We start from the raw sequence: 56,738 nt of genomic DNA, 5'->3' as shown, positions 1-56,738 counted from the left end.
CCAGCAGGGATGTGGTGGCCACATACACCGGGTTGCTGAAGGCGGCCTGCTCGCAGCGTTGCGGGGTGATGAACATGCCCGCGGTCACGACATCGACGCGCTCGGAATTGAGGGCCTGGATCAGCGAACCGAACTCGAAGAGATGTGGCTCCAGAGTGATTCCGCCGATCTGGTCGAAGATGTAGCCGTGAATCGCCGGGTCTTCGCCGACGAGTTGACCGTTCTCGCGGTAGGCATAGGGACGCTCGTTGGCGAAGCCGACGTTGATCTTCTTGTCGGCTTTGATGCGTTCGAGAGTGCTCCCTTCACCGGCCGGATTTCCGGTACCGGGTTCGGTGGTCGAGCAGGCCGCGGCGGCGACCAGGACGGCGGTCAAACCGCCGGCGATCGCGGCACGGCGCAGGACGGCGGCCAAACGGACGGTGGGCTTGGTCATCTCGGCTGTCATCTGGAGACCTCTTCTCGGAATCGTCGCGCCGACGACCACGGTCAGGTGCCGCGCCCGACGGCACGACAGTGCACGTCCACGCCAAGCACGGCGCCAAGCCGTAGTCCTACCGGTGCATCGACGTTATGGCGGTTACGCAGGAGAAGTCAAAGCCGCCGGGGCTTCGTGACCGCACCGTGACTCGTGTCGTAGCGTGCGGAGTTGACGAAAAAATCTATGGGGCAACGGTATTCGGTGCAGTGGTGGTGAGGACGAATCAGCGGTCCGGTCGCTTACTCTGGCGCCATCGCTCCAGGATTGGGGGGATCTCGGCGAGCAGGAAGTCGTAGAAGTCGCGCATCTGGGCCAGCCGTCGCCCGGCGACACTGTCCGGTCCGGAGACGCCGACTCCGGCGTCGGCGGCCGCGCGGAAGGCCGCGATCACCTCGTTCTGATTCGTGTAGTGCACCGCCCACGCGTCGTCGCGCAGCCGGTAGTGGTCGCGCCGGCTGCCGGGAACGGGAACGCGTTCGACCAGGCCGACCGACGTGAGCATCCTGAGGGCGCCCGACACCGCGCCCGCGCTGGCGTGGAGCTGCTCGCCCAGCTCGCCCATCGTCAACGTCGCGTGCTCGGTGAACAACAGGGCGGCCAGGACCCGCGCCATCATCCGCTGCAGGCCATGGCTACTGAGGACCAGCGCGAATTCCTCGGCGGCGCGGGCGGCTGCGTCAGCATCTCGGGAAGTGGCCACGCCTCAGCCTAATAGTCTTCAGAAATTTGTGAAAGTTCAGTACATTGATTGCGGTGCTCCGGGAAGTCTGGTCGGAAGTTCTGTCCGCACGCCGAGAAGGGCCACCGATGCAGGCTGACACACCCACGCCGACGGATGACGTCATCCGGGTCCGTGACCTCACCTATCGCTACCCGAAAGCCGATCAGGCGGCGGTGCGGGGCATGGATTTCGCCGTCGCGCGCGGCGAGATCTTCGGCTTCCTCGGCCCCAGCGGGGCCGGTAAATCGACCACACAGAAGCTCCTCGTCGGTCTGCTCCGCGGCCACGGCGGACATGCGCGGGTCTGGGGCAGGGACCCGCAGGAGTGGGGCCCGGACTACTACCAGCGCATCGGGGTGTCCTTCGAGCTGCCCAATCACTACCAGAAGCTGACCGGTGCGGAGAACCTGCGCTTCTTCGCGTCGCTGTACGACGTGCCCACCCGCGACCCGATGGAACTGCTCGACGCGGTCGGACTGCGCGAGCATGCGGACACGCGGGTCGGCAAGTACTCCAAGGGAATGCAGATGCGGCTGACCTTCGCGCGCGCGCTGATCAACGACCCCGAACTGCTCTTTCTCGACGAACCCACGTCCGGCCTGGACCCGGTGAACGCGCGCAACGTCAGGAGCATGGTGCTCGACCTGCGGGCTCGGGGTCGCACCGTCTTTCTGACCACCCACGACATGGCGACTGCCGACGAATTGTGTGACCGGGTGGCGTTCGTCGTCGACGGCCGGATCGTGGCGCTCGACGCCCCGTCGGAACTCAAGATCGCCCGCAGTCGGCGCCGGGTCCGCGTGGAGTACCGCAACAGCCAGGGCGGCCTCGACAGCGCTGAGTTCCCGATGGAGGGCCTGGCTGATGACCTGGAGTTCCACGCGATCCTGCGCAGGCGTCACGTCGAGACGATCCACAGCCGCGAAGCCAGCCTGGACGATGTTTTCGTCGAGGTCACCGGACGGCAGTTGGCATGACCCGGTTCCGGAGCGCGCTCACCCTCGAGGTGACGCTGCAGGCACGGCAGAAGTTCCTGCACGCGGGAATCTTCTCCGGGCTGATCTGGCTGGCGGTGTTGCTGCCGATGCCTGCCGGGTTGCGGCCGGCGGCAGAACCGTACGTGCTCGTCGGCGACATCGCGATCATCGGCTTCTTCTTCGTCGGCGGGACGGTGTTCTTCGAAAAGCAGGAGCGGACCATCGGGGCCATCGTCACGACGCCGCTGCGTTTCGCGGAGTACTTGTGGTCCAAACTGATCGTGCTGCTGTCGATCTCGGTGTTCGTCGCGATCGTGGTGGTCACCGTCGTCCATGGTCTCGACTACCGTCCGGCACCCCTGCTGGCCGGGGTGGTGTCCGGCACCCTGCTGATGCTGCTCGTCGGATTCATCACCTCGTTGCCGTTCGGGTCGGTCACCGATTGGTTCCTGGCCGCGGTGATCCCGTTGGCGGTGATGCTCGTGCCCCCGATCGTGCACTATTCCGGACTATGGCCGCATCCGGTGCTCTACCTCGCGCCGACCTTGGGCCCGTTGCAGATGTTCGGCACGGCGTTCGGCCAGTTCCAGCCCGAACCGTGGCAGGTGCTCTACGCGCTGGGTTATCCGAGCGTGTGCCTCATCGGCCTCTACGTCGCTGCCCGGGTGCTGTTCCGCCGATTCGTCGTCGACCGAGCGGGCTGACCGTGAGGGCGATCTCGGGTTCCGACTACACCAGGGCGCTCATCGCGTTCGGCCGCAACGACCTTCGCGGCACCTACCGGGACCCGCTGCTGATCATGCTGGTGGTCGCGCCCGTCATCTGGACCACTGCCGTGGCGGTATTGACCCCGTTGTCCACGCGGATGCTCGCGGAACGGTACAGCTTCGACCTGGTGCCGTACTACCCGCTGGTGATCACCGCGTTTCTGCTGCTGACCAGCATCATCATCGCGGGTGCGCTGGCCGCCTTCCTCGTGCTCGACGAAGTGGACGCCGGCACGTTGACCGCGCTGCGAGTCACTCCGGTCCCACTCCAGGTGTTCTTCGGCTACCGGGCCGCGACGGTCCTGGTCGTCACCACCGTCTACGTTGTGGCCACCTCGGCGTCGAGCGGCTTACTCCCCATGGGGCTGATCCCGACGATGATCCCGATCGGTCTGCTTGCCGGCCTGTCCGCGATCGTGACGCTGCTGCTCATCATCACGGTCGCCGGCAACAAGATCCAGGGGCTGGCCATGGTCCGCGCCCTCGGCATGCTGATCGCCGGCCTGCCCTGTCTACCGTGGTTCATCGACTCGGCGTGGCATCTGGCGTTCGGTGTGCTGCCCCCGTACTGGGCCGCCAAGGCGTTCTGGGTGGCCGCCGAGCACGGCACGTGGTGGCCGTATTTCATTGGGGGAGCGGTGTACAACGTCGCGGTCGCGTGGCCGCTGTTGCGCCGCTTCGTGGCGATGAACGGGTGAGCGGACGGTCAGGTCACCAGATCGCGTCGGTTGAAGCCCGCAACGCCCAGGGCGGCTGCCGCCGCGCCGAGAGCAATCATCACGCCGAGGGCCGTCAGATGCGGGGAATCCAATGGGACAGCCGTTGCATGGGTGAACGGCGACACGTTGGTGACCCATTGCGGAGCCCCGGTGCTCTGCGAGACGACCCCGACCAGGAACCCGCCCACCACCGGCACGGCCCCCCAGAGACCGACCATCGCCGGTGCCCATCCGGCGGCCAGTGCGGCAGCGCCCAGTGCCAGCCCGGCGATCGGTGCGGTGTTCAACGCGCCGGCCAGCGCGTCGACCGCTGTCAAGGGCGCGCCGGTAACCTCGGCCCCGATCCACATGGCCAGCGCCGCAATCGCGTGCAGCACCAGCACGCCCAGGAGAGCCGCAGTGATCTCGTTGCGGATCAATGTCATTCGCGAAACGTCGGTGGCGAGCAGGAGCGTCCATCGGCGGGCCCGTTCCTCGGCGACGAACGTGGCGAGCCGGGCCGCGGCGTACAAGCCGGTGGCCAGCGGCAGGATGTTGAACAACGCTGCCGCGAAACCACCGGCCGAGTCCAGGCCCACAAATCCGGCTGTCGAAGCCAGCTGCCCGAACCGCGGATTGTCGTCGAAGAACGCCAGGACCGACGCTGTCATCGCGCCGATCACGGCGAAATAGACGCCGATGCCCAGCCCCCAGCCGGCCAGCGGGCGGATCGCCCGGCGCACCGCGAACGCTGCGATCGATCCCAGCAGTGCCGTGTGGGGCCGGCGCCGGGTCCGCACCCGCAGCCACCCGCTGTCGAGGTCGCGGCGCGCCGCGGCCAGCGCCACCACCGCGGTCAACGTCGCGGTCGCGATCAACACCGCCAGCGGGACGGGGTCGTTGTCGGCGTATGGCGCGGCTCGGGCGACCAACCCGAACGGTGACAGCCACGCCAGCCACGACAACGGCGCGACACCGTCGGCGACCATCCGCAGCAGCAGGGCCGCCATCAGGCCGGCGACGGCCAGGCCGACGGCCGTGGCACGGTTGGTCGCCACCTGCGCGGTCAGCAGACCGAGGGCCGCGAACGCGGCGACGACTCCGAACATGCCCGTCGCGTAGACGACCGACCCGGACAGCTGGGTGTCGGCGGCCAGCATCGCGCCGGCCACCGCCACGCTGATCAGCAGCGCAGCCCCGGTCAACACGGCAAGGCAGCGGGCGGCCGCATCGATCGGGCGCACCGGCCCGGAGAGCAGCAGTTGCCACCGACCGGCATCCTCCTCGCCGCGCGTGATCCTGGTCGCGGCCAGCAGCACCCACACCGAGGCCAGCACCATCAACGGCGTCCCGGTCCGCCACACCGTGAAGCCACCGGGATCGTCGAGCGCCACCGCGGGGCCGAACAGCACCCGAATGGCCGGGTTCTCGACGAGCGCTCGCAGCGATCCCTGGTCCAGCGCACCCTGGAACGTCTCGCGGTACTGCAGGGCCACCACGGCCGACATCACCGCGCAGACCGCGGCGACGATGACCGCGCCAAGACGGATCTGGCGCAGCGCCAACCGCGCGACCGCCCGCTGCGGCCGCCACGCCACGGTGGTCACCGCGCCGCACCGCCGTAGTAGTCCAGGAATATCTCCTCGAGCGTGGGCTCCCGCATGCTGACCGCGACGACCTCGGCCGCCGCGAGCGCCCGCAACGCCGCCGCCGGCGGTCCGGCGACGTTGAACCGCAACCGGTTCCGGTCGAGCTGTTGCGTGTCGGTGACCCCGGCGGCGTCGTCGAGCGCCGGGGCGACGCCGCGGTACGTCACGTCGACCACGGTCCGGCGCAGACGTCGCAACTCCTCCACGCGGTCGACCTCGACCAGCCGACCTCCTCGCAGGATCGCGACCCGGTCGCAGACCGCCTCGACCTCGGCGAGCTGGTGGGAGCTGAGGAACACGGTCTGCCCCCGTTCCCGGGCCTGCTGGATACAGCGCCGGAACTCGCGCTCCATCAACGGGTCCAGACCGCTGGTGGGCTCGTCGAGCAACAGCAGCGGGGCGCGGGTGGCGAACGCCGCCACCAGCGCCACCTTCTGCCGGTTGCCCGTGGAGTACGTCTTGGCGGGGCGGTCGACATCCAGATCGAAGCGTCGGATCAGCTCGGCGCGGTAGGTGGTGTCGATGCCCGGTCCCAGAGCGGCCAGCAACTCGAGGATCTCGGCTCCCGTCAGCATCGGCCACAGCGCGACATCGGCCGGTACGTAGGCGAGGTGGCGATGGGCGCGACGCACGTCACCGGCGTCGACGCCGAACACCCGCGCGGTGCCGGAGGTCGGTCTGAGCAGTCCCAGCAGCAGCCGGATGGTCGTCGACTTTCCCGCACCGTTGGGTCCGAGGAATCCGAACACCTCGCCGGGCGTCACCGTCAGCGTCACGTCGTCGACGGCGACCAGGTCGCCGAAGCGTTTGGTCAGGGCCGCAGTGTGGACGGCGAATTCGGGTACAGGCGCCGATGCGTGCACGGGAACACCTCCATGGTCGGACCGCTCTCAGCCGACCCGTCTTCCCGGCGCACCACAGTGCAAAATACTCCGGCACGGGCTGCTGCGAAAGACCTGGACGTGCGCGCCGCCGACGATGGCTTAGGGTTGAGAACCGGTGTGCCGGGAAGTCTGGTCGGCGCCATCCGATCGCACCCAGAGGTATTGAGGCTCCACGTGACTGACAACCCTTCATCTTCGCGTCGGCTGTTCAGCCGGGGCTCGTGGGCGGAGACCAGCCGCGTCAGCACGATCCTGCGCAAGGAGACCGTCGGCGGTGTCATCCTGCTCGTCGCGGCCGCGGCTGCGCTGGTGTGGGCGAACTCGCCGTGGGCCGAGAGCTATTTCGCTCTGCGCGACCTGAAGGTCGGCGCCGAACCCTTCGGCCTGCACCTGCAGTTGACACTGGGCCACTGGGCGGCCGACGGACTGTTGGCCATCTTCTTCCTCGTGGTGGGGCTGGAACTCAAACGCGAGTTCGTCGCCGGCGACCTGCGGGACCCGCGCCGCGCCGCGCTGCCCATCGCCGCCGCGGTCGGCGGCATGGTGGTGCCGGCCCTGATCTTCGTCGCGGTCACCGCCCGGGTCGGTGACGGGGCGCTGCGCGGCTGGGCGATCCCGACCGCCACCGACATCGCCTTCGCCGTGGCCGTCCTGGCCGTCATCTCGACCCACCTGCCGTCGGCACTGCGCACCTTCCTGCTGACGCTGGCCGTGGTCGACGACCTGCTGGCGATCGTGGTGATCGCGGTGTTCTACACCGACGAGATCGAGGTGTGGGCGCTGGCCGCCATGTTGATCCCGCTGGCCGCGTTCGCGCTGGCCGTGCAGCGTGGGGTGCAGGCCTGGTGGGTGTTGATGCCACTCGGCGTGGCCACCTGGGTGTTGATGCACGAGTCGGGGGTCCACGCGACGGTGGCCGGGGTGTTGCTCGGGTTCGCGGTGCCGGTGCGGCGCTCGGCGACCCGGTCGACTGCAGCCGGCAAGGTACGCCACGAGGTCGGACTGGCCGAGCACTTCGAGCACCGGCTGCGGCCGCTGTCGGCCGGCCTGGCCATCCCGGTGTTCGCGTTCTTCGCCGCGGGAGTCAGCCTGGGCGGTCTGAGCGGCCTGTCCCGCTCGCTGACCGATCCGATCGCGCTGGGCATCATCGCGGGGCTGGTGCTGGGCAAGCCGATCGGCATTCTGGGCACCACCCGGGTGCTGGCGTCGCTGACCCGCGCCAAACTGGACAGCTCACTGCGCTGGATCGATGTGCTCGGCGTGTCCATGCTGGCCGGGATCGGGTTCACCGTCTCGCTGCTGATCGGCGACCTGGCCTACGGTCTGGGCTCAGATCGTGACGAATTGGTGAAGGTCGGCGTGTTGACCGGATCCCTGATCGCCGCCTTGGCGGCCTCGATTCTGTTGCTGTCCAGAAACGCCTCCTACCGGCGGATTCACCAGGTCGAGACCCTCGACGCCGATCACGACGGAGTGCCCGACGTCTACCAGACACGACAGGACTGACCCGTGCGCGGTGCGTAGACTGACGGGATGCTTGAACAGATCCGCGGTCCCGCCGATCTGCAACACCTCTCGCAGGCGCAACTGGAGCAGCTGGCCCGCGAGATTCGCGACTTTCTGATCCACAAGGTCGCGGCCACCGGCGGACATCTGGGACCCAACCTGGGCGTCGTGGAGTTGACGCTGGCGCTGCATCGCGTCTTCGACTCGCCCTACGACCCGATCCTGTTCGATACCGGCCATCAGGCCTATGTGCACAAGATGCTCACCGGCCGGTGCCCGGACTTCGAAACCCTGCGCAAGAAGGACGGCCTGTCCGGTTATCCCTCGCGGTCGGAGAGCGAACACGATTGGGTGGAGTCCAGCCACGCCAGCGCGTCGCTGTCCTACGCCGACGGGCTGGCCAAGGCGTTCGAGCTCAGCGGTCACCGCAACCGTCACGTGGTCGCGGTCGTCGGCGACGGTGCGCTGACCGGCGGCATGTGCTGGGAGGCGCTGAACAACATCGCCGCGTCGCGTCGGCCGGTGGTCATCGTCGTCAACGACAACGGTCGCAGCTATGCGCCGACGATCGGCGGCTTCGCCGAGCATCTGGCCGCGTTGCGGCTGCAGCCCGGCTATGAACGTGTCCTCGAGGAGGGCCGTAAGGCGGTGCGCGGGGTACCGGTCATCGGTGAGTTCTGCTATCAGTGCATGCACAGCATCAAGGCCGGCATCAAGGACGCGCTCTCTCCGCAGGTGATGTTCACCGACCTGGGCCTGAAGTACGTCGGCCCGATCGACGGCCACGACGAGCACGCCGTGGAGAGCGCGCTGCGGCACGCCCGCACGTTCAACGCCCCGGTGGTCGTGCACGTCGTCACCCGCAAGGGCATGGGCTACGCGCCGGCGGAGAACGACGTCGACGAGCAGATGCATGCGTGCGGTGTGATCGACCCGCAGACCGGCCTGGCCACCTCGGTGCCCGGCCCCGGATGGACGTCGACGTTCTCCGAGGCGCTGGTCCGGCTGGCCGCCAAGCGCCGCGACGTCGTCGCGATCACCGCGGCGATGCCGGGACCGACCGGCCTGAGCGCGTTCCGGGACCGGTTCCCGGACCGGTTCTTCGACGTGGGTATCGCCGAACAGCATGCGGTGACCTCGGCGGCCGGGCTGGCGATGGGCGGACTGCACCCGGTCGTGGCGGTGTACTCGACATTCCTCAACCGTGCGTTCGACCAGCTCATGATGGACGTGGCGCTGCACCGGCTGCCGGTGACTCTGGTCCTCGACCGCTCCGGGATCACCGGCCCCGACGGCGCCAGCCACAACGGGATGTGGGACCTGTCCATTCTCAACGTGGTGCCCGGGATGCGCGTGGCGGCGCCGCGCGACGGTGCCCGGCTGCGCGAGGAGCTCGCCGAAGCGCTGGACGTCGACGACGGGCCCACCGCGCTGCGTTTCCCCAAAGGCGATGTGGGCGAGGACATCCCCGCGCTGGAGCGGCGCGACGGGATCGACATCCTGGCCGTGCCCGACCGCGACTCGTCCGAGGACGTGTTGCTCGTGGCGGTCGGACCGTTCGCGGCCATGGCGTTGGCTATCGCGGAGCGGTTGCGCACTCACGGCATCGGTGTCACCGTGGTCGACCCGCGCTGGGTGCTGCCGGTACCGGACGGGATCGTCCCGCTGGCGGCGCGCCACAAGTTGGTGGTGACCCTCGAGGACAACGGTGTCCAGGGTGGCGTGGGCTCTGCGGTGTCGGGCGCGCTGCGTCGCGCCGAGGTCGACGTGCCCTGCCGCGACGCGGCGTTGCCGCAGCGGTTCTTCGACCACGCCTCCCGCGGCGAGGTGTTGAGCGAGGCCGGGCTGACCGAGCGCACCATCGCGCGCCACATCACCGGGTGGGTGGCCGCGCTGGGCACCGCGGTCACCGAACCCGCGGTCAGCGAACATCTGGACTGACGCCCTGGACCGGCCCCGCTGCTGCGGGCCACTAGGGTGGCGGTCATGGGATCGCTTGTCGCCGTTCGTGTTGCCTCGGTTCGCGTTGTCGCCGTCATCTCGCTGATCGCGGTGAGCCTGGCCGGCGCCGCGGTCTCGGCTGCGGCGGCGCCGCAGTGGTCGGGTCTGGACGCACGGCAATACGCCGGGCCGATTCCCGCCCCTGGTGGGTTGATTGAGGCGGTCCCGCTGGACCCCGCGCTGTCCGTCGCGGGCGCCGGCCCGGCGTACCGGATCCTGTATGCGACCGTCGATCAGCACGACCGCCCGGCGACCAGCACAGGTGCGGTGTTCGTCCCGAGAAGTGCTGCGCCGCCGGGCGGCTGGCCGGTGGTGGCCTGGGCGCACGGCACCGTCGGGCTGGGCGACGACTGCACCCCGTCGGCGCGGCCGCGCAGCGCCCGCGACAACGAGTACCTGACGCACTGGCTCGACCAGGGGTACGTGGTGGTGGCCAGTGACTACGCCGGTTTGGGTACGCCCGGGCTGATGAGCTACCTCAACAGCGTCACGACCGCCCGCGGGGTGACCGATGCGGTGCTGGCCGCCCACCACTTGGAGCTGCCGCTGGCGCCCGAGTGGGCTGTGGTGGGCCAGTCTCAGGGCGGCGCGGCCGCGGTGGCCACGGCGCGATGGGCCAGCGAGTTCAGCGCCGGTTCCGGGCTGCACTACCGCGGGGTGGTCGCCACCGGCACACCTGCCCGGGTCGAAGACCTGGTCAAGCAGGCCGGGCCGGACATGGCGGTGCCGCCCGAGCTGGGCCCGGTCGCCAATGCCTATGCGGCCTACATCATCGCCGCGTTGCGAGAGGCCCGCCCCGACCTGGGCCTCGACCAGGTGTTGTCCGCGGCCGGGCGGGCGGCGGCCGACCGTGCCGAAACCCTTTGTCTGGCCGAGCTTTCGGAGTCACTGTCTGACGCCACGGTGCCGGGCCTGTTCAGCGCGCCGGTAGCGTCGCTGCCGGGTGCCGCAGCGGCGATCGACGACTACATGGGCATCCCGTCCGATGGCTACGACCGCCCGCTGTTCCTCGGAGTCGGGTTGCGCGACCGCGATGTGCCGCCCAGCCTGACACTGTCGTTCAACGAGCGGCTGGTTGCCGATGGTCAGCAGGTCACGTTGCAGGTGTACCCGGACCAGGACCATGGCGGCACGGTGCTGGCGTCGCTACCCGATTCCACCCCGTTCCTGGCGGAGCAGCTGAGCTGAGGGCAGACTCGGATCATGGACGCAGAGCTGGCGCGGTGGCGCGACGCCGGGGAGTACTTCGACTATCTGGGTTTCGACATCTTCTATCGGCTGGCGGGACACCCCCTCGGCACCGGACCGCACCTGCTACTGATCCACGGCTACCCGTTCAACACCTTTGACTGGGCTCGGATCTGGGCCACCCTGACGCAGCGCTTCACGGTCATCGCGCCGGACCTGTTGGGGCTCGGCTTCTCCGCCAAACCCGTGGCGTACCGGTACACCGTGGGTGATCACGCCGACATGCACGAGGCGCTACTGGCGCATCTCGGGGTGCGCAGCGCCCATGTACTCGCCCACGACCTGGGCGACTCGGTCGGTCAAGAGTTGTTGGCGCGCAGGGAATTCGGCGAGCAGCAGTATGGCGCTTGGGATATCGAGTCGATCACCTGGCTCAATGGGGGCCTGATCAACGAGGCCTACACCCCTCGGGTGATGCAGAAGCTGATGTCGGGCACCGTGCTGGGAGACCTTCTCAGCCCGTTGCAGGGCAGTACGGTGTCACGGCGGGTGCTGGAGCCCACTATCAACGAGATGTTCGGCCCGCACACCAAGCCGACGCGTGAGATGCTCGAGACGCTTCACCAGATCCTGCAGTACAACGACGGAAAGCGGGTGCTGCACAAGGTGGGACGGTTTCTGGAGGACCGCACCGTCCACCGCAACCGGTGGGTGCGGGCCATGCGGCAGACCCCGGTGTCGATGCGGCTGATCGACGGCCCGGCCGACCCGAACTCGGGTGCGCACATGGCGCGCCGCTACGCCGAGGTAGTGCCCGACTCCGACGTCGTGATGCTGGCCGACCACATCGGGCACTGGCCTCAGATCGAAGCACCCGAGGCGGTGCTGGCGCACTTCCTCGACCACATCGACCGCGTCACGTCTGCGCGCTAGTCAACGCCTGCGCGAGCACCGGCACGGTCAACTCGCGCTGCCATGGGCGCGCCGAGCACGCCCGCAGGAACTCGTCCACCGCGGCTTCGGCATCGGCGACCGCGGTCCAGTCCCAGCACAGGCGGCGGACGACATCCGGCGACAACAGATTCTCGACGGGCACCGAAACCTGTTGCGCCAACTCGGTCAAGCCGGCTTTGGCGGCCTCCAGGCGCGCCGCGGCCTCCGGTTTGCGGCGGGCCCATCGCGACGCCGGCGGGGGACCGGTGGATGGCTCCTGCGCCGAGGGCGGCTCGGCTGATCGGGCCCGCGCCAACGCGTCGAGCCACACCTGCGCGCTGCGCCGCTGCCGCTGCCCGCCGAACACCGGCAGCGCGGTCAACTTCTCGACGCTGTCGGGGTCGACGGTCGCGGCGTTGATGATCGCGCTGTCGGGCAGGATGCGGCCGGGCGCGATGTCGCGGCGGCGGGCGATCTGATCACGGGTGCTCCACAGTTCGCGGACCGCGGCCAGCGCGCGCGGGTCGCGAACCTTGTGGATACCCGAGGTGCGGCGCCAGCGGTCCCGGCGAGTCGGAGCGGCCTCGAACGTGCGCAGAAACTCGAATTCCTGTCGCGCCCAGTCGGTTTTGCCCTGTTCCTCGAGCATCGAGGCGATCGCGTCGCGCAGTTCGGTGAGCACCTCGACGTCGAGCGCGGCGTAGTTCAGCCAGTCGTCGGGCAGCGGTCGCTTCGACCAGTCCGCCGCGCCGTGGCCCTTGGTCAGCGCCAGACCGAGCAAGCGCTGCACCATCGCCGCGAGGTTGACCCGGTCGAAGTTGGCAAGGCGTCCGGCGAGTTCGGTGTCATAGAGCGATGTCGGCCGGATCCCGACCTCAGCCAGACACGGCAGGTCCTGGTCGGCGGCGTGCAGCACCCATTCGTCGGTTTCGAGCACCGCGGCTACCGGGGCGAGGACCTCGACCGAGTCGCCGCCGTGGCTGACCGGATCGATCAGCACCGTGCCGGCGTTCTCGCGGCGGATCTGAATCAGGTAGGCACGGTTGGAGTACCGGAATCCCGAAGCGCGCTCGGCATCGACGGCGAACGGGCCCCGACCCGACGCGAGCAGGTCGGCGGCGCGGGCGATCTCACTCCGGCTCGCCGACACGGCGGGCACCCCGTCGCGGGGCGCCAGGAGTGGCGCGGCGTCGGTCTCGGTGGCGGAGTCCGATGATTCCAGGGCAGAACCCGCGGGGTCGATGTCGGGCATCGGCTCAGGCGCGAGTCCGGGAGTTCAGGTCGGTCACCCCGGATGGCGGGAGCCCGGCGGCGTGCTCGAGCACCTCGCAGAACGCCTGCACGTGCGGACCGAGGTCCAGGGTGGTCGCCGTCCACGACGCCCGCAACTCGAGCTGATGGGCCCGCGGCGGACCGGAGATGTCGCCGTAACGCACCGAGGTCGTCGCGGTGACGGTGCCGCCGAGGGCGGTGACCTGCTCGCCGTGCTGCCCGAGCGCGTCGGCCAGCCAGCTCCATGCGACTTCGGGCAGCAGCGGGTCGACGGCCTCGCTGGAGTCCAGGTCGGCCTGGATGTAGGCCACCAGCCGCATGGTGCCGTCCCAAGCGTCCGCACCTTCGGGGTCGTGCAGCAAGATGAGCCGGCCGAACGCGTCGCCTTCGGAACGTTCCGGAACGATCGCGGTCTCGGCGTGCTTGACCTCGGCGCCCAGCGCATAGCTGTACGGCGCGAGGCGCTGCGGCGGCCGGATCGGGCCGAGCTCGATCTCCGGCCGGACGGTGGTGGCATTCATGGCCGCCACCGCTTCACGGAATTGAGCCGGTTCGGCGGTGGTCACAGTGTCTGACGCTAGTCGATCGGCGCGCCTGTGGGCGCAGGCGCGCCGATCGACTCATGGCAGCATGGACAGCGATGAATACGCGCCGCGAGCTGCCCGAATCGCCGTACCTGGCTGCCGTCGCCGGCCGCAAACCCCACCGGGTGCCGGTGTGGATGATGCGGCAGGCAGGACGGTCCTTGCCGGAATATCGCGCCCTGCGGGCCAAGAACACCATGATGCAGGCCTGTTTCGACGCCGATTTGATCACCGAGATCACGTTGCAGCCGGTGCGTCGGCACGACGTCGATGCGGCGATCCTGTTCTCCGACATCGTGGTGCCGCTGCGGGCGGCCGGCATCGCATTGGACATCGTGCCCGACGTCGGACCCGTGATCGAGCGTCCGGTCCGCACCCTCGCCGACGTCGAGGCCATCACCGAGCTGCAGCGCGACCAGGTCGCGCCGGTGGCCGCGGCGGTCGGCCGGCTGACCACCGAGCTGGCCGATGTGCCGCTGATCGGCTTCGCCGGCGCGCCATTCACGCTGGCCTCCTACCTGGTCGAGGGCGGTCCCAGCCGTCACCACGAACACACCAAGGCCATGATGCTGGGCGCCCCCGAGCTCTGGCATGCACTGATGACCGCGCTGACCGACGTCACCATCGGATTCCTGCAGACCCAGCTCGATGCCGGTGTCGACGCGATCCAGGTGTTCGACTCGTGGGCGGGCACGCTGTCGCTGGCGGACTACCGCACCTACGTGCTGCCGCACAGCGCCCGAGTCTTCGCGGCGCTGGCCGGCTACGGCGTGCCGATGACGCATTTCGGCGTCGGTACCGCCGAGCTGCTCGGCGCGATGTCGGAGGCGGTGACCGGCCACGGCACACCCGCGGTGGTCGGGGTGGACTGGCGCACGTCGCTGACCGACGCCGCCGCCCGGGTGCAGCCCGGAGTCGCCCTGCAGGGCAACCTCGACCCCGTGGTGCTGCTGGCGGGCTGGCCGGTGGTGCAGCGCGCCGTGCGCGCCGTCGTCGACGACGGTCGCCGCGCGATGGACGCCGGCGCGGTCGGGCACGTGTTCAACCTCGGCCACGGGGTGTTGCCGGCCACCGACCCCGCAATCATCACCGACACCGTGGCCTTGGTGCACGAGTTGTGAGTCGTTCCTATTGCGTTGTCGGAGGCGGCATCTCGGGGTTGGTTGCCGCCTACCGGTTGCGGGTGGCTGCCGGTCCGCACGCATCGATCACGGTGCTCGACCCGGCCGATCGGCTGGGTGGGGTGCTGCGCACCGAACGTATCGCCGGTCAGCCGCTCGACGTCGGCGCCGAGGCCTTCGTCGCGCGGCGTCCCGAGGTGCCCGCGCTGCTCGGCGAGCTGGGACTCTCCGGAAAGCAGATCGCCACCACCGGGGCTCGACCGCTGATCTACTGCGGCGACCAGCTGCACCAGCTACCCAAGGACACCGTCAACGGCATCCCGTCGCGTCCAGCGGCGCTGACCGGGCTGGTGGACGACGCGACCATGCGGCAGATGCTCGACGAGCCGCGGCGGCCGATGTCCTGGCAACCTGGCGCCGACCCGTCGGTCGCGGACCTGGTGGGCGACCGCTTCGGCGAACAGGTGGTGATCCGTTCGGTGGACCCGCTGCTGGCCGGGGTCTACGCCGGTTCGGCCGCCACCATCGGCATCCGCGCTGCCGCGCCGACCGTCGCCGCGGCGCTCGACCACGGCGCGCGCAGCCTGACCGAAGCGGTCACCGCGGCACTGCCACCGCCGCTGCCCGGCTCGGTGTTCGGTGCCGTCGAGGGCGGCTATCAAGTGCTGCTCGACGAGTTGGTGCACCGTACCGCCGCCACCTGGGCGCAGGTGGCCGTGCGCGGCGTGCAGCGCGCCGGAACGGGGTGGGAGATCGTCGATGACGAGGGGGTGCGCCGGTCGGCGGACGCGGTGGTGCTCGCCGTCCCGGCGCCGCGGCTGCCCGGCCTGATCGCCGACATCGCGCCCGGCAGCGCCGCGGCGGCGCGCCGGATCCCGGTTGCGTCGTCGGCTGTGGTGGCATTGGCGCTGCCCGGCGGCACCCCGCTGCCGGAGCAGTCCGGGGTCTTGGTGGCGGGCCGGACCCGGCTGCATGCCAAGGCCGTCACGCTGTCGTCGCGCAAGTGGGGCCGGCGCGGCAATGTGGAGCTGGTGCGCCTGTCGTTCGGGCGGTTCGGCGACGATCTGGCGCGCAGTGTCGGCGACGACGAGCTGCTGACCTGGTCGGTGCAGGACCTGCAGACGCTGTTCGGGATATCCGTCGAGCCCGAGGACAGCCGGGTGACGCGCTGGATCGACGCGATGCCGCAGTACGGCCCCGGGCATGCCGATCTCGTCGCCGAAATCCGCGCGGGCCTACCTCCCACACTGGCGGTGGCCGGCGCCTACCTCGACGGCATCGGGGTACCGGCCTGCGTGGCCGCCGCCACCCGGGCCGTGGCCGGACTGCAGGTGACGCACTGACGCACGGGCAGCGCCGCCGCCGACTCCACGGCCGGCGGTGTTCAGCCTGCGTGGCACGATAGGAGCATGTCCAAGCTCGATTTCGACGCCCTCAATGCGACCATCCGGTACCTGATGTTCTCGGTGTTCTCGGTGACCCCCGGCGAGCTGGACCGGGACGACGACGCGCGCGCGGCGGTCGTCGACGAGACCGCAACGTTCCTCAAGCAGCAGGAAGACAAGGGCGTCGTGGTCCGCGGGCTCTACGACATCGCCGGCATGCGCGCCGACGCCGACTTCATGATCTGGACGCACGCCGACACCGTGGAGGCGTTGCAGGCCACCTATGCCGATTTCCGCCGCACCACAGCCCTGGGGCGGGCATCGACCCCGGTGTGGAGCAATGTCGCGCTGCACCGGCCCGCCGAGTTCAACAAGAGCCACATCCCGGCCTTTCTCGCCGGTGAGGAGCCCGGCGCCTACATCTGTGTGTATCCGTTCGTCCGATCGCTGGACTGGTACCTGCTACCCGACGAGGAACGCCGGCGGATGCTGGCCGAGCACGGGATGGCCGCGCGCGGATACAAGGACGTCCGGGCCAACACGGTGCCGGCGTTCGCGCTCGGCGACTACGAATGGCTGCTCGCGTTCGAGGCCCCGGAGTTGCACCGGATCGTCGACCTGATGCGCGATCTGCGCGCCACCGACGCGCGCCGGCACGTCCGTGAGGAGACCCCGTTTTTCACCGGTCCGCGGGTGTCGGTCGAGCAGTTGGTCACCGCGCTGCCGTAGCCCTTTGCTGCTGACTGCCTAACCCGGAACCGTCGTTTCGGGCCTGCAAAGTCGCAGAAACGACCATGATCCGGCTCCGTGTCGTAGAAACCTGCTACTGCGCCGCAAAATGGCAGGCGCCGGCAAATATGAGAGGCCGGGTTCGATCTGGTCTGGCTTGATCCCAACAGTTGCTAAGCTCCGGCCATGCCGAACCTGCGGGGGGTGGCGGCGGGCGCTGCGATCGGGGGCGCGGCTTTTTCGGTTTGGCTGCTCACCGATTGGGGTGGCCACGCTGTCATTCGTTGGGTCGACGACCTCGGACTGGTCGTCTTCTCGAGCTTCGCTGCGCTGTGCGCAGCCACCGCGGCCTCGCGCGCGCAGGGCAAGGACCGGCTGGCCTGGTGGGCGATGACGGCCGGGGTGGCCGCCTGGCTGGCCTCACAGCTGATCCGGACCTACATCCATTTCACGTCCGACTCCCATCCGTTCCCGTCGTGGGTCGACACCGGGTATGTGCTGTTTCTGGCCGGGGCCGGGCTGTGCCTGGTGTTCCTGCTGTCGACGACACCGCCGCAGACCCAGGTGCGGATGCTCCTCGACGGGGTGATCATCGGCGCGGCGCTGTTCGGTCTGGCGTGGGTGACGGTGCTGCAGACGGTGCACTCGGTGCGCGCGGGAAATCCGGCGGCGGTGGCGATGGCGCTGTCCTATCCGATCGTCGACATCGCGCTGATCACCGTCGCGGTGCTGATGCTGGTGCGCGCCCCGGCGGGCGGCCGCGCACATTTGGCCTGGCTGGCGGGCGGGCTGACCCTGATCGCCCTGTCGGACACCAGCTATGCGTATCTCACCGCGGTCGACGACCAGCACTTCCATGTCATCGCGATCGGGTGGGCGTGGGGCTTCGTCTGTATCGGCCTGGCGGCGCTGGTGACGTGCAGGCCGGCAGTCGGCGGCGTGACCCGCGCGTCTTCGGTGCCGCCGCGCCTGTCGGTGTGGCTGCCCTACCTGCCCGTGGTGCTCTCGGCGCTGCTCTGCACCCCGATGCTCGTCGACGGTCTGGGACCGGTCTTTGTCGCCGCGGCGGTGACGGTGATCGCGGTGCTGATCCGGCAGTTCCTCGTATTGGGTGAGAACCGTCGGCTGCTGGCCGAGGTCGCCGATCGGGCGGTGCACGACCCGCTCACCGGGCTGGCCAACCGCGCCGTGTTCTCCGATCGCCTGGCTCATGCGATGGCGCTGCACGACCGCCACGCGCTCGACGTCTCGGTGCTGGTGCTCGATCTCGACGACTTCCGGCTGGTCAACGAGAGCTTCGGGCACCGTGCGGGGGACATGGTGCTGGTCCGGGTCGCAGAACGGCTGGCCGGGACCGTGCGGGCCAGCGACACCCTGGCCCGCGTCGGCGGCGACGCGTTCGCCGTGATCATGATGGGGGATCCCGCCGCGGCCCGGGATATCGGCGAGGATGTGGTCGAGGCGTTCGACCGGCCGTTCCTCGTCGACGGTCAGGAGCTGCGGTTGCGGCCAGGAGTGGGGCTGGCAACCACGGCCTCCGGGCAGCGGTGTCCGTCGGCCGATGAGCTGTACAAGCGTGCCGAAGTTGCGCTGGAGGCCGCCAAGCACGCCCGCACGGGCCGGCTGGTCGTGCACACGCCGGGCATGGAGCCCGGACAATTGGTGCCCGCGCCCACCGGCTGCGACACGGGTGTGGGGTCTGCGCAGTTGCTCGCCGAGCTGCGCTCGGCGATCGAGCAGGGCGGGCTCAGCGTGGTGTACCAGCCGAAATTCGACCTGGCCACCGACGAAATCGTCGGACTCGAGGCGTTGATTCGCTGGCCGCACCCGCGTCGCGGGCTACTCGGGCCGGACCAGTTCCTTCCCCTGGTCCGACGTCACGGGTTGATGCGCTCGCTGACTTCGGTGGTGCTCACCGCGGCGCTCGATGACGCCGCGCGCTGGCATGCGCTGGGAATCGGTGTCCCCGTCGCGATCAACGTGTTCGCGCCGGCCATCACCGACCCGCACCTGTGCGACCAACTGACCGCGGCGCTCGACGAGCGGGCCCTGCCGCCGGACTGGTTGACCGTCGAGATCACCGAGGATCTGCTGCTGGACAACCTGGGCAAGACTCGGACGGTGTTCGAGACGTTGCGCGCCAAGGGAATTCGTGTGGCCATCGACGACTTCGGCAGCGGCTATTCGGCGCTGTGGTACCTCCGAGAATTCCCCGTCGACGAGGTCAAACTCGACCGGGAGTTCATCGCGCCGATCCTGACGCACCCCGCGTCGGCTGCGATCGCCCGCGCGGTCATCGGACTCGCGCATTCCCTGGGCATCACCCCGGTCGCCGAAGGGGTGGAGAACGCCGAAACCGCAGCGCGGCTTCGAGAATACGGCTGCAGAATCGCACAGGGCTTCCACTTCAGCGCGCCGCTGCCGGCTCCGGCGATCCAGGACCTATTGCTGCGGCAGCAGTCGGTCGACGGTCAGGAGCCGGCGGGCACCAGGCGCAGCGAAATCGAGTTGATGCAATAGCGCTTGTCGGTCGGTGTCGGGTAGCCCTCACCCTCGAACACGTGGCCGAGATGACTGTGGCAGTTGGCGCACAGCACCTCCACCCGGCGCATGCCCATCGAGTCGTCAGGGCGCAGCACCACCGCATCGGAATCGGTCGGGTCGAAGAACGACGGCCAGCCGCAGTGGGATTCGAACTTCTCGGTGCTGCGGAACAGTTCGGCGCCGCAGGCGCGGCACTGGTAGACGCCCTCGGTCTTGGTGTCGGTGTACTCGCCGGTGAAGGGCCGTTCGGTACCGGCCCGGCGCAGCACCGCGAACTCCTCTGTGGTCAGCCGTTCACGCCACTGATCGTCGCTGAGTACCAGCTTGGGACCTGTCGCTGTCATGCCCTCAGGCTACTCGGCGCGGCCACCGCGTCACGCGGCTCGGCGACCTCTTTCACCCACGGCGGATCGATGCCGTCCTCGAGGCGGCCCTCCTGTTTGGCATCGAGGTAACGGAACAGCAGCACCGAGAACACCACGATCACCAGCAGTGACCAGCCGTAGGTGATCTTGAGGTATTCCAGAGCGCGGCCGGTGGTCGGCCAGTGATACAGCAACCACCGGTCCATCGTGGTGAACCCGTAGATCGCCAGCCAGGCCACCCAGCTGCGGATCACCGAGTTGGGCAGCACGACGGTCATCAGGAACGGGAACAGCATCATCGAGTAGTAGCCCTGGCCCAGCGACAGCACCAGCCACGATGTCAACAGCAGCACACCCGACGACGTCAACATCCAGAACAGCGGGTCACGGGTGCGGTAGTAGCGGTACAGCAGCCACAGCGATGCCGCACCGAGCACGGCGAACGCCACCCGCAGCGTCATGATCAGCCACATCGGCAGGCCGTAGTAGACGCCGTTGCCCAGGATCGAGCTGTTGAAGTAGTCGCGCGTGGACAGGATGTAGGGCAGGGTGCGCGTCACGAAGCTCATCGGGTCGCTGATCAGCGGCCATGCGACGGCGTTGAACACCGCCGGCACGGCGAACGCGGTGACCAGCGCTCGCCACTGCCGGTTGAGTAAGGGCAGCAACAGCAGCGGGGCCAACAGCGGTTTGACCACCAGGGTCAATCCGATCGCCACCCCGGCCCACCATTCGTGACGACGTTCACCGGTGAGCAGCCAGCGGAAGAACAGCACCTCGAACAGCAGGATGGGTCCGTTGATGTTGCCGAACACCAGCGTGTTGGTGACGTTCTCGGTGCAGAACATGGCCAGGAGCAGCGCGGGCGCGGCCACCGAGGCCAACGTGAACTTGAACAGCCGCAGCAGGAAATACGCGGCCAGCAGGATCGCCAGCGTATTGAAGAAGATGAACCAGTATCGGGACGCCTCGACGGGCAGGTACCCGAACGGCGCCATCAGCAGCGTCCCGCCGGGCGGGTAGAGGTAGTGCGGGTCGACGTGGTTGAAGTTCTCGTTGTAGATGTCCCAGCCGAGCTTGAAGTTGACCACGGCGCGGTAGACGGGCGCGAAATCGTCGGTGATGTAGCCGTTGGTGGCGAGGACGTAGCTGCGGTGGATGATCGACAGGATCGCCAGCGGCCACAGGATCGACCGCAGGACCGAGGCGGTGGTCGGCGGTGAGGTGCGGGGCCGGAAGGCGGTCAGAACAAGATCGCGCACGTGCGCACCGTACACCGAGGCCGTGCCCCGACCGGTCACGCCGGGCAGTACGTGTCGGTCTCGGGGAGTTCTCCGCTGTCCAGGTAGGTCGTCACCGGCGGCACTGCGCACTCCGAGTACAGCACGGCCCCGTGGCCGATGCCCTGCCAGATCACCCGGCGGTTCGGCGAGCCCGCGTTGATCGCGGTGGCCGCGACCGCGGCCACCCCCTCGTTGCCGACGACCGGGTCGTTCTGCACCCCGAGCAGCAGCGTCGGAATCTCCAGCCCGGCGGGCTCCTTCGGGGTCGCGCCGCTGGGCCAGTGCAGGCACTTGACCATGTCCAGGGCTCCCACCGTGCCGAACTGCGGGTACTGCTTGCCCCACGCCACCACCAGTTCGCGAACCCGGTTGGGCGTCGGCCGGTTCAGCGCGTCGCTGCAGCCGTTGACGAACTGCCCGTCGCTGTGGCGCAGTGTCTCGGCCTGGTTGATCAGATTGTTCAGCCGGTTCGTGTTGCCCGACTGCGCGTCGGCGATGGCGAGCGCCAGTTCATTGGCCGCGTCGACCCGGCCGCCCCGTGGAAAGGCCAGCGCCACCGAGATGGCGTCGGCGACCGCGGCCGCGGACGCGCCGCCGGGTCCGTTGCCGGCGCGGGCGGCGGTGAGCAGTGCGTCGACGGCGGCCTTCGGGTCGGAGCCCAGCACGCAGTTGCTCGCCGCGCACTGATCGGCCCAGGCATCCAGCGCTGCCTGCTGGCCCCTGACGCGCTGCTCGGTGGCGGCCTCGTCGGCGATGCCCAGCGGCAGCGGCGAGTCCAATACCAGCCGGGCCACCTTGTTCGGGTGCGACCCGGCGTAAGCCAGCGCGACCTGCGCACCGTTGCCGATGCCGAGCAGCGCCAGCGCCGGGACGTCCCAGGTGGTGCGCAGGCGTTCGATGTCCTCTGCGGCGTGGGCGTTGTCGTAGGCCGAATCGCCGGGGGCGATGGTGTCGGTGCAGTTGGTGGTCGCGGTCATGGTGATCGTGCTCAGCGCGGCCACCGGGTCGTCCCCGCTCTGGAACTGCGCCTGCTCGAACATCTCCTGGCGGTCGAACATGTCGCGGCAGTCCAGCGCGCCGGACAACCCCATTCCGCGCCGGTCCACCGACACCACCGGGCGGCTGGCAAGCACATCGGCACCGGTACGCGCCAACCACCCGGGCAGCCGGACCGACGTCGGCACATCCGACCCGGTGGTCATCACGAGGGGGCCGGCGTCGGCGGGGGTCTGCGCGGATATCGCGCGCACCACCCCGATGGTGACCGACCCGGTCGCGCCGCTGATCGGGTCCAGGTCGGCGTCGTAGCTGGCGCAGTCGAGCCGGACCCCGGGGAGCGGCTCGACGCCCGCTGAGTTGAACACCCGCGAGGTGCAGTCCCGCCACGACAGGTCGTTCTTGGGTGCTTCCAGAGCCGGCGGGCCCGCGGGCTGGTCGCTGGTCTGCGTGGCACCCTGCGGCCGGGCACCCGAGTCGGTGGCGTAGCGGGGGTTGGCGGCCAGGCCGGGCGAACACCCGGCCACGACCAGCGACACCGCGACGGCCACCGCGGCGCCGCGACGGGCGCGGAGCAGTCGACGCATGCCGACCACAGTACTGACCGGCGTCACCGGGGATCGTCAGCGCGCAGGTAGCGCAGATACAGGAAGCCGTCGGCGTCGGTCAGCGGAGCAGCGGGGCGCATCCGGGTCGCCACCGCGCCGCCACCGGTCACGATCCGCGCCGAGGGACCGCCGACCAGCAGCGGTGCCACCGTGACACAGAGCTCGTCGAGCAGACTCTCGGCGATCAACGCTCCGAGGATGGCGGGCCCACCCTCGGCGAGCACCCGGTACAGGCCGCGCTGGGCGAGCAGATCCAGCACGGCCGGCAGGTCCACAGAGCCGGGCCGCGCACGGGAGACGTCGAATACCTCGGCGACGTCGCCGAGCCTGGCGCGGGTGTCGGCGACCGAGTCGGTGCAGGTCAAGATCAGCGGCGCCACCTCGGTGCGCTCGAACAGCCGGCACTCGCGGTCGAGCCGGCCGGTGCGGGTCAGCACAGCGATCGGCGGAACCTCGGCTTGCCCCGCGCGCTGACGGGCCGCCCGACGGGCGGCGTCGAACTGCACGCCGGAGTAGTTCTCGGTCCGCACGGTGCCCGCACCGACCAGGATGACGTCGGCCAGCTGGCGCAGCGTGCCGAACAGCGCGCGGTCGCCGGCGGCGCCGAGCCCGCCGGAACGGCCGTCGCGGGTGGCGCCGCCGTCGGCCGAGGTGATCATGTTGGCCCGCACCCAGCACGACTGCAGACCGTCGGGGTAGCGGTAGTACGCCGCCAGCCCGCGTTGGTCCACCGTGGTCTCGGCGCCCAACAGTGTGAACTGCGTCCCGTCCGCGTCACCGGCCATACGCAGAATCACAGCACGCCGTTAGGGTGCGGAGCATGCACGGGTCCAGTGAGGTCGGTCATCTGGTCGATCGACATCCCAGCGTCACCCCGGAACGGCTGATCGCGCAGTTGATTCCGCCGCCGACGTTCGCTGAGGTCAGCTTCGACACCTACCGGCCCGACCCGGCCGAGCCTTCTCAGGCCGAGGCCGTGCGGGCCTGTCGGGAGTTCTGCGACCAGGCGCAAGCCCGACGGGCCGGCAAGAAGAGATTGTTCGGCAAGCGGGACGTGCTGCCCGGCGTCGGGGTCTACCTCGACGGGGGTTTCGGGGTCGGTAAGACTCACCTGCTGGCGTCGTCGTACTACGCGGTGTCCGGTCAAAAGGCGTTCGCGACGTTCGGTGAGCTGACCCAGCTCGCGGGCGTGTTCGGGTTCACCGAGTGCATCGATCTGCTGGCCGACTACGTGCTGGTGTGCATCGACGAGTTCGAGCTCGACGACCCGGGCAACACCACGCTGATCTCGCGGTTGTTGTCGGCGATCGTGGAGCGGGGCGTGTCGGTGGCGGCCACCTCCAACACGCTGCCGGAGCAGCTGGGTGAGGGCCGCTTCGCCGCGCAGGACTTCCTGCGGGAGATCCACACGCTGGCATCGATTTTCACCACGGTGCGCATCGAGGGTCCCGACTACCGGCACCGCGGGTTGCCGCCGGCGCCCGAGCCGCTCAGTGACGGCGAGGTGGCCGACCGTGCCGCCGCGGTGCCCGACGCGACGCTCGACGACTTCGACGCGTTGTGCACCCACCTGGCGACGATGCATCCGTCGCGGTACCTGACCCTGATCGAGGGAGTTTCGCAGGTGTACATCACCGGCGTGCACCCGATCGACGATCAGAACGTGGCCCTGCGGCTGGTGTCGCTGACCGACCGGCTCTACGACGCCGGGATCCCGGTGGTCGCGTCGGGCGCCAAACTCGACACCATCTTCAGCGAGGAGATGCTCAACGGCGGCTTCCGGAAGAAGTACCTGCGGGCGACGTCGCGGTTGCTCGCGCTCACCGCGGCGGGTCAGACCGGGCGCGCCATCACGTAGTCGTGTTCGATATGGGTGCCCAGCCGAAAGGTCTTGGTCCCCACCTGGGTGAAGCCGTGCTTGCGGTAGAAGCGTTGCGCGCGCGCGTTCTTCTGGTTGACCCCCAGCCATACGCAGGCCGCGCCGGACTCCGCGGCGTGCCTCAGCACCGCGGACATCAGCGCTGCGGAGGCGCCGGTGCCGTGAGCCTGGGGTGCGACGTAGATCTTGGACAGTTCGACCGCGGGACGCTGCGAAACGACGGCCGCGACGTCGGGGTCGTCCGCGGCGGCGCAGATCGTCATCGCGTAGCCGACGATCCGGTCGCCGTCGGTCGCGGTCAGCACGATGCGATCCGGGTCGCGCAGGTAGTCCGAAAACCGCGCGGCGGTCAGGTTCTCGGCCACGAACGCGGCGATGTCGGCGGGCCCGGCCGACGGCGGACAGGCCAGCGGGAAGGTGCGGGCGGCCAGCTCGGCGAGCTCGGCCACCCGCGCCGGGTCGGCCGGGCCGATCAGCACGACCAACGGCTCAGACGACGTTCCACTGCGCCAGGCGGAACCCGGTGATGCGGTCCAGTAGAACGACATTGGACACCAGGTCGCGGTAGCAGTCCCACCACACGCCGCCGGTGAACGTGCGGCCCACCTGTGCGGACTGCATGCCGAACTGCAGCGCGTCGGGTGCGTCGCTGTTGCGGGGCTCGTACGCGTCGCCGGTCGGGGTGACGCCGCGGAACGCGAACGTGATGCCCATCGCGTAGGGGGTGGGCAGTTGCACGGGTGTGATCGTCACGTCGGCGCGGTAGACCTGGTAGCGCGGCGCGCGCGGGGGATAACCGAAGCCGGGCGGCACCGGCGATGGCGCGATGTGGTTGACCGTGACGTCGGCGATCAGGCCCTTGTACTCGACGCGCAGCGGTTCGCCGAGGCGCCCGATCGGGATTCCCGCCGCGGTCGCCGGCGCTGCCGCCAGGCCGCTGAATGCCATGATCGCGGCGACGAGCATTACGAGCCAACGGCGCATGCGGGGATCCCTCCTAGACGTGGTGCACATGATCGCACACGGTCGCGTCGCCGCAGCAACGGTTCAGCGGACCTCCGGTCGGTCAGTTCTGGGTGAATGCGTCCAGCGCTGCGCGCAGCTCGCGTTCGAAGCGGACGACATCGATGCCCATGTGATGCAACAGGCCGGTGCCGTCTTCTTCCTCGTAGAGCGCGAGCAGCAGATGCTCGGTGCCGATGTAGTTGTGGCCCAGGCGAAGTGCCTGCCGGAACGTCAACTCGAGAGCCTTCTTGGCCCGGCTGTCGAAGGGAATGAGCGCCGGCACGTCGGCTGCGCGTTCGGGCAGCTCGATGGTCCGCGCGACCGCGGCGATGTCCACGCCCTGGTCGGCGACCAGTCGCGCTGCCAGGCCGGTCGGGTCGGCGAACAGGCCGAGAACCAGGTGGGCGGGGGTGATCTCGGCGTTGCCCGCCGCGTGGGCCCGATTCTGTGCTTCGACGATGACGCTGCGAGCGCGGTCGGTGAAGCGGCTGAAACCGGCGGCGGGGTCCATGTCGGCAGGGTCGGTGGGCGTCCTGGGTACGAAGCGCTTCTGGGCTGCCTGTTTGGTGACCCCCATGCACTTGCCGATGTCCGTCCACGATGCCCCGGAGCGCCGGGCCTGATCGACGAAGTGACCGATCAGATGGTCGGCCACCTCGTCGAGTGCCTCAGCCGCCAGCACGGCGTCGGTCAGTTGGTCGAGCGGTTCGTCGTGCACCTTTTTGATGACCTCGATGAGGTCGTCGAGTCGGACGGGATGCGTGATCTTGGTGGTGTCGGACATACCGTCAACCGTAGGTTGACGTAGCGGTCTCGTCAACCTTTGGTTGACGCCCGAGGGTAGCCGCGTCGGACGGTGCGGTCCAGGATGCCCAGAGTGGCCCGTAGCGCCCCCTCGGAGACGACGGGAAAGATGCCGGCGTCGCGCCACTGCTGGTCGATGTCGGACCAGTCGTAGAAGGACGTGACCGTCGTGGTGTCGCCCTCCGGCTGCAACCGGTAGCCGTAGACGTGTCCGATCTGCGGGCGGACCTGGCCGAGAATCGTCCAGGCCAGCAAGCGGTCTCGTTCGAACTGCGTGATCTCTACGGTGACGTCATAGCGGCCGAGCGGAAAGTCGTTGAGGGCCTCCCGGTCCATGTGGACGACGAACGAGTCGCCGACCGCCCGGACGGGCTCGCCGTCGGCGTCCTGCAGCATGCCGGTGGCGTCGATGGCGACGTGGCCCTGCGGGTCGGTGAGGACGGCGAATATTTCGGTTGCCGGTGCGGGGATCGTCCGGCTGACTTCGATGCGGTCGGTCATGCACCGATCGTGGCATGGCAGTGGAATAAGTCACTACGGTGTTTCATTTCTCGCCAAGCCCGGGAACTCGTTGCAGCGATGAAGGGTGATTCTCGGCCGGCAGCACAGCATCCGCGGATGCTGCGGCAGGCGCTGGAGTTCATCCACGACAATGCTCACTACGAGATCACCGTTCACGACATCGCCGCCGCGGCCGACGTGACACCGCGGGCCATCCAGTACGCATTTCGTGAGCACATGAAGACGACTCCGTTGGAGTACCTGCGGAGGGTCCGTCTGGAACGCGCGCATCGCGAGCTGAAGTCGGCCGACCCGGCACACGACACGGTGACCTCGATCGCCGGACGGTGCGGCTTCAGCCATCCGGGACGCTTCAGCAGCGCCTACAAAGAAGCGTTCGGCACCGAGCCCAGTCGGACGCTGCGAAGCTCCTAGCTTCAGAGCGGGGTGAAGCCCTCCCGGTTGAAGATCCCGGCCTGCCAGCCCCGGGCCCCCATGCACACCAGCGGACGCCCGTCGGGCGCTTGGGCGGCGGACTGCGGATCAGGGCAGGGGCTGCCGATCTCCTGCACGCCCTGCAATCCATAACTGATCTGCCAGAAGCCCGTGTAGACCGGCGGCCACTGATTGGGAATCCAGCGGCACTGCAGGGCTTCGCCGCCCGGGCCGCGCCCGAAGGTGAAGCGCTCCATGTTCGTGCAGGGTGCGGTCAGGTGGGCGTCGTAGACCATCCCGGGCACATCGGTGGCGTACCGGCCGGGATCGTCGGGATACATCGGTCCGGGCTCGGCGGCGGCGATCGGTGCGCCGACGACGGCGGCTGCGCTGACGACACTCGCTACGAACAACTGGCGAATCATGTTCCACCTCATCCTCGGCCCGGTGTATTGGTCAGAACCCTATCGGCTACCGGATCGGGGGAAGGCGCGTTCGGACCCCGCAAACGATCTCGACCCGCCACCCAGGGGGGGATTGGTGGCGGGCCGAGCGTATCGGGGTTGTCCATCACATCGCTGTGTGATGTCGAAGTTATGGCCCGAACCTGAGAAAGACCTGATAGCCGCTTAGGTCTTCACTGGAAAACCGGTAACGAATCGGGGTGCATCGGCCCCGGACGCACCGGCCGGACTGCGGACGTCTCAGGTGCCGAGCCTGAGCAGCTCGGCTTTGGCGTTGCGTTCGACGAACAGCGGGATGAAGTCCCGGATGGGTCGATCCGCGAAGCGGGCGTGCTGTTCCTGGACCACGCGGACGACTTCGGTCGGTTCCACCTGGGTGTGCGTGTCGGCCAGGCGCCGGGCCAGGTCGTCGATGACTTGTTGCTCAGTCACGCTGATCACGCGATGATCATCGCGCCGCGTCTTGACGGGCGTCAAGGGTGATCGGCGAGGATCACATCCGGTGTCGTCACGTCGTCTTGAGGACCCAGGCCGGAGCCCAGTGAGTGACGGTGTGCGCACGGCTGCCGTACTTGACCGGATACGTCACCAGGCCCCACCAGCCGCCGTGCTCGGCCCGGCCCCAGCCGGTCAGCACACCTTCCACCACGGCGTCGAGCTGCAGGCCGTTCGGATGGTAGTGGCCGGCGCAGTGCGGCTGGCGGGAGAACAGGGCCACCAGATCGATCAACACCACGGCGGGCGGGTCCACGCGGCGGAAAACCGGCGGCAGCGGCTGGCCGCCGTACCCGATCTCCTGCATGCCCACGATTCGATCATATGTGCGACTCCTCAGGTTTTTGTGGGGAGTTTGGGGTTCAGTCCACCGAGGCAGAGGTAGATCATCGAGGTCAGTGCTTCGGCGGAGTGGTGGCCATAGCCTCGGGCGTTGATGAGGCGGATCTTGGCGTTGATGCCTTCGATGAGAGCGTTGCTGATGCCGAGTTCGATGGTTGCGATGATGCCGTCGAAGTGCAGTTCGAGGCGGCGTGCCAGTTGAACGAGGGGGCGGATGCCGCTGGCGGCGGCACGCTGGATCCAGCGTCGGAGATACCGTGGTGCTCGTGTCGGGTCTGCGATTCGAAACAGTTGTCGTAGTTGCTCTTTCATTCTCCAAGCCGTGCCAATGGCATGGTTTTGCGCGGTGATCGTTCTGACGAGATGGCCGCGGGTTGGGTTGAGCCGTTCGGCGCCGGTACGTAACGCGGTACGGGCTTTGCGCCATTGCCCTGAGGACAGGTTGAAGTCGGCGCGGTTGGTGGCCATGGCCGCAGCGAACACTTCGTCGAGGGCACGGTTGGTCCATTGCATTACGTGGAATGGGTCGTAACAGATCGTCGCGCCGGGCAGTTTGTCTTCGGTCGCGGAACGAAACGCGGTGGAACCGTCCATGGAGACCGCTTCGATGTCAGCACGTTGCTCGGCGGTGAGCTTGTCGTAGAACGTGGTCAGTGAATCGACCCCGCGGCCGGGGTGGATGTCGATGACGGTGCCGGTGGCGTGATCACCGATGATGGTCAAGTACTTGTGCGGATGGCGATAACAGATCTCATCGACGCCGATGCGATAGATCTCACCGAGACGACGCTCGTCGAGTAGTTCCTCGACGGTGCGGTTGATGATGGCGGTGACCGTCTCCCAGGCGCAGCGCAGCAATGTGGCCACCGAGGTGCGATCGGTTCTCCTGGCAAGCCACAGCACCGTGTCCTCGAAGTCACGGGTATGGCGCGCCCCAGGTCGACTCCAGGGCACCTGCTCGGTGCGCACGCCGCAATTCGGGCAGTTCAGGCGACGGATGTCGTAGACCAGCCACAGCTTGCGGCTGGCCAGATCCAGATGCCGCCAGCGCCGGCGCCGCCGGTCGTAGCCGCCGCGGACACGCTGACCGCAAGGGCATTGCAGCAAGCGGCTCGAGGGGCGCAGCGTCACCTCGACTTCGCGTTCGGTGATGACGACATCAGTGACCGATGCCCCGGGAATCTGCAACAGACGGTTAAATGCAGTACTGATGAATCGCACTGGAAATACCGGAGGCTCCTGACCTTGGAAACGAGGATGCAGGTATGCCGAAGGAACAGTCAGCTGGCAAGCCCACGACGCGTCGCTATAGCCCGGAGGAGAAGGCTGCCGCGGTCCGGATGGTGCGCGCCTTGCGCGCCGAGCTGGGCACGACGCAGGGCACGGTGGCGCGGGTGGCCAACCAGCTCGGCTACGGGGTGGAGTCGGTGCGGTCCTGGGTGCGCCAGGCCGACATCGACGAGGGCGTGGCGCCCGGGGTGTCCACTGCGGAGTATCAACGGCTCAAGGAACTCGAGCAGGAGAACCGGGAACTTAAGCGCGCCAACGAGATCCTGAAACGAGCAGCGAGTTTCTTCGGGGCGGAGCTCGACCGCCAACACAAGAAATAGTCGCCTTCATCGACGCCAACCGGGCTGAGTTCGGGGTCGAGCCCATCTGCACCGTCCTGCGCAACGCAGGAGTGTCGATGGCCCCGAGCACCTACTACGACACCAAGACCCGGCCACCGTCGGCGCGGGCCGTCCGCGACGCTGAGCTGGCACCGGCGCTGCGCACGCTGTGGGAGGACAACTACCGCGTCTACGGGGTCCGCAAGCTGTGGAAAGCCGCACGTCGGGACGGCCACGACGTGGGCCGTGACCAGGTCGCGCGCCTGATGCGCAGCCTCGACATCCACGGGGTGCGGCGCGGCAAACCCGTCAAGACCACCAACGCCGACCCGGCCGCGCCACGGCATCCTGACCTGGTCAACCGCCGCTTCACCGCGGCGGCGCCCAACCAATTGTGGGTGACGGATCTGACGTATGTGCCGACCTGGGCCGGGGTGGCCTACGTCTGCTTCATCGTCGATGCGTTCTCCCGGACGATCGTGGGATGGCGGGTGGCGTCGAACATGCACACCACCATGGTCCTCGACGCACTCGAGATGGCCCGGTGGTCACGCGGAACCACGTTGCCCGGCTTGACCTGCCACAGCGATGCCGGCTCGCAGGGCAGTTCACCTCGGTGCGCTACGGCGAACGGCTCGCTGAGATCGGTGCGCTGCCCTCGATCGGATCGGTCGGGGATAGCTTCGACAACGCCCTGGCCGAGACGGTCAACGGCTACTACAAAGCCGAGCTGATCTACGGGCCGGCCCGCTCCGGGCCGTGGAAGACCGTCGAGGACGTCGAGCTGGCCACCCTGAGCTGGGTGTACTGGCACAACACCGCCCGCCTCCACAGCTACCTCGACGACGTCCCACCCACCGAGTTCGAGACCGCGTTCTACGATGCCCAACGGAGCGACCAACCCGTGGTCGCAATCCAATAGATCGAGCCTCCAGTAGAACCAGGGCGGTTCACTCTGTGAGGGCGTCGCCGCAGAGTGATGCTGATCCGGACGCACGTCATCCCTCGCGATTCTGCAGCGGCCGTTCCGTCAGGACCAGCTGCTTGGCGGGGAGCCGAATGGCGCGCATCCTCCACAGGAAACCGGCAATTGACGGGCGGTTCGAGGACCCGTGGATCGCCCACCCCAGAGGGTTTCGCGACGACGGTGATTTGGTCTGCTTTGGCTTCCCAGGTGAACGCAAACCGGACACGCAAGCCGGACACGCAAGCCGGGGCGGTCGGCAGCGATCAGCGGTGCATTACTCGGAACGGGTTCTGCGCAGTTGGTCTTTGAGGTTTTCGAGCGCATCGATAGCAACGCCCACCGCGTCGAGCACTTCCATCGACCTGGACACGTATTCGCCGCTTGAGCCGTGCGAGGCGGCGAGTCCAGGAATGACGAAGTGCCGAAACCGTCGCCGGGTCTCGTCGTCAGAGCGCTTGATCTCCTCAGCGGCCAGGTAGGTCTGCTCCACCAGGAAGTCGACCATCTCGGATATCCCGATGTCGGTCCGCACCTCGCCACTTCGTCGGCCCTCGTCGAGCACGGGTCCCATCGCGTCCATCGCGACCTGGTGCACGCGGGGGTCGTGCACTGATGCGGAGTGCTGGGCGATCAGGGCGGAGATTGACGGGTCAGACGGCAGTTCACGCGCGGTGTAGACCAACGCGGCTTCCAACTTGGCGAAGACGCCGGTCTTGCCCGCCATGATCGACTCCACGGATGCGACGTGCCTGCGGGCTCGCAACAGGGCCACCTGGACCAACATCTCCGAAACGCTGCCGAGTTGGCGGAACGCGGTCGCCCGCGAGACGCCGGCCATCTTGGCGACCACTTCCATCTGCACCGCATTGATCCCTCGGGCCGCGATCTCCGCGTCCGCCGCCCGGATCAGTCGGTCCTTGACGGTGCCGTCGTCCGCAGAAGCCATGTCGACGGCAGTCACAGCGCTGAGGTTACGTGATTGCACCGGCGATCTTGAGTTCTATGAGTCGGTCGTTGTCCACTCCGAGTTCTCGCAGCACGTCGTCGGTGTGCTCGGCGAACTGCGGAGCGCGCACCAATTCCGCGGGATCGTCGTCGAACTTGACCGGACTGGCTACCAGCTTCTGCGGATTTCCCTCGGCATCAACGATGTTGGCGATGCGGCCATTCGCCGTCAAACCTTCGTCGTGAGCCAGTTCCCAAGCGTCCTGGACGGGTGCCCACTGTCCGGTTCCGCGGCTCAGCGCCTCTTTGCACTCGGCAAAGGTCAGTTTGGCGATCGCGTCGTGGACGATGCCGTACGCGAGGTCGGCGTGCTCGGCCATCGCCTGCAGGGACGCGAATCGTGCATCTTCTGCGTACTCGTCGAGTCCCATCAACATGCAGAACTCGGGCCAGTATCGGGTCGGCTGGAGCATCGAGAGTTGAACGAATCGGCCGTCGGAGGTGCGGTACGCGCCGGTCAGCGGGTTGCCCGGGGCCTGCGTTTGCCGTTCCACCTTGGGCAGCGGACCGCCCATCAGCATTGCCATGTTGGCGCTGAACTGGGTGGTCCACGCGCCCACCGCCAGCAGTGACACGTCGAGCACCGAGGGTTCGCCCGTCACGTGCCGCCCGTAGAGGGCCGCCGCAACGCCGCCGGCGATGGTCATGCCGCCGATGTTGTCACCGTAGGCACCTGCGGGCATGAACGCCGAGTGGTCGGTGTTCGGCGGGTTGAGCCCGTCGGCGCTGCCGCCGCGGGCCCAGAAGGCCGTCGCGTCGTACGCGCCCGCGTCGCGGTCGGGACCGTTCATCCCGAATCCACTGCCTGCCACGTAGATGACGTCGGGGTTGACCTCGCGGATGTCGTCGACGTCGATCTTCAACTTGGTTCTGGCCGACGGCAGGTAGTTCGTCAGGAACACGTCGCAGCGCCGGATGAGTTCGTCGAACACAGGCCGCGACTCTTCATTGTCGAGTGCCAGCCCCACGCTGCGCTTTCCGCGATTGGGGGCTTCCATGATCGGCGCGAACGAGGACCCCGGCTTGCTGGCCGCCGCGCCCAGAACCTTGACCAACCCGCGCTGGGCGTCGCCGGTCACAGGATGCTCGATCTTGATGACCTCGGCTCCCCAGTCGGCGAGCACGGCCCCGGCAGATGGGACGAACGTGAACTGGGCGACCTCGAGCACCCGCACTCCAGTCAGCGGTTTGCGCATCAGATGTCCCACACCAGCGGCAGGTTCTCCAGCCCCAGCTGGCCCCCGCTCTCGAGCATCTGTGCATCGGGAGCCAGCCGGTAGTTGGGGATCCGGGCGTGCCATTCCTCCATCGCGATTCTCAGCTCCTGACGGGCCAGGTGAGAACCGAGGCATCGGTGCGGTCCGGCGCCGAATCCAATGTGGTTGTTCGGTTTACGGGCGATGTCGACGGTCGTCGCATCCGGGAAGGCGGCGTCGTCACGGGTCGCGGCGGCCAGCGGAATGTTCACCATGTCACCTGCCTTCATCGGGCAGCCCTGAATCTCGATGTCCTCCATCACCTTCCGCGCCGGAATTACGATGGCGTAGGCGCGAACGAACTCCTCGACCGCGGTGGGGATGGCCGCCGGTTCGGCGACGATCCGTTCCCTGTCGGCGTCATTGCGTGCCAGATGCAAGAATATCCAGCCGAGAGTGACCGAGACTGTATCCAGGCCGGCCATGAACATCAGCAAGCAGAACGACAGCATGTCCTGGTCGGTGACGGGATTTCCGTCGATCTCGTAGGTCAGAGCCTTGCTGACGATGTCATCGCGCGGTTCTTCCCGACGCTCGGCGATGACCGTGGAGAACCTGCCCATCACCGCGAACATCGCGGCCATCTGCTTCTGCAGCTTCTCCTCATCGCTGCCGCCGGCGTGCAGGATGTCGTGCTCCCAGGCAAGGAACTCGTCGAGCTCTTCGACCGGCAGGCCCATCATCTCGAGGAATATCGTGGTCGGGAAGCGCAACGCGAAGTCGGCCATGAAGTCGCAGGAGCCCTGCCCCGTTCCCGTCGCTGCGCTTGCGTGGGCGCGCGCGATGATTCCGTCGATGATGTCGATGGCCCGTTGCCGCACCGTCGACTCCATGCGCTCGACCGCGCCGGGAGAGAACAGCGGCCCCAGCTGGCGGCGCCATTGTTTGTGTTCGTCACCGTCCAGCATCTCGGGGATCCACTTGATCGCCGGTTCCGGATCCAGCGCGGTCACCACACTGTTGGAGAACACCTGCGGGTTCTGCATGATTTCCAGGATTCCCTGGTAGTTACATACCGTCCAGAAGCCGGGGCCGAATTCATTGCGGTACCAAGGAAATTGAGCGCGCAGCGCGTCGTATCGGGCGAACCAGGTGCCTTCGGGTTCGGTAGTCGTGTAATCAAAGGTCACCACCGGCACTGCTGGCGCCTGCTCACTCTTTATCACGTGTGCTCACTTCCTGAGATACTCCCCAGCAGACGACTCATGTCTGCGACTCTCCCACGGTGAGGGTATCAGTGTTCTGAGGCTGAAGCGAGACCCCGATCACATTCCAAGAGGCGATCTCCGTTAAGGCTCAATAGAGAATGTCGCGGACCTGCGTCTTCTCATAGCCTTTCAGCAGTGCTGCGCTGGCGTTCTCCATGTGTCGGCGCCAATGCGCCTCGGCCTCAGCGCCTTTGCGGGCACCAACGAGATCGACCAGGCGGTCATAGGATCGCACGAGCTTGGTGAACTGCGCCTTGGGGACCACGTTCTGGTCCTTGAGAATCGCAGCGGTGGTGTGCTTCTCCGAGATCTCGTGGAGCATGCCGGCGATCATGGCCAGCGTCGCGTTTCCCGACAGCTCCACCATGCGACGATGCAGATCCGCCGTGGCCTGCGCCAACTTGTCTTCGTCTTTGGCGCGCGGAATATCACTGACGAGGCGCCTCAGCTCGTCATGTGCCGCTTTGGTACCTTCGTCGGCCAGAAGCCGAACGGCGTACGGCTCGATGCCGATGCGTGCCGTCAATACGTCGCCGAGCGTCGTCCCTGAGATGGCCAACAGCAACGCCGCCGGTCGGGCCACGATCTCCGGCCCGGGGACACGGACCCTTGCCCCCGTTCGTGACCCGCGTCGGACCTCGACCAGTCGATCGGATTCGAGCACGCGTACCGCTTCGCGCAGGGACGGTCTGCTGACCTGGAAGTGCGCCATCAGGTCGGCCTCGTAGGGCAGGAAGTCGCCATCCTTGAGTTGTCCGTCGACAATCATGCGGCGCAGGGTCTGGGCAACGAGTTCTGCGGTCTTGGGTGACCGAACTGCACCAGAGATCGGCTCGGATGTGACCATCGGTGCCAGTGTTTCCCGTCGAGCCACCGCGACCTCCTGATTGTTGAGATGTCCTACTCAGTACACCATGTGACCGTTGTATCGGTGAGCAGACATCCACGTCAGCCCTGCTGCGGCATCAGCTCGATCACGGCGGCATCGTATTGCGCGCGGCGGCGCCGCCCGACCAGGAAGCTGGGGGGTGACGAGAACGCGAGCTCGGGCAGTCGCTCCCTAGCAGAGAGCATTTCGCGTGCCTGCGCGGAATCTCCGCACACTGCGATGGACCACAGCATGTCGTCAGTCACATGATCGGCGATGGTGTCGGGGGCGTTGGTGCGGAACGCCGCACGAATCGCTGCGACCTCTTCCTGCCAGCCGTGCAGTTCCACCAGCGAGTCATACGTCCGCACGGTCAGGTAAAAGGCGATCTGCTGCTTCGCCTCCCGAACGGCGCGTGCCGGGTCGTTGTCATCGATGGCGGTGATCAGCCAACCCCAACGACGCAGGTCGGCGACGTCCCGTCCGCTCGACTCGGCTCCGCGCGCCAGGGCCGGCTCGACCGACTCGGTCCACCAGCGATCGGTGAACAGCCCATGCCCCAGAACTCCGTCGGCAACGCGTCCGGCCGTCTGCACCATGATCTTGTTGAAGGCCCCGATCAGAATGGGTACGTCGAGGTGCCCGAGGACGGGGGCCCGGATGTCTGCGTCGATCTTGTAGAAATCACCTTGGTACTTGATGGATTCGCCGTTCTCGGCTGACAAGTACGCTCGGATCACCTCGATCAGTTCGCCCATTCGTCGCGCGGGGCGGTCGGCGTCGACGCCGAACCAGTCCCGGTTCATCCGCGGCGTACCTGCTCCGAGGCCCAGGAACACGCGGCCAGACGAGGTGCGCGAGAGATGACGCACGGCGGCGGCATGAACAAATGGGGAGCGGGCGAACGCGTAGGCGATTCCCGGTCCGATCAAGGCCTTCGATGTGTTGTGCGCCATCTCGGTCGTCGTCACGTACGCACTGAGATCGGCAAACTCGCCAGCGCAGAACGCGGCGGCGCCGGCCTCTTCTGCCCTCGTCGCCAGTTCTGATCCCGGCCATGGAAGTCCCCAGTCCAAAATACTGCCCCGCCATCTCGAAGTAACATCGCTTACTTAGTAAGACACGTAGTGTACGCGAGCAGGGGCAGGCTTAGGAAGCAGACGGCCTTCGCCGTCGGCTGGAGAGAAGTTTTGACGTCTGCGGCGTGCTACAGCGTCGTCGTGAAGGGGCCCACGGTCGAGCAGAGTGAGCCCTGGGTTGTATAGACCGACCCGCAGCCCGTGCCCCTGACGACGTAGCTCGTGCCCGGCTTGTAGGCGACAAACACTTGCGCCCGTGACGGGACAGCGCTGAAGCCGCAGGTTCCTGCGGTGGGCGTCCCCTCGGGAGTGATGCAGACGGTCAGCGAGTTCGGATTGATCGAGCCCGTGCATGGATACGGCGTGAGGGTAGCGGTGACCATCGTCGTACCGGACACGTCGACCAATCGCGGTGTCGAGAGGGTGTAGACGCACGACGGTTGTTCCGCCCCCTCGGTGGGAGGGCTGGCGGTGGCGGCCGCCGCCCATCCGATGCCGGCGAGCGACATTGAGAGACTGCTGACGATTGCACGGCGGCACCGGATCATGCCCGGATCCTACAAGCGTGTACGCGGTGTCAGAAGTGAATCCGCGTTACCCGGACTGGCCGGCGTCGACGGACACGCTGCGGTCGGACCCAGGTCTGCGCCCGTGTCGGTGGACATCCACAGTGATCCGGCGAACGGTGAACAGGTGTCATCACGTCACCTGAATCAGCGGGCAGACATTGATATTTCGGAGTCGAGCAACGGAATCTATGCCCTGGGCGGCGAGAATTGGGCCGGGTTTGCCGACGCCGGAACGAGCCAATATTCCAGACACATATCCGCCAATCCGATAAATGGATAGATGATTCACTCTTTTGATGCAGACGGCAGCCTGCATGCCCGCTTTTGCGGATGGCAATGCCAGTCCTGCCGTCCGTATTCGACGTCTCGGCGGTGGTTGTTCCCGCTCGGGTTCCGGCGGGTCGCGACAGTCGGTATCCGATCGCGTCGGGCAGCGGTGCCGGAGCGTCGTGGACCGACGCGCTGGCTCCGCCGCCGGCGTGGCGAGCGACATGGGATAAGTCGTGTTCAGTACTTGGACGCGACCAGGCACAGGGTCCGAACGGCACGGCCTCTGTCGGGTCGTCGGGGTGCATCATGCTCCGGTAACCGCTCCGGCGCAGGCGCCGGGTCCATGCCGTGGACCGGTGTCGGAGCCCGCGGCCCCGAGGCGCTTTTCACCGAGCACGCCAAATCGTGGTAAATCTCGGACACCTATCGATCCGTGTCATTCGGATCCCTTTGTTCTCGGTTTCTGCTTTTTGAATTGGGAGGATGGTCGACCGGGCGATAATCTCGCGCGACACGAAGCTGAACATTTCGTGTGAGCGCGCCTTCTAATTGATGAAGGTGTCGGTACATAAATTTCTTCGGCAAATTCAGGCCCTTGCTGACATTTTTTCACGCGACAATACGGTCCCTGCTTCTGGAAATCACAGCAACGCCGCCCCATGGCGAACTCGAGGGGGTATCTTCCGGGATGAGACAGATCGTCGAAGTGCCGCAGCGTGAGGCACGCTGTCCATCTTGGTCGGCCGTCGTTCGACGTAGGCGAAAATTCTGAGTAAATATGCTGGTTGACGGGCGCCGACTAGGCCGGGTTCACCGGTCTCCCGCTTGGGGTGGGGCGACGCGCGTGAGATGTTTCGCCCCGACCGTCACACACGTGAGTAGCAAAGTTCAGTTGTCTTACTAGGTGGACCACGTAGCACTTTTCCGTGAATCCGCCGATTGTTGCTCTTGCCGAAAATTGTGGTGTACGGTTCCTCGGCAGTGCTTGTGTCACCAGTCACAACTTCGCATGACAGTGATCAAGGTTTCGTGACGAAAGGTTTTCGCAGTCCATGCCAATACGGGTGACGTGGGAAGGGGCCGGTGGTGGTTAGTCTCCAATCCGTCGGCAAGCCCGTTCGCGGAGTCGGTGAGTTCTTCGCGATGTCACTTGACACTTTCGTACAAATGTTCAAGCCGCCCTGGGCGTGGCGCGAGTTCATCCTGCAGACGTGGTTCGTGGCGCGCGTCGCGCTGATGCCGACGATCTTGTTGTCGATCCCCTTCACGGTGCTGACCACGTTCACCATCAATGTGCTGCTCGTCGAGATCGGCGCCGCCGACTTCTCCGGAACCGGCGCCGCACTGGGCACCGTGACCCAGACCGGACCGATTGTGACGGTGCTGGTCATTGCGGGAGCCGGCGCGACCGCAATGTGCGCCGACCTCGGTGCGCGCACCATCCGCGAAGAACTCGACGCGCTGCGCGTCTTGGGCGTCAACCCCGTACAGGCCCTGGTGGTGCCGAGGGTGCTTGCGGCGACGTTGGTGTCGCTGTTGCTGGCGTCCCTGGTCTGCCTGGTCGGCATCTCGGGAGGCTTTGTCTTCTCGGTGTTCTTCCAGAACGTCACCCCTGGTGCGTTCGCCGCCGGTCTGACACTTCTGGTCGGGGCGCCCGAGGTCATCGTCGCGCTCATCAAGGCCGCTATCTTCGGCCTGGCGGCGAGCCTGATCGCCTGCTACAAGGGCATATCCGTGGGCGGCGGACCGCAGGGTGTCGGCAACGCCGTCAATGAAACGGTGGTCTACACGTTCATGGCGTTGTTCGTCATCAACCTCATCGCCACGGCGGTAGCGGTCAAAGCGGGGGCGACATGAGCAACGCAAGCACCCAATTCCCGCGCCTCCGCCGCACTTTCGCCAGCTGGGCGGGCGGCTGGAACAGGATCGGTGAGCAGACTCAGTTCTACGGCGAGACCATCAAAGGGATCGGCGATGCCTTCCTTCGCTATAAGGGCGAGGTCGTGCGGCTCATCGCTCAGATGAGTCTGGGCGTCGGCGCCCTGGCGGTCATCGGTGGCACCATCGTCATCGTCGGGTTCCTCACTCTGTCCGCCGGTGCGTTGATCTCCGTGCAGGCCTACAGTCAGCTCGAGGAGATCGGCGTCGAAGCCCTGGCGGGTTTCACCTCGGCGTTCCTCAACGTCCGTCTGGTAGGTCCGTTGGTCGCCGGTATCGGGCTAGCCGCAACCATCGGCGCCGGGGCCACCGCGCAGCTGGGGGCCATGCGGATCAGCGAAGAGATCGACGCACTGGAGGTCATGGGCATCCGGTCGGTCGCCTACCTGGCCTCCACCCGGGTCGTCGCCGGAGTGATCATCGTGATTCCGCTGTACTGCATTGCTGTGCTGATGGCGTTCATCGCCACCCGGGTCGGCACCACGGCGGTGTACGGCCAGTCCACCGGCGTGTACGACCACTACTTCAACACTTTCCTGAACCCGATGGACATCATCTACTCCTTCCTACAAGCGGTATCGATGGCGATCGTGGTGATGCTGGTGCACACCTACTACGGCTTCAACGCCAGCGGAGGCCCGGCAGGCGTCGGTGAGGCCGTCGGCCGCGCGGTGCGCACATCCCTCATCGCCGCTGTTTTCGTCACCCTGTTCGTATCGCTGGCCCTTTACGGCCAGTCCGGCGGGCTCAACCTCTCGGGTTAGACGATGGAATCAAGAAGAGACCGAAAGCTGCACCCGGCGTGGTGGACCCTCATCCTGTTCGCGGTCATCGCCGCGGTCATCGCGGGAACTGGGGTGATGTTCGCGGGCACCTTCCGGTCGTATGTGCCGGTCACGCTGAAATCCGACCGTGCAGGCCTCGTGATGGAGCCCGGCGCGAAGGTGAAATTGCGCGGAGTGGAGGTCGGCCGCGTCGGCGACATCAGTGGCGGCCTCGACCAGGTGAGCCTGGACCTCGAGATGTTTCCCGACCAACTTCGGCAGATTCCGTCCAACGTCCAGGCCGAGATCAGGGCTACTACCGCCTTCGGGGCGAAGTACGTCAACCTCATCTACCCCGGTGACCCCAGTCCGCAGCGGTTGTCCAAAGGCGCTGTCCTGCAGTCTTCTAACGTCAGCACCGAGGTCAACACGGTGTTCCAGAATCTGCGGGGCGTGCTGCAGAAAATCGATCCTGCAAAACTGAACGGGGTACTCTCGGCACTCGCTGAAGGCCTCCGCGGCCAGGGCGAGCGACTGGGACAGGCCATCACCGACGGCAACGACGTCCTGCTGGCGCTCAATCCTCGCGCCGAGACGGTACGCCGAGATTGGCAAGCTCTCCAAGGATTCAGTGACACGTACGCTGCGGCAGCGCCCGACATCGTCACGGTGCTGGACGCGGCGAGCACCACCAGCGTCACGATCACCGATCAGGCCGCCAACCTGGACGCGTTGCTTGTCGGCGTGCTGGGGCTGTCCCGCAGCGGAATCGACCTTCTCGGGCCCAGCAAGGACAACCTGGTCAAGGCGATCAACGTGCTCCAGCCGACTACCGACCTGCTGTTGAAGTACGACCCACAGCTCACCTGCCTCCTGCAGGGCGGCAAGATGACCGTGGACAGCGGGTTCCTCGACGTCACCGGCGGCGCCGACGGCAAGTCGGTCATCCTCGACGTCGCGCTTCTGCTCGGCGACGATCAGTACAAGTACCCGAACCATCTGCCCATTATCGGCGCCAAGGGCGGTCCGGGGGGTAAGCCCGGATGCGGATCGCTACCCGATGTGGCCAAGAATTGGCCGGTCCGCTACTTGGTCACCAACACAGGATGGGGCACCGGCAACGACATGCGGGTCAACCCCGGCATCGGTTTCCCCGGCTACGCCAACTACTTCCCGGTGACCCGGGCGGTGCCGGAGCCGCCGAGCATCCGCAACCGGAACGGACCTGCGATAGGGCCGATCCCATACCCCGGCGCGCCGCCGTATGGAGCACCGCAGTACGCGCCCGACGGTACCCCGCTGTATCCGGGTCTACCGCCGGCGCCGCCCCCGGGGGCGCCTCGCGATCCTGCCCCGCCGCCCGGAGTCGAACCGTTCAACCCGCCGTTCCCGGCGCCGAGCCAGCCGATTCCATTGCCCCGGCCATCGCCGCCCCCGCCGCCGCCACCGCCGCTGTCCGGTCCCGCACAGGGACCGGTACCGGGACAGGGCGACGCGCCGGTGCCGCCGGGTCGGCCACTCCCGGCCGAGGCGCCCTGATCGAGAAACGCATCACCGTCAAGCAAGAAGCAAGAGGAGTCACGGCGTGAAGGACAACTTGGGAGGAGCCCTGTGGCGCATCGCCATCTTCGTAGCGGTCTGCCTCTTGGGCATGTTCGCGATGTTCGCCATCTTCGGGCAGTTGCGGTTTCAGAAGGAGCAGACCTACACCGCCGAGTTCCTCAACGTCTCCGGGCTTCAGGCCGACGACTTCGTGCGCATCGCGGGCGTTGAAGTCGGCAAGGTCAAAGACATTCGGCTCAAGCCCGACACCACCGCGACCGTGGAGTTCTCCGCCGACGAGAGCGTGGTGCTGACCGAGGGCAGTCGGGCGGTTGTCCGCTACGACGACCTGATCGGTGGTCGCTACCTCGGGCTGGAAGAGGGCGTGGGCGGGACGAACAAACTGAACCCCGGGGCCACCATCCCGCTCACCCGAACAGCGCCTGCGCTGGACCTGGATGCTCTGATCGGCGGTTTCCGCCCGCTGTTCAGGGCCTTGGACCCCGACCAGGTCAATGCGCTCTCCAGCCAGTTGATCCAGGCCCTGCAGGGTCAGGGCGCCACCGTCGCTTCGTTCCTCAGTCAGACAGGTGCGCTGTCGAACACGCTCGCGGATCGCGATCGGCTGATTGGAGAGGTCATCGACAACCTCAACACCGTGCTCGGTTCTCTCGGCGACGAGAACAAGCAGTTCGACAAGGCAGTGACCTCGCTGTCGGAACTGGTAGGCGCTCTCGACGGCCGGAAGGAAGACATCACCAATGCGGTGGCATACGCCAACGAAGCCGCGGGCGGAGTGGCCGAGTTGCTCGCCCAAGCCAGGCCGCCGCTGAAGAAGGTCGTCACCGAGACCGACCGGACGGCGGCGACCGTGCTGGCCGACGCAGACTATTTCGACAACCTGATCAACACGCTGCCGGACGCCTACCAGGTACTGAACCGGCAAGGCCTGTACGGAGACTTCTTCAGCTTCTACCTCTGTGACCTCGTGCTCAAGGTCAACGGCAAGGGTGGTCAACCGGTCTACGTCAAACTCGCCGGCCAGGACTCAGGCAGGTGCACGCCACGATGATCACATTCCAGGAACGCAACCCCTACCTCATCGGTGGCATCGGCATCGGACTCACGGCGGCCCTGACCCTCGGGATCCTCAACTACGACCGGCTGCCGTTCTTCAACGAGGCCAAGGACTACTCGGCGCATTTCACCGAAGCGAGCGGGCTGCTGCCCGGCGCCCCGGTGCAGGTGTCGGGCCTCGAAGTGGGGCAGGTGGGCAGTGTCGAGCTGGACGGTTCCCAGGTCCTGGTGACCTTCAACGTGCAAGAGGACGTCAGGCTCGGCGAGCGGACCGAGGCAGCGGTCAAGACGAAAAGCTTGCTCGGAGCGAAGTTCCTCGAGATCGTCCCGCGTGGTGACGGGGAGCAGGACGGTGTCATTCCTGTCGACCGCACCAAGCCGGCATACCAGCTGCCAGATGCGCTCGGCGATCTGACTTCCACGATCAGCGGGCTGGACACCGACCAGCTGTCCGACTCTCTGGCGGTCCTCGCCGAGACATTCTCGGATACGCCTCCCGAGCTGAGGATCGCGGTGCAGGGGGTGGCGCGTTTCTCCGAGACGATCAACCTGCGTGACGCCGAACTCCGCAACCTATTGGATAATGCCAACAAGGTGACCGGGGTCTTGCGGGAACGCAGCAACCAGGTGGTCAGCCTCGTTTCCAGCACCAACGCGTTACTGGCTCAGCTGCGGACGCAGAGCGTCGCACTCGATCAAATCTCGGGCAACATCGCGGCCGTCACTCAGCAGATCGACGGCTTCATTGCCGAGAACCGCGATCCGCTGCGGCCGGCGCTGGAGAAGCTGAACGGCGTGTTGGCGCTCGTCAACAATCGCAAGGACCGGGTCCAGAAGGCCATCAAGGGACTCAACAAGTACGCACTCGGGCTCGGCGAGTCCGTCGGATCGGGCCCGTTCTTCAAGGCCTACCTCGTGAATCTCTTCCCGGGGCAGTTCGTGCAGCCCTTCATCGACGCCGCATTCTCCGACCTCGGTCTCGACCCCAACGTGCTGCTTCCGACCGAACGCGCTGATCCGCAGGTGGGACAACCCGGCACGCCGGCTTTGCCCGTTCCGTTCCCCCGCACCGGCCAGGGTGGCGAGCCGCGCCTGACAATCCCCGACGCCATCACCGGCAACCCCGGCGATCAGGGCTGCGGTCCACCGGGAGTGGCGCTGCCCGGCCCCACCGGGTGCTACCCCTACCGCGAGCCGCCCGCCGCTCCGCCACCCGGCGGCCCTCCCCCGGGTCCGCCAGCCGAAGCGCCACCCAACCAGACGGACACCCCGACTCCCTACGGGCCTGTGGAGCTGCCCGCCCCGGGCCAGCAACCGCCAGTGACACAGGAAGCCGGCCCGCCGCCGCCATTGCCTCCCGGCCCGGTAACCGTGGGACCCGGCGCCCCGGGCCCTGCCGGGGTCACCCCGGTTCCGCTGACCCCCGCCGCGCCACCTGAAGGGACGCCGTGATGACGAACTGGCGATACTCCCGCGTCGTCCTGGCAGCCGTGCTCGCCGTGATTCTGACCGCTGGAATCGTGGTCGTGACCACCACGGTGGATTCCGCACGCCGAACCAATCTGGTCGGCTACTTCGCCAACAGCAACGGGCTGTTTCCCGGGGACGAAGTGTGGATCCTGGGTGTGCCTGTCGGCAAGGTCGAGACGATCGAGCCGCAGCCCGACCGCGCCAAGATCACCTTCTACGTCGACGACAAGTACAAGGTTCCCGCCGACGCCAAGGCCGTCATTTTGTCGCCTTCGCTGGTGTCGTCCCGCGCGATTCAGCTGACACCGGTGTACACCGGTGGCCCAGTGATGAACACCGACACGGTCATTCCGCAGGAGCGCACCGCCGTGCCGGTCGAGTTCGACGACTTCCGGGTGCAACTCGAGCGGCTCGCCGACACGCTGCAGCCGACTGAACCGGGAGGCGTGAGCACGTTGGGGGCGTTCGTCAACACCGCCGCGGACAACCTGTGCGTGCCCGATCCCGACGGTGGACCGTGCGATCCGCAGGGTGCGAACATCCGCGACACGGTGATCAAGTTGTCTCAGGCGTTTTCGGCGCTCGGTGATCACAGCGACGATCTGTTCAGCACGGTCAAGAACCTGTCGGTCCTCGTCTCTGCCTTGCAGAGCAGCAGGGATCTACTGCGCGAACTCAACCAGAATCTGGCGTCGGTGACGGGGCTGCTGACCAACAGCCCGAACGAGGTCGGAACCGCGGTGGATTCGCTCAACTCGGTCGTCGGTGACGTGACGACGTTTGTGGCCGACAACAGGGAGACTCTGGGCACCACCGGGGACCAGTTGGCGGCGACGACCACCACGCTCTACGAGAGCCTCGATGACCTCAAGCAGACACTGCACGTCGCACCCAACGCCTTCCAGAACTTCTTGAACATCTACCAGCCTGCGCAGGGCACGTTGACCGGAGCGCTGGCGATCAACAACTTCTCCAACCCGATTCAGTTCCTCTGCGGGGCAGTGCAAGCGGCCTCACGGTTGGGTGCCGAGCAGTCGGCGAAGCTGTGTGCCCAGTATCTGGCGCCGATCATCAAGAACCGCCAGTACAACTTCCCGCCCCTGGGAATCAACCCGTTTGTCGGTGCGCAGGCCCGGCCCAACGAGATCACCTACAGCGAGGACTGGCTGCGGCCGGACTACGTTCCGCCGCCGGCCGGCTCGTCCCCGGGTTCGGGAGGTCCGCTGCCACCGGCGGGCGCACCGTTCACGAGATTCGGTGAGCCCGCCGCAAATCCGCCTGCTGACGCCCCCTTCGTGCCATCGGCGCCGTTGCCCCCTCCGGGACCGGTGGATCAGTCGCCGCCGGGGACGCCGGTGTCGACCGACCCGGCCGCCGGCCTGCCGGGGCTGATGGTTCCTCCTGGGGGAGGGGCGTGATGGCGTTTCGGTCCCGAACCCAGCGCACGGGTCGCGGAATGGTTCCTGCGGTCCTGGTGGCGGTCGTCGCCGTGAGCGCGTCGGGTTGCGCCGACTGGCGGGGTGCGAACTCGCTGCCACTGCCAGGTACCGCGGGCAGTGGCCCAGGCTCGTACACCATCCAGGCGCAACTGCCCGATGTCGACAACATCGAACGCAACTCGCGGGTGCGTGTCGGCGACGTCACAGTCGGTAACGTCACCAAGATCGAACGACAGGGCTGGAACGCCCTGCTGACGATGTCGATCGACGGTGACGTCGTCCTGCCGGCGAACACCACGGCGGCAGTCGGCCAGACCAGTCTTCTCGGGTCACTGCATGTCGAGCTGAACCCGCCGGCGGATTCGCCGCCGGAAGGCAGGCTCGCCGAGGGGTCGCTGATTCCGCTGGAATCGAGTTCCTTCTACCCGAGCACCGAGCAGACGCTGGCGTCGGTGTCGTTGGTGCTCAACGGCGGTGGCATCGGGAACATCCAGGACATCACCCAAACACTGAGTACCGCGTTCAGCGGTCGGGCGGATGAACTGCGCAGTCTAATCACCGAGTTGGACAAGTTCATCAAATACCTCAACGACCAGACCGGCGATATCATCGCCGCGACGGAGAGCCTGAACAACCTGGCCGGTCAGATCGCCGAACAGAAGCCGGTGGTGGACCGGGCGATCAAGACGATCCCCGACGCGCTCGTCGTGCTCAACGACCAGCGCAACAACCTGGTCGACGCCCTCGACCAATTGGGCAAATTCAGCGCGTTGGCCGCCGACTCGGTGAACCAGTCGAGGGATGCGCTGGTCAAGAACCTGAAAAATCTCGGGCCGGTGCTGAAGTCGTTGGCCGACGCCGGACCGGCGCTCACCCGCTCGCTGGATTTCTACCTCACCTTCCCCTTCCCGAAACCCACACTGACGAAGTGGCTTCGAGGCGACTACGCGAACCTCACCGCGGTGATCGACTTGACGTTGAGTCGACTCGACGCATCGTTCTTGACGGGCACCTTCTTGGAGGGTGAGCTGACAGAACTCGAACTGCAATGGGGTCGCACCATCGGTCAGATGCCCAGCCCCTACACCCGCCGCAACCCACTGGTTGTGCCCTACCACTTCGACCAGGGGCCGTGACATGCATCTGACCAGACGCATCTGGATCCAGCTGGCGATCTTCGTGGTCGTCTCACTGGTGGCCATATCGGTGATGGCATTCGGTTATGTGAAGCTGCCGCGACTGCTCGGTGTGGGCACCTATCAGGTCACTGTCGAGTTGCCCGAGGCGGGCGGACTCTACGAGCGGGCCAACGTGACCTACCGCGGAACGGAGGTCGGCCAGGTCAAAGCTGTGACATTGAACGATGGCGAAGTCGACGCGGTGCTGGCACTGACGTCAAGTATCGACATCCCATCCGATCTCGACGCCGAGGTGCACAGCGTTAGTGCCGTGGGTGAGCAGTACATCGCGCTGTTGCCGCGCGACGGGAGCTCCGCTCCGTTGAAGAACGGGGATGTCATCACCCGTGATCGGAGTTCGGTGCCCCCGGACATCAACGAGTTGCTCAACGCGACGAACCGTGGCTTAGAGGCCATTCCCGGCGACAACCTCACGACGACAGTCGACGAAGCGTACGTCGCGTTGGGAGGCTTGGGCCCCGAGCTGTCGCGGTTCATCAAAGGGTCCACCGCGTTGGCCATCGATGCGAGAGCGAATCTCGACGAGCTCACCAACGTGGTCGACAACGTCGGGCCACTGCTCGAGACCCAGACCGATACGTCGGACTCGGTCCAGGCATGGGCGGCGAATCTGGCCGAGGTCACCCAGCAGCTCAGGGACAACGACGCGGCGGTCCGTGGGGTGTTGGAGGACGGCGCGCCTGCGACGGAAGAGGTGCGTGCGCTCTTCGACCGGTTGCAGCCGACGCTGCCGGTTATTCTGTCGAATCTGGTGGCCGTCGGTGAGGTGGCCGTTGCCTACCAGCCCGCCATCGAACAGCTTCTGGTGCTGCTGCCCACCGGCACCGAAGCGATCCAGGCGGTAAGTGTCGCGAACCGAAACACCAAGCAGGACTACAAGGGTGCATTTCTGAGCTTCAACCTCAACCTGAACCTGCCCTCGGTCTGCAACACGGGTTTCCTTCCGCCCCAGCAGCAACGCGCTGCCGCTTTCGAGGATTACCCCGACGCTCCTCCCGGCGACATCTACTGCCGGGTGCCGCAGGATTCGACACTGAACGTACGCGGCGCACGGAACGTGCCGTGCCTCACTCGCCCCGGCAAGCGGGCACCGACTGCGGCGATGTGTGAGAGCGACGAGGTCTACGTGCCGCTCAATGACGGCTTCAATTGGAAGGGTGACCCGAACGCGACGGTGACCGGACAGGCTGTGCCGCAGCCTCGTACGGGTACGTCACCTTCCGCTGAGGCGCCCGCCGCCGCCGGCGCTGCGCCGCCGGCCGCGCCGCCGCCCGACATTGCGGTCGCCAAGTACGACCCGGCGACCGGCACCTATATCGGACCCGACGGCAAGGTCTACACCCAATCCAACCTCGCCACCGACGCTTCGAAGGAGCAGACATGGGAGTCGATGCTGATACCGCCGGGAAGTTGAGTCCGTCGGGTGGCGATTCCGAGGAAGCTACGACCACGGTCGACGAGTTCCAGCTGACCGAACTCGACGGCACCGAAGACTACGAGGGGGCGGTGGCCGAGCGCGATGACGATGCAGACCCCGCGTCGAAGACGAAGGGGCGCATTCGGTCCCCGCTGCTCCTTGGGCTCATCGCCGGACTGGTTTCACTCGCGGCGGTGAGCTCCGTCTCCATCTGGCTCGGCTACCAAAACCACGAGTCCCGGCTGCTGGATTCGGAACGTGAACGGTACCTCGAGGTCGCCCGGCAGGGCGCCGTGAATCTGACCACCATCGATCACCAGCAGGCCGACACTGATATCCAACGGATCCTCGATGCTGCCACCGGCCAGTTTTACGACGATTTCGTCCAACGTTCCCAGCCTTTCGTCGATGTCGTCAAGAACTCCCAGTCGACGTCGCAGGGCACGGTCACCGAGGCAGGCCTGGAATCCTTCTCGGGTGAGGAAGCCCAGGCGATCGTCGCGGTGTCGGTGACCACCTCGGTCGCAGGCGCACCTGAGCAGCAGGCCCGGTCCTGGCGGATGCGCCTGACGGTGCAGAAGTCGGGCGAGGATCTCAAGATCTCGAATGTCGGTTTCGTCGCATGAGCACCAGTGAGGTGATCGACAAGTCGTTGGCGAAAGAGAATTCGGCCGCCGACGGGGCCGACGAGCGGACACGGTCGCCCAGGCGCGGAATCCGCCGGCGGTGGGTGCTGGTATTCGGGGTGCTACCTGGTCTTGTCCTGCTGATGGCGATGGCGGCGGGCCTCCTGAAGTGGCAGGGTTCCTCAGGGCCGTACTCCGAGGTAGCCGCGTCTCAATCGTTGCAGGCAGCAAAGGATTCCACTGTCGCCCTGCTGTCCTACCGGCCCGACACGGTCGAAAGCGACCTCATGTCGGCGCGAGACCGGACGACCGGCAACTTTCGCGATTCCTACATCCAACTGAGCGAAGATGTCGTGATACCCGGATCCAAGGAACAGCGGATCGCGGCAACCGCAACGATTCCGGCTGCAGCGTCGGTGTCGGTGGATGAGAATCACGCCGTGGCGCTGTTGTTCGTCAATCAGAGCGTGTCGGTAGGCGCGGACGCGCCCACCGAGAGCGTATCCAGCATCCGGGTGACACTCGACAAAGTGGACGACCGTTGGCTGGTATCGGGCTTCGATCCCGTCTGATCGCTAGCCGGTGTCGGCCGCACCAGTCCATTCGCCGATCAGTCGGTCGACCGTGCTCGGTCGCCCGAGCACGGCGATGGTGTTGTCCAGCACTTGTTCTGCGTACTCGGCCGGTGTCCCGCCGACAGCGTCGCGGGGTACCACCAGTTCGAAACCGGCCTGCGTGGCGTGGCCCGCGGTGTGCGTGACGGCCAAGTTCAGCGATACCCCCACGAGAACGATGGTGGTGATGCCAAGGCCCTTCAGTACTGGCAACAGTTCGGAGTCCACTGTGGGGAACAGTCCGTGGTGGCGGGGGAGTACAATGTCGTGCTCGCCCAACAACTCCGGCATGACCGAAGTTTCGGCCATTCCGGGCCGCCAGTGCGCTGTGGCTGGGCCGAGTGCGCGCCACAGTCGTGCCGTTCCTGTCGGCCGACCGCCCAGGTTGCCTTCATAGGTGGCGTGCACCACCCGCGCGCCGAAGGCTCGGGCGGCATCGAGTAATCGGCCAACGTTGCCCACGAGGTCAGCGCTGTCGGCGGCAAACGCGGGAAGGACCGATTGAGGGCCCAGCACCCCGCTCTGGCATTCGATGCAGACGACGGCAGTGGCGTCCGGATTCCAGGGGGGCAGACATGCTGCCAGCCTAGATCAGTTCACGGGCCGGTAAAACCCCTGTCAATGACGGGAATTCGTGCCCTGCGCGGCCGATGGGCTTAGATTGACAACATGCAGATTCGTGACCACGTCCGAGCTGACAGACCCGCCGTCATTCTCGCCGGGGCGGGCACGGCGATCAGCTTCCGAGAACTCGAGGAACGAGCCAATCGGCTGGCGCACTTCTGGCGAGCAGCCGGCCTGCGCGAGGGGGATACCGTCGCGGTGCTCATGGAGAACAATGAGCACATTCACGCGGTGATGTGGGCGGCTCGCCGCAGCGGGCTGTACTACACGCTGATCAACACCCACTTGACCGCCGCCGAGGCGGCCTACATCGTCGACAACAGCGGCGCTGCCGCCATCATCGGGTCGCGGGCGATGCGCAGGGTTTGCGAGGGTCTCGGCAGGCATCTGGCCGGCGGCTTGCCCGGGTCGTTGCTGATCGCTGACGATGATCTCGAGGGATGGCTGCGCTATCCGGAATGTGTTGCCGAGCAGCCCTCGACGCCGATCCCCGGTGAGACTGAAGGTGACCTGCTGCAATATTCGTCAGGCACGACCGGGCGGCCCAAGGGTATTCGCCGCGAGCTTCCTCATCTGTCGCCGGCCGAAGCGCCGAACATCCTGATGCCGCTGATGGCTGCGGTCGGAATCACCGGGGAATCGGTGTACTTGAGCCCGGCGCCGCTGTACCACACCGCGCCGTCGTTCTGGACGATGGCGGTGCAGTCACTGGGCGGCACCACGGTTGTCATGGAGAAGTTCGACCCGGAAAGTGCGCTCGAAGCCATCCAACGCTACGGCGTCACCCACTGCCAATTCGTGCCCGCCATGTTCGTGAGGATGCTCAAACTGCCGGATTACGTGCGTAGTTCGTACGATGTCTCCAGTTTGCAGCGGGTGGTGCACGCGGCCGCGCCGTGCCCAGTCGAGATCAAGAAACAGATGATCCATTGGTGGGGGCCGATCATCGACGAATACTACGCGTCCTCTGAAGCCGTCGGCGCGTCCTTTATCCGCGCGCAGGACTGGCTGGACCACCCGGGCTCGGTCGGCAGGCCGCTGGTCGGGGTCCCGCACATCCTCGACGAGAACTATCGGGAGTTGCCGCCGGGCATTGCCGGCGAAATCTATTTCGAGGGCGGCCATCCCTTCCAGTACCTGAAAGACGAGGAGAAGACCTCCGCCGCGCATGACCCGCGTGGTTGGATGACAGTGGGCGACGTCGGATACCTCGACGACGACGGGTATCTGTATCTTACCGACCGCCGCCATCACGTGATCATCTCCGGCGGGGTCAACATTTACCCGCAGGAGGCCGAGGACCTGCTGATCACCCACCCCAAGGTGCTGGACGCGGCAGTGTTCGGCATTCCCGACAACGAGATGGGGCAGAGCGTCAAAGGCGTTGCGCAGACCGTCGATCCGGCCGATGCCACCGAGGCGTTCGCGACCGAGTTGCTCGATTGGTTGCGAAGCCGGTTGGCGCATTATAAGTGCCCGCGTTCGATCTCGTTCGAAGCGCAGCTACCGCGGAGCGATACCGGCAAGCTCTACAAGCAGACGCTGGTCGCCAAGTACTCGCTGCCGGCGTGACGTTCAACCCAGCTGCAGCGGCAGGCGCTCCAAGCAGAAGGTCTGGGCAGGGAACACGATGTGCGGTTCGAACCCGGGTTCCAGCGAGAAGTCAGGAATCCGCTTGAGCCACTCATCGACGATCAGGGTGAGCTCCATCCGAGCCAGGTGTGAACCCAGGCAGCGGTGCGGACCGCCACCGAAGCCCCAGTGCCGGTGGACCTTTCCGTCCATCACGACGTCGTTGGTCGAGATCTCGTCGCTGTCGTCCCGGTTGATCGCGCCGATGCACAGCCGCACCTGGGAACCCGGCGGCAGTGTGATGTCCCCGATCGTGACCTCGCTGGTGGTGACCCGTGGGAGGATCGGAGCGGGCGGTTCCAATCGGACGATCTCCTCCACGAACACAGCCGTCTGGCTCGGATCTTCACGCAGCGTGGCACGCAGCTGCGGGTTACGCGCGAGTTCCAGCAGGGCCGCGGTCATCGCCGCGGTGACGGTGTCCAGCCCGGCGAGCACGAACAGATAACTCAGGCCCATCACCTCGGCGTCGTCGAGGGCGTCCTCGCCGGTGAGTACCTGGGAGAGGATGTCGCTTCCGGGGTTGGCCTGCCGCTCGCCGATGGCCTCGGTGAGGTATGCGAACAGCTCGAGCGCCGGGGTCAGATCAGCGCCCTCCAGCGTCGGCGAATCCGCCAGCGCGATAACGGAATCCTTCCAGGCGACGAGCCGGTCGCGATCCTTCAGAGGCAGTCCGAACAACGTTAGGAACACCTGTGACGGGTAGGGGATCGCGACATCGGCCACGACTTCGCACTCACCCTTGGTGACGACGTCGTCGATGATCTCGATCGCCTGCTTCTGTAACGAGGGCAACATTTCCGACAGAGTGTGCGGGCTGAAAAAGGGTTGAAGGATCTTGCGGAACCGCGTGTGTTCCGGCGGATCGAACGAGATGGGTACGAGCGGCAGTGGGCTGCCGAGTACATCGAAGGCCTTCTTCGACGAGAAGATCTCCGGAGTGCGCAGGGCGGCGAGCACGTCCTCACGCTGCGTCAGGTAGTACCAGCCGTCGATGTACACGACCCGCCCGGCCTCGCGCACGGTGTTCCATCCGACGGCACGGTCGGCCGCCATCGGGAGGCTGACGAAGGAGAGTTCAGGTGCGCCGAGGGTATTCACGTTTTCTCCTAGGATTAGAAGGCGGAACGGTGCAATCCGCCGTCGACTTCGATCCAGCTGCCGGTGAGATACCCGGCGGGTTCCGAGCACAGATATGCGATGAGCGAGGCGATTTCAGTCGGCTTGCCCATCCGCGCTGCAGGCACCCGGGCCTGGGTTAGCATGAAGTCGCGACGCTCCTGTTCGGAGCTCGCGCCGAGATGCTGGTCCAGGTACGCCAGGGCATTCTCGGTCTCGATCCAGCCGGGGGCGACGGTGTTGACCGTGATGCCGTATCGGGCGTACTCATCGGAGACCGTCTTGAGCAAGCCGATCGTCGACGGCCGGCTGGTGTTGGCGACTGCATGGTGGATATTGCCCGCCGGCTCCTTGGCGGTGGCCGACCCGATGTGCACGAACCTGCCCCAGCCGGCTTCCTGCATCGCCGGCAGAACCGACTGCAGCAGCAGTATCTGGCTCATGGTGTGCGCTTCGAACGACTCGCGGTAAATGTTGACATCGGTGATGTCGGCGAAGTCTCCGGGTCGCTGGTACTTGGCCTGGCCGATGACGATCAGCGGCGAACCGTGGGCAGCGGTCACCGTGTTCACGGCGTCGGTGAGTTGGTCCGGATTGCTGACATCGGCGGCGACACCGACCGCCGTGCCGCCCTCGCCGCGGATCGCCTCGACCGCCGCGTCGACGTTGTCCTTGGTGCGGGCCAGCACAGCCACCCTGGCGCCTTCTGCGGCGAGCAATTTGGCGACCTCGAAACCGATTCCCGCGCTTCCGCCGACGACCAGTGCCGATCGGCCTTCAATTCCGTAGTGCATCGATATGCCGGTCAGCGCCGAACGTCCATGCCGGCGTCGACCTTCAGCAGGCTTCCCGTGAATGCGCGGCCGGCGTCGCTGATCAGGAACAGGATGGCGTTGCTGACGTCACGCGGCTCGATCAGGGGCAGATCCGGGAGAGCGGTCTGCATCGCGTTGGCCAGATGCGGGTAGGTCTCGATCACCTTAAAGATGGCCGGGTTCTCGGTGATCATCGGTGTCGCACAATTGGTCGGCGCCACCGCGTTGACGCGGATGCGGTCGGGGGCAAGCAGATTCCCGTACGCCCGGACCAGCCCGGTGATCGCGAGCTTGGCCATGACGTAGGCGTCCGAACCGCCGCGGCCGTCGGTCAGGTCGAGCAGGGCGGCCATCGAGCTGGTCGCGATCAGGTTGCCGCCCTGGCCACGCTCCTTGAGGTGGGGGATGGCGACCTGGAAGGAGTTCCACACGCCGATCTGCATGATGTCGATGCCCAGCTTGAGTGCTTCCGGAGCGTCCCGCTCATCGAGGTTGGTCAGGATGACACCGGCATTGGCGATCACCGTGTCGATGTAACCGAACTCTTCCACTCCTGCGTCGAACGCCACCTGCAGGGCGGAGATGTCGCGGACGTCGGCCTTACGAGTGAGCATCTGGCGGCCGGTCTTCTCGACCAGGCGGGCGGTCTCTTCGAGATCTTCGGCCGTCCCCAGCGGGTAGGGGACGACGTCGAGGTGCTCGCAAATATCGACGCCGACGATGTCGGCGCCTTCCTCGGCACACATCACCGCATGTGACCGGCCCTGTCCGCGGGCGGCTCCGGTGATGAACACAACGCGGCCGTCGAGTGAACCCATTCCCTATTCCTCCGGTGATAGATCGAGATGACCGCGCTCGGCCGCGCGGCGATCCGGCAGAGCGCCTGTGAAGTGCGCCACTCTATGGATGTTACGCGGAAAGCTTGGAATCGTACAACTATTTCGCTAATTTAATGAATTGCGGTCACCGACGATCCGGAAGGGGTTCTCACTGTGTCCGACACTCTCATTGGCGGCCCGCGCCCGCCCGACGGCAACTGGTTGGGAACCCCTTACCTGAAATTTGACCGCGAAGGGGCGTTCGCGATCTGCACCCTGGACCGGCCCCAGGCGCGGAATGCGATGACGCCTGCGATGTACTTCGGGATCCGGTACGCGATCAGTCGCGTCAACTCCGACCCCGATCTGGCGGGCCTGCTGATCACCGGCACCGGCGACGTCTTCGCGCCGGGCGGAGACTTGGCTCAAGGCGCCGAAGACAATTGGATGGACTTCGCGTCCACCATGGGCATGGACGTCACGCCGTTCGACATCCTGCGGCAGTCGCCCAAACCCGTGGTGTCCGCGGTCAACGGCCTGTGCCAAGGCGGCGGTCTGCAGATCGCAATGTGCAGTGATCTGGCTGTCGTCAGTGACCGGGCCACCTTCCGGGTCCCGGAGTTGTTCCGGGGTATCGCTGACACCTATTACAGTCAGGTGTTGGCCCGGCTGATCGGCCCGGTCCGTACCAAAGATCTGATGTTCACCGGTCGTACGCTCACCGCCGAAGAAGCCGTCGAGTGGGGAATGGTGGCCAGGATGGTGCCTCATGACGAGCTACTCGATGTGGCGAAAACCCTGCTGGCACAATGTTGCCGGACTGCTCCCGGGGCGCGAGGTGTGGTGAAGGCCAGTCTGGACAACTACCTGGGTCTGTACGACCGAATCGGCATGCAGGCCAGTCTGTCCGGTCCCGAGCCGAGGGAAGGCTTCCGTGCGTTCAAGCAGAAGAACTCACCGTCGTGGGTGCACCCGGAATTGCAGGTCGACGGCCGGCTTTAATACGCGAGGCGCGGCCTGGCCCGGTGAGCCAGGCCGACGCCGTATCGCGCTGCGAGTTACTTCGGCGTGAAGCGCTGCGCCCCGTCCAGGCGCAGCACCTCGCCGTTGACGTACCCGTTCGTGAGCAGGAACGTTGCCGCATCGGCGAATTCGGCGGGAGTGCCGAGACGCCTGGGGAACGGCACGTTGGCGGCGAACTTGGCGATGGCCTCCTCGCCGACCGACTCCATGATCGGGGTCTTCATTGTTCCCGGGGCGATGGTATTGACGCGCACACCCACCGAGCTCAGGTCCCGGGCGGCGGCAATCGTCAACCCGATGACGCCGGCTTTGGCTGCGGCGTAAGCGGTCTGACCGATCTGGCCCTCGTAGCCCGCGATCGAGGCGGTCAGCACCAGGGCACCGCGTTCGCCGCTGTCATTCGGTTCGGCGGCGGCGACAGATGCCGCCACCAGCCGCGCCATGTTGTAGGTCCCATTGAGGTAGAGGTCGATGGTCTTGGTGAATCCACCGAAATCCGCCGGGCTGCCATCGCGCTGCACGATCCGCTGCGCCACACCGAAACCGCCGTGGGCGACAACGGCGTAACGCAGCTGACCGAGCTGCTTGGCCTGCTCGATGGCGCCGAGGATGCTGTCCTCGCTGGTGACATCGGTGCTGGCGAACAGTGCCCGGGAGCCCAATTCGTCAGCCAGTGCCTTGCCCTTGTCGGCAGCGAGATCGGCGATCACCACGCCCAGGCCTTCGGCGTGCAGGCGACGGACCGTCGCCTCACCCAGACCGCCCGCGCCGCCACTGACAATCGCCGAGGCGCCCTCGAATTGCTTTACTGTCACCAGTTCTCCTTTTCTAGTGTTGGTTTGGAATCGAGTCAGGTTGCGGTGACCAAGTCCCACGGATCTTCGGCGGCCAGTGCCAGCCTGCCCAGGCGCCGCGCGAAGTGGGCGGTGGTGCCGTAGTCCCGCGTCCAGCTCTGCGCGCGCAAGGTGAACAACCACAGCGGATGCTCGCGGGTGACACCGATGGCGCCGTGCAACTGGTGGGCGACGGTGGTCACCGGGCCGACGGCGCGCCCGACGGTCACCTTGGCTACGGTGACGGCGTAGTCCGCCTCGGGAGAGTCGAAACCATGCTCGGATACCGCTGTCACGGCGAGATCGGCAGCGGCGCGAGCCCGTTCGATCTCTCCGGCC

55 protein-coding genes, 1 pseudogene and 1 other annotated feature (2 of these 57 running past the window's edge) are annotated in these 56,738 nt (G+C 66.8%); of the genes and pseudogenes, 26 read left to right on the top strand and 30 right to left on the bottom strand.

Annotation, left to right across the window (positions count from 1 at the left end; translation table 11 throughout):
- Together ehuB and G6N31_RS10365 are read right to left on the bottom strand one after the other, a co-directional pair.
- Positions 1–448, bottom strand: the beginning of a protein-coding gene (gene ehuB / locus G6N31_RS10370) for an ectoine/hydroxyectoine ABC transporter substrate-binding protein EhuB (RefSeq protein ID WP_234815172.1). Its footprint begins 470 nt before the window's first position; 448 of the gene's 918 nt are visible here — the first part of the coding sequence; the start codon lies at positions 446–448; the stop codon falls past the left edge of the window.
- A gap of 256 nt (positions 449–704) precedes the next feature.
- The gene (locus tag G6N31_RS10365; RefSeq protein ID WP_098002037.1) at positions 705–1,097 is read right to left on the bottom strand and encodes a GbsR/MarR family transcriptional regulator; all 393 of its coding nucleotides are present in this window, start codon (positions 1,095–1,097) and stop codon (positions 705–707) included.
- Between the two features lie 191 nt (positions 1,098–1,288).
- Here G6N31_RS10365 and G6N31_RS10360 point away from each other — a divergent pair, with 191 nt between their 5' ends.
- The 3 genes from G6N31_RS10360 to G6N31_RS10350 are packed head-to-tail and all read left to right on the top strand — an operon-like array spanning position 1,289 to position 3,644.
- Entirely contained in the window at positions 1,289–2,179 is an 891-nt protein-coding gene (locus tag G6N31_RS10360; RefSeq protein ID WP_098001866.1) for an ABC transporter ATP-binding protein, read from the top strand.
- Positions 2,176–2,883 (top strand): fluoroquinolone export ABC transporter permease subunit, encoded by a 708-nt coding sequence (locus tag G6N31_RS10355; RefSeq protein WP_098001865.1) that lies wholly within the window; start codon positions 2,176–2,178, stop codon positions 2,881–2,883. Before G6N31_RS10360 ends, G6N31_RS10355 begins: the two co-directional genes overlap by 4 nt.
- Before the next feature lie 2 nt (positions 2,884–2,885).
- Positions 2,886–3,644 (top strand): Rv2686c family ABC transporter permease subunit, encoded by a 759-nt coding sequence (locus tag G6N31_RS10350; protein ID WP_098001864.1) that lies wholly within the window; start codon positions 2,886–2,888, stop codon positions 3,642–3,644.
- 8 nt (positions 3,645–3,652) lie between these two features.
- Here G6N31_RS10350 and G6N31_RS10345 read toward each other — a convergent pair whose 3' ends face one another.
- A complete protein-coding gene (locus tag G6N31_RS10345; protein ID WP_098001863.1) occupies positions 3,653–5,251 on the bottom strand; it encodes an efflux permease Rv1217c-related protein in 1,599 nt (532 codons plus the stop codon).
- The gene (locus G6N31_RS10340; RefSeq protein WP_234815171.1) at positions 5,248–6,156 is read right to left on the bottom strand and encodes an ABC transporter ATP-binding protein; all 909 of its coding nucleotides are present in this window, start codon (positions 6,154–6,156) and stop codon (positions 5,248–5,250) included. Before G6N31_RS10340 ends, G6N31_RS10345 begins: the two co-directional genes overlap by 4 nt.
- Positions 6,157–6,351: 195 nt before the next feature.
- Here G6N31_RS10340 and nhaA point away from each other — a divergent pair, with 195 nt between their 5' ends.
- The 4 genes from nhaA to G6N31_RS10320 are packed head-to-tail and all read left to right on the top strand — an operon-like array spanning position 6,352 to position 11,805.
- Positions 6,352–7,683, top strand: coding sequence for a Na+/H+ antiporter NhaA (nhaA, locus tag G6N31_RS10335; protein ID WP_234815170.1), 1,332 nt, complete (start codon positions 6,352–6,354; stop codon positions 7,681–7,683).
- A gap of 27 nt (positions 7,684–7,710) precedes the next feature.
- Positions 7,711–9,624 carry a 1-deoxy-D-xylulose-5-phosphate synthase gene (gene dxs / locus G6N31_RS10330; RefSeq protein WP_098001862.1) on the top strand — a complete coding sequence of 638 codons (1,914 nt, stop codon included), beginning with the start codon at positions 7,711–7,713 and terminating at the stop codon, positions 9,622–9,624.
- 45 nt (positions 9,625–9,669) lie between these two features.
- Positions 9,670–10,872: an alpha/beta hydrolase family protein gene (locus G6N31_RS10325; RefSeq protein ID WP_170310806.1), complete on the top strand. Its 1,203-nt coding sequence runs from the start codon at positions 9,670–9,672 to the stop codon at positions 10,870–10,872.
- 15 nt (positions 10,873–10,887) lie between these two features.
- Positions 10,888–11,805 (top strand): alpha/beta fold hydrolase, encoded by a 918-nt coding sequence (locus G6N31_RS10320; protein WP_098001861.1) that lies wholly within the window; start codon positions 10,888–10,890, stop codon positions 11,803–11,805.
- Here the strand turns inward: G6N31_RS10320 and G6N31_RS10315 are convergent.
- Together G6N31_RS10315 and G6N31_RS10310 are read right to left on the bottom strand one after the other, a co-directional pair.
- A complete protein-coding gene (locus G6N31_RS10315; protein ID WP_098001860.1) occupies positions 11,789–13,057 on the bottom strand; it encodes an HRDC domain-containing protein in 1,269 nt (422 codons plus the stop codon). The genes G6N31_RS10320 and G6N31_RS10315 overlap by 17 nt on opposite strands.
- A gap of 4 nt (positions 13,058–13,061) precedes the next feature.
- A complete protein-coding gene (locus G6N31_RS10310) occupies positions 13,062–13,598 on the bottom strand; it encodes a DUF3000 domain-containing protein (RefSeq protein WP_234815179.1) in 537 nt (178 codons plus the stop codon).
- Positions 13,599–13,717: 119 nt separating this feature from the next.
- Here G6N31_RS10310 and hemE point away from each other — a divergent pair, with 119 nt between their 5' ends.
- The 4 genes from hemE (at position 13,718) to G6N31_RS10290 (ending at position 19,416) form a co-directional block, all read left to right on the top strand.
- The gene (hemE, locus tag G6N31_RS10305) at positions 13,718–14,782 is read left to right on the top strand and encodes a uroporphyrinogen decarboxylase (protein ID WP_098001858.1); all 1,065 of its coding nucleotides are present in this window, start codon (positions 13,718–13,720) and stop codon (positions 14,780–14,782) included.
- Positions 14,779–16,125 (top strand): protoporphyrinogen oxidase, encoded by a 1,347-nt coding sequence (locus G6N31_RS10300; protein WP_098001857.1) that lies wholly within the window; start codon positions 14,779–14,781, stop codon positions 16,123–16,125. The genes hemE and G6N31_RS10300 overlap by 4 nt, the downstream gene beginning before the upstream one ends.
- A 66-nt stretch (positions 16,126–16,191) precedes the next feature.
- Positions 16,192–16,896 carry a hydrogen peroxide-dependent heme synthase gene (hemQ, locus tag G6N31_RS10295; RefSeq protein WP_098001856.1) on the top strand — a complete coding sequence of 235 codons (705 nt, stop codon included), beginning with the start codon at positions 16,192–16,194 and terminating at the stop codon, positions 16,894–16,896.
- 186 nt (positions 16,897–17,082) lie between these two features.
- Positions 17,083–19,416, top strand: a complete 2,334-nt coding sequence (locus G6N31_RS10290) for a putative bifunctional diguanylate cyclase/phosphodiesterase (protein WP_098001855.1) — start codon at positions 17,083–17,085, stop codon at positions 19,414–19,416.
- Here G6N31_RS10290 and msrB read toward each other — a convergent pair.
- From msrB to G6N31_RS10270, 4 genes are read right to left on the bottom strand one after another with little or no spacing between them, the layout of a single operon-like run.
- Positions 19,368–19,784: a peptide-methionine (R)-S-oxide reductase MsrB gene (gene msrB, locus G6N31_RS10285; RefSeq protein WP_098001854.1), complete on the bottom strand. Its 417-nt coding sequence runs from the start codon at positions 19,782–19,784 to the stop codon at positions 19,368–19,370. The two genes, G6N31_RS10290 and msrB, sit on opposite strands and share 49 nt — an antisense overlap.
- Positions 19,781–21,067, bottom strand: coding sequence for an arabinofuranan 3-O-arabinosyltransferase (aftC, locus tag G6N31_RS10280; RefSeq protein ID WP_098002033.1), 1,287 nt, complete (start codon positions 21,065–21,067; stop codon positions 19,781–19,783). The genes msrB and aftC overlap by 4 nt, the downstream gene beginning before the upstream one ends.
- Before the next feature lie 35 nt (positions 21,068–21,102).
- Positions 21,103–22,671, bottom strand: coding sequence for an alpha/beta fold hydrolase (locus G6N31_RS10275; RefSeq protein ID WP_098002032.1), 1,569 nt, complete (start codon positions 22,669–22,671; stop codon positions 21,103–21,105).
- A gap of 23 nt (positions 22,672–22,694) precedes the next feature.
- Positions 22,695–23,477 carry a pyrimidine reductase family protein gene (locus G6N31_RS10270; RefSeq protein WP_098001853.1) on the bottom strand — a complete coding sequence of 261 codons (783 nt, stop codon included), beginning with the start codon at positions 23,475–23,477 and terminating at the stop codon, positions 22,695–22,697.
- 35 nt (positions 23,478–23,512) lie between these two features.
- On the opposite strand from G6N31_RS10270, the gene zapE reads away from it, so the two are divergent.
- Complete coding sequence (gene zapE / locus G6N31_RS10265) at positions 23,513–24,550, top strand: cell division protein ZapE (protein ID WP_098001852.1); 1,038 nt, start codon at positions 23,513–23,515, stop codon at positions 24,548–24,550.
- Here zapE and G6N31_RS10260 read toward each other — a convergent pair.
- From G6N31_RS10260 to G6N31_RS10245, 4 genes are all read right to left on the bottom strand, one after another.
- A complete protein-coding gene (locus tag G6N31_RS10260; RefSeq protein ID WP_234815169.1) occupies positions 24,526–25,056 on the bottom strand; it encodes a GNAT family N-acetyltransferase in 531 nt (176 codons plus the stop codon). The genes zapE and G6N31_RS10260 overlap by 25 nt on opposite strands.
- A gap of 4 nt (positions 25,057–25,060) precedes the next feature.
- Positions 25,061–25,555 carry a hypothetical protein gene (locus G6N31_RS10255; RefSeq protein ID WP_098001850.1) on the bottom strand — a complete coding sequence of 165 codons (495 nt, stop codon included), beginning with the start codon at positions 25,553–25,555 and terminating at the stop codon, positions 25,061–25,063.
- 82 nt (positions 25,556–25,637) lie between these two features.
- The gene (locus tag G6N31_RS10250) at positions 25,638–26,360 is read right to left on the bottom strand and encodes a Clp protease N-terminal domain-containing protein (protein ID WP_098001849.1); all 723 of its coding nucleotides are present in this window, start codon (positions 26,358–26,360) and stop codon (positions 25,638–25,640) included.
- Positions 26,361–26,392: 32 nt separating this feature from the next.
- The gene (locus G6N31_RS10245) at positions 26,393–26,881 is read right to left on the bottom strand and encodes an SRPBCC family protein (RefSeq protein ID WP_098001848.1); all 489 of its coding nucleotides are present in this window, start codon (positions 26,879–26,881) and stop codon (positions 26,393–26,395) included.
- 117 nt (positions 26,882–26,998) lie between these two features.
- Here G6N31_RS10245 and G6N31_RS10240 point away from each other — a divergent pair, with 117 nt between their 5' ends.
- Positions 26,999–27,316: a helix-turn-helix transcriptional regulator gene (locus tag G6N31_RS10240; protein ID WP_179964286.1), complete on the top strand. Its 318-nt coding sequence runs from the start codon at positions 26,999–27,001 to the stop codon at positions 27,314–27,316.
- A 2-nt stretch (positions 27,317–27,318) separates the two neighbouring features.
- On the opposite strand, the gene G6N31_RS10235 is transcribed toward G6N31_RS10240, so the two are convergent.
- The 4 genes from G6N31_RS10235 to G6N31_RS10220 form a co-directional block, all read right to left on the bottom strand.
- The gene (locus G6N31_RS10235) at positions 27,319–27,741 is read right to left on the bottom strand and encodes a hypothetical protein (protein ID WP_098001846.1); all 423 of its coding nucleotides are present in this window, start codon (positions 27,739–27,741) and stop codon (positions 27,319–27,321) included.
- 279 nt (positions 27,742–28,020) lie between these two features.
- On the bottom strand, positions 28,021–28,212 hold the full coding sequence (locus G6N31_RS10230) for a three-helix bundle dimerization domain-containing protein (RefSeq protein WP_234815168.1): 192 nt from the start codon (positions 28,210–28,212) through the stop codon (positions 28,021–28,023).
- A gap of 76 nt (positions 28,213–28,288) precedes the next feature.
- Complete coding sequence (locus G6N31_RS10225; protein ID WP_098001845.1) at positions 28,289–28,582, bottom strand: hypothetical protein; 294 nt, start codon at positions 28,580–28,582, stop codon at positions 28,289–28,291.
- Positions 28,583–28,611: 29 nt separating this feature from the next.
- Positions 28,612–29,838 carry an ISL3 family transposase gene (locus tag G6N31_RS10220; protein ID WP_244962262.1) on the bottom strand — a complete coding sequence of 409 codons (1,227 nt, stop codon included), beginning with the start codon at positions 29,836–29,838 and terminating at the stop codon, positions 28,612–28,614.
- 44 nt (positions 29,839–29,882) lie between these two features.
- Here G6N31_RS10220 and G6N31_RS10215 point away from each other — a divergent pair.
- A pseudogene (locus G6N31_RS10215) lies at positions 29,883–31,149 on the top strand (IS3 family transposase).
- Positions 30,182–30,313: a sequence feature (AL1L pseudoknot), on the top strand. It overlaps the preceding pseudogene by 132 nt.
- 319 nt (positions 31,150–31,468) lie before the next feature.
- Here G6N31_RS10215 and G6N31_RS10210 read toward each other — a convergent pair.
- The 6 genes from G6N31_RS10210 to G6N31_RS10185 form a co-directional block, all read right to left on the bottom strand.
- Positions 31,469–32,155 carry a TetR/AcrR family transcriptional regulator gene (locus tag G6N31_RS10210; RefSeq protein ID WP_234815257.1) on the bottom strand — a complete coding sequence of 229 codons (687 nt, stop codon included), beginning with the start codon at positions 32,153–32,155 and terminating at the stop codon, positions 31,469–31,471.
- Between the two features lie 10 nt (positions 32,156–32,165).
- Entirely contained in the window at positions 32,166–33,395 is a 1,230-nt protein-coding gene (locus tag G6N31_RS10205; RefSeq protein WP_098002985.1) for a CaiB/BaiF CoA transferase family protein, read from the bottom strand.
- Complete coding sequence (locus tag G6N31_RS10200) at positions 33,395–34,588, bottom strand: cytochrome P450 (RefSeq protein WP_234815258.1); 1,194 nt, start codon at positions 34,586–34,588, stop codon at positions 33,395–33,397. The genes G6N31_RS10205 and G6N31_RS10200 overlap by 1 nt, the downstream gene beginning before the upstream one ends.
- A gap of 163 nt (positions 34,589–34,751) precedes the next feature.
- The gene (locus G6N31_RS10195; RefSeq protein WP_098002987.1) at positions 34,752–35,537 is read right to left on the bottom strand and encodes a FadR/GntR family transcriptional regulator; all 786 of its coding nucleotides are present in this window, start codon (positions 35,535–35,537) and stop codon (positions 34,752–34,754) included.
- 74 nt (positions 35,538–35,611) lie between these two features.
- Positions 35,612–36,607 carry an LLM class flavin-dependent oxidoreductase gene (locus tag G6N31_RS10190; RefSeq protein WP_098002988.1) on the bottom strand — a complete coding sequence of 332 codons (996 nt, stop codon included), beginning with the start codon at positions 36,605–36,607 and terminating at the stop codon, positions 35,612–35,614.
- A gap of 131 nt (positions 36,608–36,738) precedes the next feature.
- Positions 36,739–37,119 carry a hypothetical protein gene (locus G6N31_RS10185; protein ID WP_098002989.1) on the bottom strand — a complete coding sequence of 127 codons (381 nt, stop codon included), beginning with the start codon at positions 37,117–37,119 and terminating at the stop codon, positions 36,739–36,741.
- Between the two features lie 1,473 nt (positions 37,120–38,592).
- On the opposite strand from G6N31_RS10185, the gene G6N31_RS10180 reads away from it, so the two are divergent.
- Genes G6N31_RS10180 through G6N31_RS10135 form a run of 10 tightly spaced genes read left to right on the top strand, consistent with a single transcriptional unit; the run spans position 38,593 to position 49,493 of the window.
- Complete coding sequence (locus tag G6N31_RS10180) at positions 38,593–39,306, top strand: MlaE family ABC transporter permease (protein WP_179964285.1); 714 nt, start codon at positions 38,593–38,595, stop codon at positions 39,304–39,306.
- Positions 39,303–40,151: an ABC transporter permease gene (locus G6N31_RS10175; RefSeq protein WP_098002990.1), complete on the top strand. Its 849-nt coding sequence runs from the start codon at positions 39,303–39,305 to the stop codon at positions 40,149–40,151. Before G6N31_RS10180 ends, G6N31_RS10175 begins: the two co-directional genes overlap by 4 nt.
- Before the next feature lie 3 nt (positions 40,152–40,154).
- On the top strand, positions 40,155–41,690 hold the full coding sequence (locus G6N31_RS10170) for an MCE family protein (protein ID WP_098002991.1): 1,536 nt from the start codon (positions 40,155–40,157) through the stop codon (positions 41,688–41,690).
- 46 nt (positions 41,691–41,736) lie between these two features.
- A complete protein-coding gene (locus G6N31_RS10165; RefSeq protein WP_098002992.1) occupies positions 41,737–42,765 on the top strand; it encodes an MCE family protein in 1,029 nt (342 codons plus the stop codon).
- Positions 42,762–44,222 carry an MCE family protein gene (locus G6N31_RS10160; RefSeq protein WP_098003123.1) on the top strand — a complete coding sequence of 487 codons (1,461 nt, stop codon included), beginning with the start codon at positions 42,762–42,764 and terminating at the stop codon, positions 44,220–44,222. The genes G6N31_RS10165 and G6N31_RS10160 overlap by 4 nt, the downstream gene beginning before the upstream one ends.
- Entirely contained in the window at positions 44,222–45,658 is a 1,437-nt protein-coding gene (locus G6N31_RS10155) for an MCE family protein (RefSeq protein WP_098002993.1), read from the top strand. The genes G6N31_RS10160 and G6N31_RS10155 overlap by 1 nt, the downstream gene beginning before the upstream one ends.
- 38 nt (positions 45,659–45,696) lie before the next feature.
- A complete protein-coding gene (locus G6N31_RS10150; protein ID WP_098002994.1) occupies positions 45,697–46,815 on the top strand; it encodes a virulence factor Mce family protein in 1,119 nt (372 codons plus the stop codon).
- 1 nt (position 46,816) lies between these two features.
- On the top strand, positions 46,817–48,292 hold the full coding sequence (locus tag G6N31_RS10145; RefSeq protein ID WP_098002995.1) for an MCE family protein: 1,476 nt from the start codon (positions 46,817–46,819) through the stop codon (positions 48,290–48,292).
- A complete protein-coding gene (locus tag G6N31_RS10140; RefSeq protein ID WP_098003124.1) occupies positions 48,259–48,921 on the top strand; it encodes an Rv1363c family protein in 663 nt (220 codons plus the stop codon). Before G6N31_RS10145 ends, G6N31_RS10140 begins: the two co-directional genes overlap by 34 nt.
- Positions 48,918–49,493, top strand: a complete 576-nt coding sequence (locus tag G6N31_RS10135) for an Rv1363c family protein (protein WP_098002996.1) — start codon at positions 48,918–48,920, stop codon at positions 49,491–49,493. The genes G6N31_RS10140 and G6N31_RS10135 overlap by 4 nt, the downstream gene beginning before the upstream one ends.
- Positions 49,494–49,496: 3 nt before the next feature.
- On the opposite strand, the gene G6N31_RS10130 is transcribed toward G6N31_RS10135, so the two are convergent.
- On the bottom strand, positions 49,497–50,069 hold the full coding sequence (locus G6N31_RS10130; RefSeq protein ID WP_098002997.1) for a cysteine hydrolase family protein: 573 nt from the start codon (positions 50,067–50,069) through the stop codon (positions 49,497–49,499).
- Positions 50,070–50,204: 135 nt separating this feature from the next.
- Here G6N31_RS10130 and fadD4 point away from each other — a divergent pair, with 135 nt between their 5' ends.
- Entirely contained in the window at positions 50,205–51,731 is a 1,527-nt protein-coding gene (gene fadD4 / locus G6N31_RS10125) for a fatty-acid--CoA ligase FadD4 (protein WP_098002998.1), read from the top strand.
- 3 nt (positions 51,732–51,734) lie between these two features.
- On the opposite strand, the gene G6N31_RS10120 is transcribed toward fadD4, so the two are convergent.
- Genes G6N31_RS10120 through G6N31_RS10110 form a run of 3 tightly spaced genes read right to left on the bottom strand, consistent with a single transcriptional unit; the run spans position 51,735 to position 54,543 of the window.
- Positions 51,735–52,847: a cytochrome P450 gene (locus tag G6N31_RS10120; protein ID WP_234815273.1), complete on the bottom strand. Its 1,113-nt coding sequence runs from the start codon at positions 52,845–52,847 to the stop codon at positions 51,735–51,737.
- 59 nt (positions 52,848–52,906) lie between these two features.
- Positions 52,907–53,704: an SDR family oxidoreductase gene (locus tag G6N31_RS10115; RefSeq protein ID WP_098003000.1), complete on the bottom strand. Its 798-nt coding sequence runs from the start codon at positions 53,702–53,704 to the stop codon at positions 52,907–52,909.
- A gap of 11 nt (positions 53,705–53,715) precedes the next feature.
- The gene (locus G6N31_RS10110) at positions 53,716–54,543 is read right to left on the bottom strand and encodes a mycofactocin-coupled SDR family oxidoreductase (protein ID WP_098003001.1); all 828 of its coding nucleotides are present in this window, start codon (positions 54,541–54,543) and stop codon (positions 53,716–53,718) included.
- Between the two features lie 174 nt (positions 54,544–54,717).
- On the opposite strand from G6N31_RS10110, the gene G6N31_RS10105 reads away from it, so the two are divergent.
- The gene (locus G6N31_RS10105) at positions 54,718–55,545 is read left to right on the top strand and encodes an enoyl-CoA hydratase/isomerase family protein (protein ID WP_098003002.1); all 828 of its coding nucleotides are present in this window, start codon (positions 54,718–54,720) and stop codon (positions 55,543–55,545) included.
- Positions 55,546–55,601: 56 nt separating this feature from the next.
- Here the strand turns inward: G6N31_RS10105 and G6N31_RS10100 are convergent, their stop codons facing one another.
- Together G6N31_RS10100 and G6N31_RS10095 are read right to left on the bottom strand one after the other, a co-directional pair.
- Complete coding sequence (locus tag G6N31_RS10100; RefSeq protein WP_098003003.1) at positions 55,602–56,381, bottom strand: SDR family oxidoreductase; 780 nt, start codon at positions 56,379–56,381, stop codon at positions 55,602–55,604.
- 35 nt (positions 56,382–56,416) lie between these two features.
- Positions 56,417–56,738: the 3' end of an acyl-CoA dehydrogenase family protein gene (locus G6N31_RS10095; RefSeq protein WP_098003004.1), read on the bottom strand. It continues 752 nt past the right edge of the window; the window shows 322 of its 1,074 coding nt (coding positions 753–1,074); its start codon lies beyond the right edge, outside the window; the stop codon is at positions 56,417–56,419.

The organism is Mycolicibacterium duvalii (genome assembly GCF_010726645.1).
In the GTDB taxonomy this organism is placed as follows: domain Bacteria; phylum Actinomycetota; class Actinomycetes; order Mycobacteriales; family Mycobacteriaceae; genus Mycobacterium; species Mycobacterium duvalii.
Note: the sequence above shows the minus strand (reverse complement) of the source record. Positions and strands in the feature narration are given on the sequence as shown.

Bases quoted from the DNA above. Each gene is read 5' to 3' on its own strand.
- G6N31_RS10110 (WP_098003001.1), bottom strand. From the start codon at position 54,543: ATGGGTTCACTCGACGGCCGCGTTGTGTTCATCACCGGAGCCGCCCGC.
- fadD4 (WP_098002998.1), top strand. From the start codon at position 50,205: ATGCAGATTCGTGACCACGTCCGAGCTGACAGACCCGCCGTCATTCTC.
- G6N31_RS10135 (WP_098002996.1), top strand. From the start codon at position 48,918: ATGAGCACCAGTGAGGTGATCGACAAGTCGTTGGCGAAAGAGAATTCG.
- G6N31_RS10145 (WP_098002995.1), top strand. From the start codon at position 46,817: ATGCATCTGACCAGACGCATCTGGATCCAGCTGGCGATCTTCGTGGTC.
- G6N31_RS10355 (WP_098001865.1), top strand. From the start codon at position 2,176: ATGACCCGGTTCCGGAGCGCGCTCACCCTCGAGGTGACGCTGCAGGCA.
- G6N31_RS10175 (WP_098002990.1), top strand. From the start codon at position 39,303: ATGAGCAACGCAAGCACCCAATTCCCGCGCCTCCGCCGCACTTTCGCC.
- G6N31_RS10270 (WP_098001853.1), bottom strand. From the start codon at position 23,477: ATGGCCGGTGACGCGGACGGGACGCAGTTCACACTGTTGGGCGCCGAG.
- G6N31_RS10290 (WP_098001855.1), top strand. From the start codon at position 17,083: ATGCCGAACCTGCGGGGGGTGGCGGCGGGCGCTGCGATCGGGGGCGCG.
- G6N31_RS10365 (WP_098002037.1), bottom strand. From the start codon at position 1,097: ATGATGGCGCGGGTCCTGGCCGCCCTGTTGTTCACCGAGCACGCGACG.
- G6N31_RS10150 (WP_098002994.1), top strand. From the start codon at position 45,697: ATGGTTCCTGCGGTCCTGGTGGCGGTCGTCGCCGTGAGCGCGTCGGGT.
- G6N31_RS10240 (WP_179964286.1), top strand. From the start codon at position 26,999: ATGCTGCGGCAGGCGCTGGAGTTCATCCACGACAATGCTCACTACGAG.
- G6N31_RS10255 (WP_098001850.1), bottom strand. From the start codon at position 25,555: ATGCGCCGTTGGCTCGTAATGCTCGTCGCCGCGATCATGGCATTCAGC.
- G6N31_RS10325 (WP_170310806.1), top strand. From the start codon at position 9,670: ATGGGATCGCTTGTCGCCGTTCGTGTTGCCTCGGTTCGCGTTGTCGCC.
- G6N31_RS10225 (WP_098001845.1), bottom strand. From the start codon at position 28,582: ATGCAGGAGATCGGGTACGGCGGCCAGCCGCTGCCGCCGGTTTTCCGC.
- dxs (WP_098001862.1), top strand. From the start codon at position 7,711: ATGCTTGAACAGATCCGCGGTCCCGCCGATCTGCAACACCTCTCGCAG.
- G6N31_RS10360 (WP_098001866.1), top strand. From the start codon at position 1,289: ATGCAGGCTGACACACCCACGCCGACGGATGACGTCATCCGGGTCCGT.
- G6N31_RS10250 (WP_098001849.1), bottom strand. From the start codon at position 26,360: ATGTCCGACACCACCAAGATCACGCATCCCGTCCGACTCGACGACCTC.
- hemQ (WP_098001856.1), top strand. From the start codon at position 16,192: ATGTCCAAGCTCGATTTCGACGCCCTCAATGCGACCATCCGGTACCTG.
- G6N31_RS10155 (WP_098002993.1), top strand. From the start codon at position 44,222: ATGACGAACTGGCGATACTCCCGCGTCGTCCTGGCAGCCGTGCTCGCC.
- G6N31_RS10140 (WP_098003124.1), top strand. From the start codon at position 48,259: ATGGGAGTCGATGCTGATACCGCCGGGAAGTTGAGTCCGTCGGGTGGC.
- hemE (WP_098001858.1), top strand. From the start codon at position 13,718: ATGAATACGCGCCGCGAGCTGCCCGAATCGCCGTACCTGGCTGCCGTC.
- G6N31_RS10160 (WP_098003123.1), top strand. From the start codon at position 42,762: ATGATCACATTCCAGGAACGCAACCCCTACCTCATCGGTGGCATCGGC.
- G6N31_RS10115 (WP_098003000.1), bottom strand. From the start codon at position 53,704: ATGCACTACGGAATTGAAGGCCGATCGGCACTGGTCGTCGGCGGAAGC.
- zapE (WP_098001852.1), top strand. From the start codon at position 23,513: ATGCACGGGTCCAGTGAGGTCGGTCATCTGGTCGATCGACATCCCAGC.
- G6N31_RS10310 (WP_234815179.1), bottom strand. From the start codon at position 13,598: ATGAATGCCACCACCGTCCGGCCGGAGATCGAGCTCGGCCCGATCCGG.
- G6N31_RS10235 (WP_098001846.1), bottom strand. From the start codon at position 27,741: ATGATTCGCCAGTTGTTCGTAGCGAGTGTCGTCAGCGCAGCCGCCGTC.
- G6N31_RS10205 (WP_098002985.1), bottom strand. From the start codon at position 33,395: ATGCGCAAACCGCTGACTGGAGTGCGGGTGCTCGAGGTCGCCCAGTTC.
- G6N31_RS10170 (WP_098002991.1), top strand. From the start codon at position 40,155: ATGGAATCAAGAAGAGACCGAAAGCTGCACCCGGCGTGGTGGACCCTC.
- G6N31_RS10275 (WP_098002032.1), bottom strand. From the start codon at position 22,671: ATGCGTCGACTGCTCCGCGCCCGTCGCGGCGCCGCGGTGGCCGTCGCG.
- G6N31_RS10245 (WP_098001848.1), bottom strand. From the start codon at position 26,881: ATGACCGACCGCATCGAAGTCAGCCGGACGATCCCCGCACCGGCAACC.
- G6N31_RS10315 (WP_098001860.1), bottom strand. From the start codon at position 13,057: ATGCCCGACATCGACCCCGCGGGTTCTGCCCTGGAATCATCGGACTCC.
- G6N31_RS10185 (WP_098002989.1), bottom strand. From the start codon at position 37,119: ATGTCGCTCGCCGGCATCGGATGGGCGGCGGCCGCCACCGCCAGCCCT.
- G6N31_RS10320 (WP_098001861.1), top strand. From the start codon at position 10,888: ATGGACGCAGAGCTGGCGCGGTGGCGCGACGCCGGGGAGTACTTCGAC.
- G6N31_RS10180 (WP_179964285.1), top strand. From the start codon at position 38,593: ATGTCACTTGACACTTTCGTACAAATGTTCAAGCCGCCCTGGGCGTGG.
- G6N31_RS10120 (WP_234815273.1), bottom strand. From the start codon at position 52,847: ATGGCGGCCGACCGTGCCGTCGGATGGAACACCGTGCGCGAGGCCGGG.
- msrB (WP_098001854.1), bottom strand. From the start codon at position 19,784: ATGACAGCGACAGGTCCCAAGCTGGTACTCAGCGACGATCAGTGGCGT.